The sequence below is a fragment of the Synechococcus sp. RedBA-s genome, assembly GCF_024345495.1.
GTDB lineage: Bacteria > Cyanobacteriota > Cyanobacteriia > PCC-6307 > Cyanobiaceae > Regnicoccus_A.
The window spans coordinates 1-56,272 of record NZ_JAGQBF010000003.1 but is presented as its reverse complement, the minus strand read 5'-3'; the positions used below and the strand labels follow the sequence as shown (position 1 = coordinate 56,272).

51 protein-coding genes and 1 tRNA gene (1 of these 52 cut by a window edge) are annotated in these 56,272 nt (G+C 67.7%); 18 read left to right on the top strand and 34 right to left on the bottom strand.

The genetic code is table 11. The features are described from left to right. Positions 1-904, top strand: partial view of an efflux RND transporter permease subunit gene (locus KBY67_RS01795; protein ID WP_255108042.1) — the 3' portion only. The gene continues 650 nt to the left of window position 1, outside the view; only the last 904 of its 1,554 coding nucleotides appear in the window; its start codon lies off the left edge, out of view; it ends in the stop codon at positions 902-904. 1,259 nt (positions 905-2,163) lie between these two features. Here KBY67_RS01795 and KBY67_RS01790 read toward each other — a convergent pair. Beyond that, positions 2,164-3,210: a J domain-containing protein gene (locus tag KBY67_RS01790; RefSeq protein ID WP_255108041.1), complete on the bottom strand. Its 1,047-nt coding sequence runs from the start codon at positions 3,208-3,210 to the stop codon at positions 2,164-2,166. A gap of 21 nt (positions 3,211-3,231) precedes the next feature. After that, on the bottom strand, positions 3,232-4,890 hold the full coding sequence (locus KBY67_RS01785; protein ID WP_255108035.1) for a DUF3370 family protein: 1,659 nt from the start codon (positions 4,888-4,890) through the stop codon (positions 3,232-3,234). Between the two features lie 287 nt (positions 4,891-5,177). Between KBY67_RS01785 and KBY67_RS01780 the strand changes: the two genes are divergently transcribed. Next, positions 5,178-5,372 (top strand): sigma factor SigF, encoded by a 195-nt coding sequence (locus tag KBY67_RS01780; RefSeq protein WP_255108034.1) that lies wholly within the window; start codon positions 5,178-5,180, stop codon positions 5,370-5,372. On the opposite strand, the gene KBY67_RS01775 is transcribed toward KBY67_RS01780, so the two are convergent. From KBY67_RS01775 to KBY67_RS01755, 5 genes are all read right to left on the bottom strand, one after another. Next, a complete protein-coding gene (locus tag KBY67_RS01775) occupies positions 5,320-6,129 on the bottom strand; it encodes a sigma-70 family RNA polymerase sigma factor (RefSeq protein WP_255108031.1) in 810 nt (269 codons plus the stop codon). The genes KBY67_RS01780 and KBY67_RS01775 overlap by 53 nt on opposite strands. A 167-nt stretch (positions 6,130-6,296) precedes the next feature. Next, positions 6,297-7,124 carry an ATP adenylyltransferase gene (locus tag KBY67_RS01770; RefSeq protein ID WP_255108028.1) on the bottom strand — a complete coding sequence of 276 codons (828 nt, stop codon included), beginning with the start codon at positions 7,122-7,124 and terminating at the stop codon, positions 6,297-6,299. After that, complete coding sequence (locus KBY67_RS01765) at positions 7,111-8,079, bottom strand: SpoIID/LytB domain-containing protein (protein ID WP_255108025.1); 969 nt, start codon at positions 8,077-8,079, stop codon at positions 7,111-7,113. The genes KBY67_RS01770 and KBY67_RS01765 overlap by 14 nt, the downstream gene beginning before the upstream one ends. A gap of 11 nt (positions 8,080-8,090) precedes the next feature. Further along, on the bottom strand, positions 8,091-9,020 hold the full coding sequence (locus KBY67_RS01760) for a PhzF family phenazine biosynthesis protein (protein ID WP_255108023.1): 930 nt from the start codon (positions 9,018-9,020) through the stop codon (positions 8,091-8,093). Then, a complete protein-coding gene (locus KBY67_RS01755) occupies positions 9,017-9,934 on the bottom strand; it encodes an NAD(P)H-dependent glycerol-3-phosphate dehydrogenase (RefSeq protein WP_255108021.1) in 918 nt (305 codons plus the stop codon). Before KBY67_RS01755 ends, KBY67_RS01760 begins: the two co-directional genes overlap by 4 nt. 37 nt (positions 9,935-9,971) lie before the next feature. On the opposite strand from KBY67_RS01755, the gene KBY67_RS01750 reads away from it, so the two are divergent. Further along, entirely contained in the window at positions 9,972-10,754 is a 783-nt protein-coding gene (locus KBY67_RS01750; protein WP_255108019.1) for an SDR family NAD(P)-dependent oxidoreductase, read from the top strand. A gap of 25 nt (positions 10,755-10,779) precedes the next feature. Here KBY67_RS01750 and KBY67_RS01745 read toward each other — a convergent pair whose 3' ends face one another. Further along, positions 10,780-11,184 carry a DUF2237 family protein gene (locus KBY67_RS01745; protein ID WP_255108017.1) on the bottom strand — a complete coding sequence of 135 codons (405 nt, stop codon included), beginning with the start codon at positions 11,182-11,184 and terminating at the stop codon, positions 10,780-10,782. Positions 11,185-11,353: 169 nt separating this feature from the next. Between KBY67_RS01745 and KBY67_RS01740 the strand changes: the two genes are divergently transcribed. Beyond that, positions 11,354-11,575 (top strand): hypothetical protein, encoded by a 222-nt coding sequence (locus tag KBY67_RS01740; RefSeq protein WP_255108200.1) that lies wholly within the window; start codon positions 11,354-11,356, stop codon positions 11,573-11,575. 8 nt (positions 11,576-11,583) lie between these two features. On the opposite strand, the gene KBY67_RS01735 is transcribed toward KBY67_RS01740, so the two are convergent. The 3 genes from KBY67_RS01735 to KBY67_RS01725 all read right to left on the bottom strand — a co-directional run bounded on the left by KBY67_RS01735 (position 11,584) and on the right by KBY67_RS01725 (position 16,583). Then, complete coding sequence (locus KBY67_RS01735; protein WP_255108015.1) at positions 11,584-11,856, bottom strand: DUF4090 family protein; 273 nt, start codon at positions 11,854-11,856, stop codon at positions 11,584-11,586. 61 nt (positions 11,857-11,917) lie between these two features. Beyond that, positions 11,918-15,634 (bottom strand): methionine synthase, encoded by a 3,717-nt coding sequence (gene metH, locus KBY67_RS01730; protein ID WP_255108013.1) that lies wholly within the window; start codon positions 15,632-15,634, stop codon positions 11,918-11,920. A gap of 31 nt (positions 15,635-15,665) precedes the next feature. Next, positions 15,666-16,583: a branched-chain amino acid transaminase gene (locus KBY67_RS01725; protein WP_255108010.1), complete on the bottom strand. Its 918-nt coding sequence runs from the start codon at positions 16,581-16,583 to the stop codon at positions 15,666-15,668. An 89-nt stretch (positions 16,584-16,672) separates the two neighbouring features. Here KBY67_RS01725 and cobN point away from each other — a divergent pair, with 89 nt between their 5' ends. Continuing rightward, positions 16,673-20,395: a cobaltochelatase subunit CobN gene (gene cobN / locus KBY67_RS01720; RefSeq protein WP_255108008.1), complete on the top strand. Its 3,723-nt coding sequence runs from the start codon at positions 16,673-16,675 to the stop codon at positions 20,393-20,395. Between the two features lie 41 nt (positions 20,396-20,436). On the opposite strand, the gene KBY67_RS01715 is transcribed toward cobN, so the two are convergent. From KBY67_RS01715 to KBY67_RS01695, 5 genes are all read right to left on the bottom strand, one after another. Beyond that, a complete protein-coding gene (locus KBY67_RS01715) occupies positions 20,437-20,985 on the bottom strand; it encodes a hypothetical protein (RefSeq protein ID WP_255108006.1) in 549 nt (182 codons plus the stop codon). Positions 20,986-21,014: 29 nt separating this feature from the next. Then, positions 21,015-21,668 carry a PHP domain-containing protein gene (locus KBY67_RS01710; protein WP_255108003.1) on the bottom strand — a complete coding sequence of 218 codons (654 nt, stop codon included), beginning with the start codon at positions 21,666-21,668 and terminating at the stop codon, positions 21,015-21,017. 7 nt (positions 21,669-21,675) lie between these two features. Beyond that, positions 21,676-22,266 (bottom strand): protoporphyrinogen oxidase HemJ, encoded by a 591-nt coding sequence (gene hemJ, locus KBY67_RS01705; RefSeq protein ID WP_255108001.1) that lies wholly within the window; start codon positions 22,264-22,266, stop codon positions 21,676-21,678. Between the two features lie 138 nt (positions 22,267-22,404). Continuing rightward, the gene (uvrC, locus tag KBY67_RS01700; RefSeq protein ID WP_255107998.1) at positions 22,405-24,423 is read right to left on the bottom strand and encodes an excinuclease ABC subunit UvrC; all 2,019 of its coding nucleotides are present in this window, start codon (positions 24,421-24,423) and stop codon (positions 22,405-22,407) included. Between the two features lie 26 nt (positions 24,424-24,449). Continuing rightward, positions 24,450-24,971 carry a flavin reductase family protein gene (locus KBY67_RS01695; RefSeq protein WP_255107994.1) on the bottom strand — a complete coding sequence of 174 codons (522 nt, stop codon included), beginning with the start codon at positions 24,969-24,971 and terminating at the stop codon, positions 24,450-24,452. Between the two features lie 106 nt (positions 24,972-25,077). On the opposite strand from KBY67_RS01695, the gene coaD reads away from it, so the two are divergent. Together coaD and KBY67_RS01685 are read left to right on the top strand one after the other, a co-directional pair. Then, the gene (coaD, locus tag KBY67_RS01690; protein ID WP_255107992.1) at positions 25,078-25,554 is read left to right on the top strand and encodes a pantetheine-phosphate adenylyltransferase; all 477 of its coding nucleotides are present in this window, start codon (positions 25,078-25,080) and stop codon (positions 25,552-25,554) included. 17 nt (positions 25,555-25,571) lie between these two features. Next, positions 25,572-26,522 carry a hypothetical protein gene (locus tag KBY67_RS01685; RefSeq protein ID WP_255107989.1) on the top strand — a complete coding sequence of 317 codons (951 nt, stop codon included), beginning with the start codon at positions 25,572-25,574 and terminating at the stop codon, positions 26,520-26,522. On the opposite strand, the gene dacB is transcribed toward KBY67_RS01685, so the two are convergent. The 5 genes from dacB to dapF form a co-directional block, all read right to left on the bottom strand. Next, positions 26,497-27,747 carry a D-alanyl-D-alanine carboxypeptidase/D-alanyl-D-alanine-endopeptidase gene (gene dacB / locus KBY67_RS01680; RefSeq protein WP_261350488.1) on the bottom strand — a complete coding sequence of 417 codons (1,251 nt, stop codon included), beginning with the start codon at positions 27,745-27,747 and terminating at the stop codon, positions 26,497-26,499. The genes KBY67_RS01685 and dacB overlap by 26 nt on opposite strands. 10 nt (positions 27,748-27,757) lie before the next feature. Beyond that, on the bottom strand, positions 27,758-28,297 hold the full coding sequence (locus KBY67_RS01675; RefSeq protein ID WP_255107987.1) for a DUF4330 domain-containing protein: 540 nt from the start codon (positions 28,295-28,297) through the stop codon (positions 27,758-27,760). Positions 28,298-28,402: 105 nt separating this feature from the next. Next, entirely contained in the window at positions 28,403-29,101 is a 699-nt protein-coding gene (locus KBY67_RS01670; protein ID WP_255107984.1) for a DUF1995 family protein, read from the bottom strand. 28 nt (positions 29,102-29,129) lie between these two features. Further along, a complete protein-coding gene (locus tag KBY67_RS01665) occupies positions 29,130-30,317 on the bottom strand; it encodes a cysteine desulfurase family protein (RefSeq protein ID WP_255107981.1) in 1,188 nt (395 codons plus the stop codon). 2 nt (positions 30,318-30,319) lie between these two features. After that, on the bottom strand, positions 30,320-31,423 hold the full coding sequence (gene dapF / locus KBY67_RS01660; RefSeq protein WP_255107979.1) for a diaminopimelate epimerase: 1,104 nt from the start codon (positions 31,421-31,423) through the stop codon (positions 30,320-30,322). 33 nt (positions 31,424-31,456) lie between these two features. Between dapF and KBY67_RS01655 the strand changes: the two genes are divergently transcribed. Further along, a complete protein-coding gene (locus KBY67_RS01655; RefSeq protein WP_255107976.1) occupies positions 31,457-31,678 on the top strand; it encodes an Hfq-related RNA-binding protein in 222 nt (73 codons plus the stop codon). 83 nt (positions 31,679-31,761) lie between these two features. Beyond that, complete coding sequence (leuS, locus tag KBY67_RS01650) at positions 31,762-34,452, top strand: leucine--tRNA ligase (protein ID WP_255107974.1); 2,691 nt, start codon at positions 31,762-31,764, stop codon at positions 34,450-34,452. Between the two features lie 10 nt (positions 34,453-34,462). Here the strand turns inward: leuS and fghA are convergent, their stop codons facing one another. The 3 genes from fghA to KBY67_RS01635 are packed head-to-tail and all read right to left on the bottom strand — an operon-like array spanning position 34,463 to position 38,109. Then, positions 34,463-35,338 carry an S-formylglutathione hydrolase gene (gene fghA / locus KBY67_RS01645; protein WP_255107971.1) on the bottom strand — a complete coding sequence of 292 codons (876 nt, stop codon included), beginning with the start codon at positions 35,336-35,338 and terminating at the stop codon, positions 34,463-34,465. Then, a complete protein-coding gene (locus KBY67_RS01640; protein ID WP_261350487.1) occupies positions 35,338-36,456 on the bottom strand; it encodes an S-(hydroxymethyl)glutathione dehydrogenase/class III alcohol dehydrogenase in 1,119 nt (372 codons plus the stop codon). Before KBY67_RS01640 ends, fghA begins: the two co-directional genes overlap by 1 nt. A gap of 51 nt (positions 36,457-36,507) precedes the next feature. Next, positions 36,508-38,109, bottom strand: a complete 1,602-nt coding sequence (locus KBY67_RS01635; protein ID WP_255107970.1) for a glucose-6-phosphate isomerase — start codon at positions 38,107-38,109, stop codon at positions 36,508-36,510. Positions 38,110-38,326: 217 nt separating this feature from the next. Between KBY67_RS01635 and KBY67_RS01630 the strand changes: the two genes are divergently transcribed. Continuing rightward, positions 38,327-39,166, top strand: a complete 840-nt coding sequence (locus tag KBY67_RS01630) for a helicase DnaB (RefSeq protein WP_255107969.1) — start codon at positions 38,327-38,329, stop codon at positions 39,164-39,166. Positions 39,167-39,176: 10 nt separating this feature from the next. On the opposite strand, the gene KBY67_RS01625 is transcribed toward KBY67_RS01630, so the two are convergent. The 3 genes from KBY67_RS01625 to KBY67_RS01615 are packed head-to-tail and all read right to left on the bottom strand — an operon-like array spanning position 39,177 to position 42,134. Next, on the bottom strand, positions 39,177-40,070 hold the full coding sequence (locus tag KBY67_RS01625) for an N-acetylmuramoyl-L-alanine amidase (RefSeq protein WP_255107968.1): 894 nt from the start codon (positions 40,068-40,070) through the stop codon (positions 39,177-39,179). Beyond that, entirely contained in the window at positions 40,064-41,779 is a 1,716-nt protein-coding gene (locus tag KBY67_RS01620) for a M61 family metallopeptidase (RefSeq protein ID WP_255107966.1), read from the bottom strand. The genes KBY67_RS01625 and KBY67_RS01620 overlap by 7 nt, the downstream gene beginning before the upstream one ends. A 10-nt stretch (positions 41,780-41,789) precedes the next feature. Next, positions 41,790-42,134: a DUF1257 domain-containing protein gene (locus tag KBY67_RS01615; RefSeq protein WP_255107965.1), complete on the bottom strand. Its 345-nt coding sequence runs from the start codon at positions 42,132-42,134 to the stop codon at positions 41,790-41,792. A 7-nt stretch (positions 42,135-42,141) separates the two neighbouring features. On the opposite strand from KBY67_RS01615, the gene purN reads away from it, so the two are divergent. After that, on the top strand, positions 42,142-42,849 hold the full coding sequence (gene purN, locus KBY67_RS01610; protein ID WP_399213696.1) for a phosphoribosylglycinamide formyltransferase: 708 nt from the start codon (positions 42,142-42,144) through the stop codon (positions 42,847-42,849). Here purN and argC read toward each other — a convergent pair. Beyond that, positions 42,788-43,864 (bottom strand): N-acetyl-gamma-glutamyl-phosphate reductase, encoded by a 1,077-nt coding sequence (gene argC / locus KBY67_RS01605; protein ID WP_255107964.1) that lies wholly within the window; start codon positions 43,862-43,864, stop codon positions 42,788-42,790. The two genes, purN and argC, sit on opposite strands and share 62 nt — an antisense overlap. Before the next feature lie 223 nt (positions 43,865-44,087). On the opposite strand from argC, the gene ribBA reads away from it, so the two are divergent. Next, positions 44,088-45,680, top strand: a complete 1,593-nt coding sequence (ribBA, locus tag KBY67_RS01600; protein ID WP_399213694.1) for a bifunctional 3,4-dihydroxy-2-butanone-4-phosphate synthase/GTP cyclohydrolase II — start codon at positions 44,088-44,090, stop codon at positions 45,678-45,680. A 5-nt stretch (positions 45,681-45,685) separates the two neighbouring features. On the opposite strand, the gene KBY67_RS01595 is transcribed toward ribBA, so the two are convergent. Beyond that, positions 45,686-46,126 (bottom strand): peptidylprolyl isomerase, encoded by a 441-nt coding sequence (locus KBY67_RS01595; protein WP_255107963.1) that lies wholly within the window; start codon positions 46,124-46,126, stop codon positions 45,686-45,688. 89 nt (positions 46,127-46,215) lie between these two features. On the opposite strand from KBY67_RS01595, the gene mtnP reads away from it, so the two are divergent. Continuing rightward, complete coding sequence (gene mtnP, locus KBY67_RS01590; RefSeq protein ID WP_255107961.1) at positions 46,216-47,163, top strand: S-methyl-5'-thioadenosine phosphorylase; 948 nt, start codon at positions 46,216-46,218, stop codon at positions 47,161-47,163. Positions 47,164-47,183: 20 nt separating this feature from the next. On the opposite strand, the gene murQ is transcribed toward mtnP, so the two are convergent. The 4 genes from murQ to dnaK form a co-directional block, all read right to left on the bottom strand. Next, positions 47,184-48,140: an N-acetylmuramic acid 6-phosphate etherase gene (murQ, locus tag KBY67_RS01585; protein WP_255107959.1), complete on the bottom strand. Its 957-nt coding sequence runs from the start codon at positions 48,138-48,140 to the stop codon at positions 47,184-47,186. Continuing rightward, positions 48,137-48,562, bottom strand: coding sequence for a DUF3110 domain-containing protein (locus KBY67_RS01580; RefSeq protein ID WP_255108189.1), 426 nt, complete (start codon positions 48,560-48,562; stop codon positions 48,137-48,139). Before KBY67_RS01580 ends, murQ begins: the two co-directional genes overlap by 4 nt. Before the next feature lie 61 nt (positions 48,563-48,623). After that, entirely contained in the window at positions 48,624-49,601 is a 978-nt protein-coding gene (locus KBY67_RS01575) for a DnaJ domain-containing protein (protein ID WP_255107957.1), read from the bottom strand. A 5-nt stretch (positions 49,602-49,606) separates the two neighbouring features. Next, a complete protein-coding gene (gene dnaK, locus KBY67_RS01570) occupies positions 49,607-51,757 on the bottom strand; it encodes a molecular chaperone DnaK (RefSeq protein ID WP_255107954.1) in 2,151 nt (716 codons plus the stop codon). Between the two features lie 185 nt (positions 51,758-51,942). Between dnaK and pstC the strand changes: the two genes are divergently transcribed. From pstC to pstB, 3 genes are read left to right on the top strand one after another with little or no spacing between them, the layout of a single operon-like run. After that, complete coding sequence (gene pstC / locus KBY67_RS01565; RefSeq protein WP_255107952.1) at positions 51,943-52,905, top strand: phosphate ABC transporter permease subunit PstC; 963 nt, start codon at positions 51,943-51,945, stop codon at positions 52,903-52,905. Between the two features lie 10 nt (positions 52,906-52,915). Further along, positions 52,916-53,809, top strand: a complete 894-nt coding sequence (gene pstA, locus KBY67_RS01560; RefSeq protein WP_255107950.1) for a phosphate ABC transporter permease PstA — start codon at positions 52,916-52,918, stop codon at positions 53,807-53,809. 52 nt (positions 53,810-53,861) lie between these two features. Next, positions 53,862-54,680 (top strand): phosphate ABC transporter ATP-binding protein PstB, encoded by an 819-nt coding sequence (pstB, locus tag KBY67_RS01555; RefSeq protein WP_255107948.1) that lies wholly within the window; start codon positions 53,862-53,864, stop codon positions 54,678-54,680. Between the two features lie 124 nt (positions 54,681-54,804). On the opposite strand, the gene KBY67_RS01550 is transcribed toward pstB, so the two are convergent. Next, positions 54,805-54,891, bottom strand: a tRNA-Ser gene (locus tag KBY67_RS01550). Positions 54,892-54,952: 61 nt separating this feature from the next. Here KBY67_RS01550 and KBY67_RS01545 point away from each other — a divergent pair. Together KBY67_RS01545 and KBY67_RS01540 are read left to right on the top strand one after the other, a co-directional pair. Next, positions 54,953-55,321 carry a 2Fe-2S iron-sulfur cluster-binding protein gene (locus KBY67_RS01545; protein ID WP_255107942.1) on the top strand — a complete coding sequence of 123 codons (369 nt, stop codon included), beginning with the start codon at positions 54,953-54,955 and terminating at the stop codon, positions 55,319-55,321. Next, positions 55,321-56,205, top strand: coding sequence for an inositol monophosphatase family protein (locus KBY67_RS01540; RefSeq protein ID WP_255107939.1), 885 nt, complete (start codon positions 55,321-55,323; stop codon positions 56,203-56,205). Before KBY67_RS01545 ends, KBY67_RS01540 begins: the two co-directional genes overlap by 1 nt. Positions 56,206-56,272: the final 67 nt, after the last annotated feature.

Here is a 56,272-nt window from a genome sequence, read left to right as displayed (position 1 = left end):
GTCACCGGTACAGCGCCGTGACCTTCCACCACTCCTAGGGCTCACCGTTCTGGGTGGGATGGTCGGTCCGATTTTCCTGGTGCAGGGGCTCACCCTGCTGACGGCGGGTTCGGCCTCGCTGCTGCTGAACCTGGAAGCGGTGTTCACGCTGCTGATCGCGGTGCTGATCGGCCGTGAACATCTCAGCCGCAAGGGGCTGATCGCTGCTGTTCTGACCATAGGAGGTGCCGTTCTGCTCACGGAAGGTTCCTTGAACGGAGCCACCCTGCAGGGCACGCTGCTGATCGGCGGGGCTTGTCTGGCCTGGGGGATCGACAACAACCTCAGCCAACGCCTCAGTTTGCGCAACCCAATTCAGATCGCGCTGCTGAAGGCGATCGGGGCCTCGGTTCCCATGCTGATCCTGTCTCTCGCTGCCGGCCAGACCCTTCCGGCCTGGCCCGTTCTTCTGGCGTTGCTCTCGATTGGCGCCGTTGGGTATGGCCTCTCGATCTGGCTGGATTTGCTCGCTCTTCGCCACCTGGGTGCGGCGCGCGAATCCGTGGTGTTTTCAACGGCTCCCTTCGTGGGCCTGCTCTTCTCCGTACTGGTGCTGCGGGAAGCCTTCACTGGCGGCATGGCCATGGCCTCCGCCCTGATGCTGCTCGGCGTTGCCGTTCTGCTCAAGGAAAACCATGCCCACTGGCATCGCCATAACGCGTTCCGCCATGCCCATCGTCACAGGCACGATCCGACCGGCGGCGACCCCCACCACAGCCACGACCACCCTGGGGATGAGCAGGCCATAGGCAACACTCAGCAGTCTTATTGGCATGCCCATGAGCATCAGCACACACCGATTGAGCACGAGCACGCCCACGTCAGTGATGTGTATCACCGGCATGGTCATCGCCAGGAACTGTGACGAACGAGAGCTCAATCAGCGGAAATGAGGAGATCCAAGCGATGGGCCAGGGCGACGACGAGCGGCCCGGACTTGAGCCATGGTCCGTGATGATTGGCTCCAGCAACTCCAGCAGATCTCCGAGTGGAGGTGATGGAACCCTGGAGGGGATAGTCCAGCACCAAGTCGGTGTCGATCGAGAAGTCCTGCGCTGACACCCAGGCGCAGTGAGGGACTGATCAGATGAAACTGGATTGAGCTGGGAAATAGACCTGGATGATTGGTCTCATTTTGGTCTATGCATGAGTCCAGTCTATGGACATGAATAAGACAGATGAATGCTTCAGCCAGCCCTTCGGCCCGAACGCCTCCAAGGGAGCAACCAGGCCAATCGGCTGCATCGACCGCAACCAACCATCAGCCCAAACTCAGCCAGCCAAGCTGAGGCAACTACCAGAGTTGCAACAAACGTGGATGAGCAGCCGCCAGTCCTTCGCCCCTTTGGAATGATCTTACTCATCTCACAAGGGACGAGATATAAGTCTCATTTCAAGATCTATTCGGGACAAATAGGATTTATCAGGTGAGTTCCGCGCCCTGGCCGGAGACCTGAGTCAATGGAGAGCGAGGATCCGGAGCCAGAGGTCAAGCCGTGAGTCCACGCAGCCCTAGAGAGTTGCTCAGCTGACTCACTTGGAATCCATTTCAAGACCCGCTATGCGTCTCAAACTAGAAACTTTCATCCAGGTTGAGTCCAAGTCTTGGCCCGAATATGCCTCTCATTTGAGATGGTTAAGAAGCAAGTGCGCCCGGCGCCCGGCCCCCGGCCCAGCCGTGAATCAACCCCAAAAGTCGCCCATTCGGCGTCATCCCAGGAGAACCACATGGGGCTCTGACAGCCAGAATCACTCGCGTACCTGTGTCTACAGCAGGTACGCAGAATCGCTGAGGCTTGCTACCACTGGGATCTGAGCGTTGCGACGGCCCCTGGACGCTGTGTCCAAGCCTGGCTGGACCAACGCAGCCGGTCCGGGCCCACATCCAGCGGTCCACAGCCGCCCGCGCAGCCCACGGGCGCCAGTCCCAGTCCTGCCGATGGACGGTTCCGCGCGCCACAGGGCAACCCCAGCGCTAGGGCTGGTAGCGCCAGGTCAACTGAAGCCCAAAGCAATGGCTAGCGCATCTCAGTCAAGACAGACTGCTGGACTCATAACTTGTCTGGAAGGAGACTAACGAAACAACGAATGTGTCGACACATGACGTCGCCCCTGGCCTCCGGCTCAGCCCGGGCGTCGGTAGAGCTCCTTGAGCAACTGGTAGGCCTCGTTGAGGCGGCGCATCGCCTCAGCACTGCCGCCTGAGTCGGGGTGGTGACTCATGGCCTGCTCGCGATAGGCCTCGCGGATCTGGTTGAGGCTGAGTTGGTGACCAGGCGCCGTGGGCAGCGCCAGCACCTTCAGGGCTCCCTGCAACGTCATCGTGTGCTCCAGGGTCTGGAACGACGTTCCCTGGCGGCGCCGCCGGAAGCGATGCACGAAGCGACGGATCAAGGTGGGGACCCTCAGGGTGAGGGTCCCGGTGCTGAAGGGGTCCTCCAGCAGCCCGGCAGCGACGATCACCCGGCTGAACCTGGGCGGTCCAGGCGGCCAGCCAGTCACGAAGCCACTGATCCACTGCTCCATCAAGGCCCAGGTGAAGGGCCGCCCCTCCGCCTGATCCGACTGGGCCCAGATGTCGCGGGCCAGCCAGAGCATGGCGGCCTCCAGCACCGCCTCATTCGCCGCTGTGCCATACAGGCTGAGCCAGTGCTCATCAGCGGCGAGCAAGGCCTGATCCAGCTCAGGAGCCTCCACCGCGGGCAGCGGTTGAGCGGCAACGGTTGGTCGGGGATGCAGGCTGCGCTTCAGGCGCGCCGACGTCTGACGCACGAAACCCGGCAGATCGATGCCACTGGAACCCGAGGCTTCGCGGGCCTCCTGGGGTTGCCCGCGCTGGGGAGCTCGGGTCACCAGCTCAAGCGCGGGCTGCTCCGCCGGCTCAGGTTCGTCATTGATGCCCTTGAGCGAGAGCAGGTCGCCCTCCAGCCCGGTGACAAGCACCAGGGCCCGGCAGGCATCCAACTCTTCCTCCAGCTCAGCCTCCTCCCCCTCAGCGTCGTCGCTCAGACCCTCAGCGCTGGGGAAGAGATCCTCCAGGAGCCGCTCCAACAGGGCACCGCGGCTGCGGTGGCCCAGCTGTCTGCAGAGCTCATCGATCTGCTCCACCTGGGCGACGGGCAGGATCAGCTGAATTCTCTGGCGATCCGCCTTCCTGTCGTCGGGTGGCACGGCAACTTGATCAAAACGGGCTTAACGACCCATCAACTGCCTGAGAAAGCGTTGCTGGGCATCGGCGGCCTCGAGGTAGCGATCCCGCAGCTGCTGAGTCTCCTGGGGGGAGGCTGGCTTGGATGTGCCCACAGGCACCTCCGCCACGCTGGCTGTACCCGCAGGCGCCTGATTCAACAACTTCAACGGAGGCAGGGGCGGCAACCAGGCCGGCACGAGCGCCGGCATCGGCGGTGGTGGGGGCGGAGCGGACCGGGCGTTGCTGGAGCTGGCACTGGCCGGCTTGGAGGTGGTGGGGTTGGCCGTAGTGGCTGGTTTTGCGGGTCTTGGGACGGGAGCTTGCGGTGGCACCGTGATGACCGGGGCTGGTGCCCTCTCACCGGCCGCCACCGCCGGTGGTGCTGCCGCAGGTGTGGTCTTGCGCTTGGCCGCCGCGGCGGCCTCGGCTGCGGCGGCACGGGCGATCTCAACCTGGCGCTCCCGCTCCCGCAGCTGGGCCAGCTGATAGGCGGGCACCACGCTGAGCAAATGACCCGGGGTGGCATCGGCGGGGTACACCATGCTCACCTTGACGCGATTGTTGACTCCGGCTCGAAGGTTCAACTGACCCAGCGAGAGGCTTTCGCCGGAGCGCATGCCCACGTGCACTTCGTAGAACCCAGCGTCAGATTCGATTCCGAGGGATCCACGGAAGGCGGTGAACTGGCGGCCATTGGCGGTGGGATGGCTGAAGACCAGTTCGTAGGGCCCTGAACCCTTCAGGTTCAGCTCCACATCGAAGCGCACCCCATAGGTTCCCACGTTGTCGAGGGAGGAATCGATCATGCGGCTGGCCAGGCCATTGACCTGGACCTCACCGGTGCCGAAATTGTGACGGGTGGTGCTGGTGAGGGGCACATGCAGTGGGGACTGGTTCAAGTCGTGGCTGATGCTGGCCTGGAAGGCATCACCCAGGGCCACCCCACCGACCCGGGAGAACACCTGCCGGTTCTGGATCTGGGGCAGCATGCTCAGGTACGTGCGGCCCGGGGCCAGCACCCCCTGATCCAGGACCGCGATCAGATCGGCATCGCCGCGGGGATCCTCTGCGGCCACCACCGCCATCTGGAAGGGACCGTCGCTGCGGCCGCTGAGCAGACCGTTGGCGATACCCCGGGCCGGCAGCCGGGTGTTGAACAGAACGACTCTGCTGTTGGCGGGAATGGTGATCCGCTCGGGCAACTTCGAATCACGCTGGTTGCGCAGCATGATCACGGCTGTGGCATCTCCAGGACCGGTGTTCCAGGGCCTGGGTCCCAGGGGCTTGACCCCCATCAGGTGATTGGCCAGATAGGGCGCCTCGAAGCTGTTGCGCACGGCCCCACGGTCGAATTCGAGCGTGACCGGCCGGGAGCCGGGGTTCATCACGATCGTGGCCAGGGTGAGCTGACCGCGCACCAGGCCATAGCCGAGACGGCGGGCGTCCTCGGGGTAATACTTGTGGTGCATGTGCAGACCGAATTCACCGTTGAAGGTGAAAGTGGCGTTGCGCAGGCTCTGGCCGGTTTCCCGGGCGACGGCCGATCCAGGAGCCGTGTTCACCAGAATGCCCGGGCCGAACACCTCCTCCGGCTGGTTGGAGTGGAGCACCGGCACCGCGTTGAAACGTCCCTGCAGGGGGCGTGCCGACTGACCTGACATCAGCTGCACATAGGAGGCCCGAGCAGCGGGTGCCTCCAGGATCGCGCCAGCCGCAGCGGAGAGGGCGGCTACTGCAGCGAGACCAATGGGACCAAAAGTTCTCAATCTGAATCTCAACTGGGACGTTGTTCCGGATTTGTGGTGGTCGCTCCCCCGAGCCAATGGGGCAGGGCCCTTGACTGGAGGGAGGTCTCGCTGGAGTGTGGGCGCTGGCCTCAGTGTCGAGTCAGCCCTCGCATTGAGGGTGGACCGCTCGCTAGAACCGTCCGTAGACGTGTCATTTTCTCATGTTTCCCCCTTTGGCCTGCTTTGGTGGCTTCGGCTGCGACCCCGCCTCCAGCCGTCGCCAGCATCAGGAGCGCAAGCTGCACATGCTCAGCTACTGGCGGGACGGGGTCGAGCGCCAACTGGCGGCGGTGAATGCCGCGATCAGCACGCTGGAGAAGCAGATGGCACGCGACGGCGGCCAGGACCAGGGCTGAGGCCCAGTCCCTCCCCCTCCAGGCGCTGCCTCAGGCTGTCGAGAGCCCGGGCCAGCAAGCGGTGAACAGTCATCGGGCTGACCGCCATCTTGCGGGCCGTTCCCCTGAGGCTCTGGCCTGAGAGCACCACCTCCTGAACGGCGGTGCGCTGGCGTTGCTCCAGCTGGGCCAGCAGCGCCATGACCCGCTCGCCGGCCTCACACCCCTCTGGGCCGACCTCGGCTTCGGGCTCAGCTGCCGCAAGACGCTCCTCCTCCCCATCCAGGCTCACCAGCCTGCCCAGCTGACGCAGTTGCTCGAAGCGCTGCCACTGGGCCTCGCTCAGGCCCAGTGACCTGCGCAGGCTGGAGTCGGTAGAGGGTGCCATGCCTCGGCTGCCTATGCCTAGGGAGGCTTCAGCAACCTGGCTCTGCTGCAACCGCCGCAGGCGGTCCTCCAGCTCCCGCTGACGCCGGGGCAGCCGGATCACAGGCGCCTGGTCACGGAGGTAGTGGAGGATCGCCCCGCGGATGTGATGGCGGGCAAAGGCTTCAAACGGAGTGCCCTGGTCGCGCTCGAACAATTCAGCGGCCCTGAGCAGGCCCAGCAGACCCACCTGGGTGAGGTCGTCGCGACCCTCGCGGCAGAGCAGGCTGTAGTGGTGGGCGATCGGTCGCACCAGCTCCAGGTGCCGTGCCACCCGGTCGTTTCGCTGGCGCTGGCGCCGGCTCAGGGATGGACGGCTGGAGCGGGGTTGAAGCAGGGAGGCGCTGTTCATTGGTCGCTAGAGGTGGATGTAAAAGGGAAAGGAGGGTTGGGCTTGGAGCCCCACCGGGGAGCCACGACCTCGGGTCGCTTCCCCTTTTCCAGATACGGACCAACCAGCCGCTTCCGGCAACCGTGAATCCACGGAATGGCCAGACTTCAGCTCATGGGACTCAGCCCTCAGCCGTTTGCCGCCACCGCCTGCAGCAGGGCCCAGGGGCCCTCGCGCTGCAGCCAGTCCAGCTCCGAGCGCTCGCTCATCAGGAGGTAGCCGGCAAACCCCAGTGCATTCACGCTGAAGCCCGCCACGTGCTCCCGCTGCCGCCGCACCGTCAGGAACCAGTGGTCGCTGAAGATCAGGTTGTAGGGATGGCGCGGCTTGCTATCTCCCGACGGCTCGCCCAGACCGAGAGCCCGGGCATGGGCCCGGTACGTGGCCACGAGGGCTTCAGCCCCGTCGCCGGGCTGGCGGGGGCTGAGCTGGTAGGCCCAGGGCCAGGGGCTCTCCCCTGCGGCCAGCTGCTTTTGCAGCAATCCGTCCAGCGGACAGGCTTCTTCTCCGCGACGGGGCAGCAGCTGCAGGTGCCGGTGGGGCTGACTGGCGCCGGCCTCAGCGCAGCTGTTGAAGAACCACAGCCCACCGGTGTCGGCATCCACCCGGGCCACCGCCGCCCAGTCGTGGGCTTCGAGCCAGCCCGACTGGGGTTCATAACCCTGGGTGATCAGCAGCACATGACCCGCCTGGACGGGGTACTTGTTGAGCAGCACCAGATGCCCGGGCCCCAGCAATCGAACCTGCAGACGCGGATCCCAGGGGTGGAAGGGGTTGGGCTTGGGCCCCTGGGCTCGCAGGTGCTTTGGTGGGGCTGAAAGCAGGCGGCGCAGTTGAAACGGCTGCCAGCCCTGGGCGGGGAGCAGCTCCGTTTCCAGGGGAACAAGGCTGCCGCTGCCCAGGGCCTCACGGCTGCGCTCCAGGGCTTCGGCCCAGATCCGCTCAGCCCGCTCCACCGATCTGCAACCGTGCCAGGGAGGCCCCCTGGTAGTAGTGACCGAGGATCTGGTTGTAGAGCTGACCCTGGCTGGCCAGTTGCTGGGCGCCTTCCTGGCTCATGCTCGCGCCCAGATGGCCATGGGCCTCCAGGGTGATCTGGGAGTTGGCGGCGTAGAGGCTCTCAACAATCCCCCCCTGGTAACTGAGGATGAGGCCATTCGTGCGTTCGGTGGCTTCCCGGGTCCGGGCCGAGACAGACTCCAGTCCCCGGTAGGCCTGCCAGCGGGTGGTATCGCCCAGATGCCAATAGCGGTTGGCGGGCCGGGCCAGGTGGGCCAGGGCGTAGGAGCGGGCGGCCACGGCCTGGGCCTTGAGGGCTTCCATCGACCAGGAGCTGGGCATTTCAGCCCCCACCACCGAGGCGATGTAGCGCTCCAGGGGCAGGTGGTTGATCGGAGTGATGCCGCCCCCTTCGCGCAGCAGGCGCAGGCGGCCTTCATAGGGCAATCCGTTCACCAGCAAGGCCTGGGCGCCGGCACTCTCCAGCCAGAGATCAGCGCTGCTCTGGCTGCTCCAGTCCACAGCTTCGCCGGCGCTACCGCGCAGCAGCACACGGCCATCGCCGTCCAGCAGCCGCCAGGGTCCGGTGGCCGACAGGGTGGGTCGACCGGCCTGGCGCAGCAGGGCCACCCGCGCTTCCAGGGGAACGGGACGGCCAGCGGCCGGCTCCGCCAGGGCCAGGTCGCCGCTGGGGCCGGCTCCCGCCGCAGGTGGGGGGATGGCGCCGTCGGCGCGGCGCGCCTGGATCTCGCGGAGCTGCCGCGCCTCGGCCTGGCGGTCGGGGTCATCGGCGGTGGTGGCCGGCAACAGCGCCTCCATCACCTTGGCATCAAGGCTGGAGCGGGGTTCGGTGAAGGCCTGCTGGGCCAGGAAGCCAAGGCCCAGGGCCACCACGCTCAGGGGCGCGGTCACCAGCACACGGTTCAGCCCAGGACGGGCCGACAGCAGCTCCAGTCCGCGGCTTCCCCAGCGTCGACACCAGCGCTCAAGCGGCCATCCCACAGCAGTTGACCCGAACCCGACAGCCGGATCATGCCTGAAGACAGCCGATCGCACACCATCCCGCCCCCCTGGGGGGACGGTTGCCAGCCCACCACCCGCTCGCGCCCCAGCTGGTCACACCACCACGGAGCCACCAGCGCATGAGCCGAACCTGTCACCGGATCTTCACTGATGCCCAGGCCCGGCGCCAGGAAGCGCAGTTGATAGTCGGCCGGCAGGCCCTGCACCGTGGGGGTCTGGTCGCTGGCCGCCAACGCCTGCATCAGCACCAGTCCCTGGCGCAGCTCCCCGCGCAAGTCCTGCGCCAGAGCGTCCCCATCGAGGCCGGCCAGGGGGAACTCCTGCGGCAGCAGGGCCACCCAGTAGCCCAGGGCCGACCGCCAGCTGCGCAGAGGGGTGCCCCCCAGCGATGGAGCCAGCTCAGTGGGCAGGGGGGAGGGCTCCAGACCCCCTGAAGGGAGCACCAGCTGGGCACGGCCCGCACCAGTCTGTCCCAGGCTCACCAGCAGCGGCCCTGAGCGGCTGTGCAGCCGGGTAGAGGCGCCTGATGTCAGCAGTCCCCAGTGGCCAAGGGCCAGGGCGGAGGCCAGGGTGGCGTGGCCGCAGAGGGGAACTTCGCAGCGGGGCGTGAACCAACGCAGGGCCCACTCGCCTGCGGCGTCATCTCCAGATCCGAGCCGGCTGAGCGGCAGCAGGAAAGCCGTCTCTGACTGCCGCAGCTGGGCTGCCACCGCCTGCATCCAGGGGGCGGAAGCCGGCTGCTCCAGGGCCACCACCGCGGCACCGTTGCCCTGGAGCGGACGCTCGGCGAACGCCGTGATCAGTGCCGCCGGCAGCTCGCCATTGCTCATCGTTCCTCCGTCTTGAGATCGCGCTCCATCAGGGCGCGCACCGCCTCTGGCGGGGTGATGCGCCCCTCGATCAGGGCCACCACCTGGGCACAGATCGGCAAGCGAACCCCACCCTGCTCGGCCAGGGCCAGGGCGGCAACGGCCGTAGAGGGGCCCTCCACCGTGGCACCGATGACCCGGATGGCCCCCTCGGCGCTCAGTCCCTCCGCCAGGTGCAGACCAAAGCGGTAGTTGCGGCTTAGGGGGCTGTTGGCCGTGGCCAGCAGATCGCCCAGCCCAGCCAGTCCGTAGAGGGTGCCGGGATCACCGCCCAGCTGCTGGCTGAGGCGGCCCATCTCCGCCAGCCCGCGGGTGAGCAGGGAGGCCTTGGCGTTGGCTCCGAGCCCTATCCCATCACAGACACCGGCCGCCACGGCCATCACGTTCTTGAGGGCGCCGGAGAGCTCGGTGCCGATCGGATCGTTGTTGGTGTACAGCCGCAGTTGATCACTGCTGAGTTCCTGTTGCAGCGACTGGGCCAGATCGGTGTGGAGCGAAGCCAGCACGCTGGCCGCCGGCAGTCCCCCCTCCAGCTCGCCGGCCAGGTTGGGGCCACTCAGCACCAGGCTGGAGACGCTGGGGATCGCGCCCTGCCAGAGCTGAGAAGCGCTGAGGAGTTGCTGCAGATTCAGGCCCTTGGTGCAGCTGATCAGCGGCAGCCCGGAAGGCCAGACGGGGGAAAGCCGTTGGGAGAGTTCCGGCACACCGGCCATGGCGATGGCGCAGACGATCACATCCTGGTGAGGCAGCAACTGGGCGGGCTCGCCGCCAGCGCGGCGCGACCAGGTGCTGATCCTGTGGCCTCCCTGCCCGAACACCTGGCCCAGGGCTCGGCCCCAAGCGCCCTGCCCGTAGATGCCGATGCGCAGTGCCATCCGGCCATCATGAGCCATTCCACTTGTGGCCCAGCCCATGGCGACGCCGGCCTCGGCAGCTGGAGCCCCTGAAGCCCCCCAGGGCCTCGGCCACTGGCAGGGGGATGCCTTGGTGGTGGGCGGCGGCGGCATCGGCCAGGCATTGCTCCAGGCCCTGGCGCTGCGGGCCCCCGGCCTGCGGCTGTGGGGCAGCAGCCGGAACCCGTGGCCCACGCAGAGCGTGGTGCCACCCGAGCGGGCGCTGGCCCTTGATCTCAGCGACGACGCCAGCCTCGACGCCTGCGCCAGGCGATTGCAGCAGGAGGCGGTGCGGCTGCGGCTGGTGATCAACAGCGCCGGCCTGCTCCACGACGGTGACCTGCAGCCGGAGAAGCGGCTGCAGCAGCTGAGGCGGGGCTCGCTGGAGCGCCTGTTCAGCGTCAATGCCTATGGCCCGGTGCTGCTGGCCCAGGCCCTGGAGCCGCTGCTGCCCCGCCAGGAGCCACTGCACTTCGCCAGCCTCTCGGCCCGGGTGGGCAGCATCGGTGACAACCAGCTGGGGGGCTGGTACGCCTACCGGGCGGCCAAGGCCGCCCAGAACCAGCTGCTGCGTTGCCTGGCCCTGGAGTGGCAGCGGCGCCTGCCCCTGGCCTGCGTGAGCCTGCTCCATCCCGGCACCACCGCCACGGCGCTCTCCGAACCCTTCAGCCGCTCGGTGCCGGCGGAGCGGCTGTTCAGCCCAAAGCGGGCCGCCGGCCAGCTGCTCGATGTGATCGCCGCCCAGGAACCAGCCGACTCAGGCCGCTTCCTGGCCTGGGACGGCACCACGATTCCCTGGTGAGCTTCCAGCTGCTCCCGCTGTGAGCTCAGCTCCGCGGAGTGGCCGTATGGGCGAAGGCCTCAAGCAACTCCAGGGGAATCAGCTCCAGGCATGAGGCCTCACTGGCCTCCAGCCGCACCGGTGGAGCCACGCCGTCGTCGTGGGCCTCCAGCCAGCGGGGGGCACAGACACACCAGTGATCGCCGGCCTTGAGGCCGGCAAAGCCGTAGTCGGGCCTGGGGGTGCTCAGGTCGTTGCCCTGGGAGAGGGAGTAGCGCAGAAACAGGTCCGTGATGACACAGCAGACCGTGTGACGGCCATGGTCGGCGGGATCGGTGCGGCAATGGCCATCGCGGAACCAGCCGGTGAGTGGCTCACAACCACAGACCACCAGAGGCTGCCCCAGCACATTCAGCGCCGATGGGCTGGGGGGTGTCGACGATTGATCCACGCAAAATCCCGTGCATGAGCCCCGAGTCTGACCAGGAGTCGGACCACTGGCGAAGACAAAATCCGTCGGGGAGGTTGACGGATTCGGGGGGGCAGGCGTTAAAGCTCATTGAGCAGCGGTGCTGGAAGGCTTCCTTCTGCCGCCCTTCCGCCTTGCCTTCAACACCTTCATGAGCTGGGATTTCGCCGAAGACGCTGCCTTCATGGCCCTGTACGACGCCTTCAAGGAAAGCGGTGAAACCTCCGCCATGGAATTTCTCGCCCATGGGGAGGGGGCCTTCCACTTCCAGGAACTCACCCAGAACGCCGCGGGGGAGGGCTTTGATCTGAGCGACTCGACGAATCTGGAGGCCTTCCAGCAGGAGGTGATCGACAGTCTCGAGTCGCTCTGAGCCTCGCCTCAGCCGTAGAAAAAGTCGATCTCCTTGGCCTTGAGCCCGTCCCAGCCGGCGGCCTTGAGGCGGGCATCGAGACTGGCCTGATCCAGGTGCTTCGAGCCCGTCTTCACCACCCGGTTGCGCATCGACTTGCGCACGCCGCTGCGGGCCCGCGCCGCCTCCAGGGCCATCACCTCGTTGTAGAGGCTGAGCATCTCAGCAGGGATGGGGCTTCCATCGAGATCAAGGCCGGCGGCGATCGCCGCATCAACACCATCAGGACCGGCAATCGCCATGGCAGTTCAAGCTCAGACCCCCTCAGCCTGCCACTGCCCCCTCTGAGCGGGAGACGGACTCTCAGGCACTGAAATAGCGGGCGCGGCTGTGCAATGCCACCAGAGCAGTGGTGCTCTGCTCTGGCTCCAGCTGATCGCTCTCATCCATGGTCAGACCGATGCGACCTGTGTCGAGCCAGGCCAGCTGCTGGCGGGAATCGGCCACGTTGGGGCAGGCCGGGTAGCCGAAGGAGTAGCGACTGCCGCGATAGCGCTGGGCCAGCACGTCGCGCAGGGCCGCCGGTTCCTCGGCCGCGAAGCCCAGCTCGCGGCGGATGCGGGCGTGGGTCCATTCCGCCAGGGCCTCGGCCATCTGCACCCCCAGGCCATGGAAATAGAGGTAGTCGCTGTAGCGATCGGCGGCGAACAGCTCGCGGGCATAGGCGCTGGCCCGTTCACCCATGGTCACCGCCTGCATCGGCAGCACATCCCTGGGCCTGCCATCGCGTAGATCGCGAAAGAAATCAGCGATGCAGTAGCGGTTTCCGCCCCGCTGCCGCGGCAGCTCGAAGCGGCCGATCTCCCGCTCACTGCCCTCGGGATCAAACACCACCAGGGCATTGCCATCGCGGCCGCACGGGAAGTAGCCATAGGCCACCCGGGGAGTGAGAAGCACCTCCTGGCGGCAGCGCTCGATCCAGCTCTGCAGCACGGGCTCGGCCTTCTCGGCCAGCATCGCCTCATAGGCCTGGCGGCTCTGCTCCTGGCTCTTGCGCAGCTGCCACTGGCCGGCAAAGAGGGCGTTGCGATCGAGATAGGCGAACACCTCATCGAGGGGAATCTCGCCCTCCTGGATCAGGGCACTTCCTAGAAAGGGAGGCTCCACGGGGGGTTCCTCCGGCACCACCTCGGAGCGATGGCTGGAGATGCCGGGGACGGTGGTTCCTGCGGCCTGATCGCCCGGGCCGGCCACTTCAGCTGCCGCTTCGGGCTCAGCCACTGACTCAGCCACTGACTCAGCCGCAGCTGCCGGCTCGGGCTCCAGCCCCAGCCCGGCGGGGGCACCGGCGAGGAATCCCAGCTGGTCGTCCCACTGGCCGGCCTTGCGGGCCTCCGAGAGCGCATCCATGAAGCGCAGGTCGGCGAAGGCATCGCGGCCATAGATTACCTGGCCGTTGTACACCGAGCGGCAATCCTTCTGAACGAAGCGGGGGGTGAGTGCCGCACCGCCGAGGATCACCGGAGCGGTGATGCCCGCCTCATTAAAGGCCTGCAGATTGTCCTTCATGAAGGCGGTGGATTTCACCAGCAGTCCGCTCATGGCAATGCAATCAGCCTGGTGCAGATGCTGGGCTTCGATGATCGCCTCCACCCCCTGCTTGATGCCGAGATTGATCACCTCATAGCCATTGTTGGTGAGGATGATATCCACTAGATTCTTGCCGATGTCGTGCACGTCACCCTTGACGGTGGCGATCAGAAACTTGGCCTTGGCACTGCTCACCCCATCGATCTTCTCCATGTGCGGCTCGAGAAAAGCCACGGCGGCCTTCATCGTTTCAGCGCTCTGGAGCACAAACGGCAGTTGCATCTGCCCGGAGCCGAACAGCTCCCCCACCACCTTCATGCCATCGAGCAGAAAGGTGTTGATGATCTGCAAGGGCGGGTGACAGGCCATAGCCTCCTGAAGAGCCGGCTCAAGGCCGATGCGCTCGCCATCGATGATGTGCTGGCGCAGGCGGGCCTCCACGGGCAGATCGGCCAGGCTTGGCCCTGAAGCCCTCGCCTCCTTGGCGCTCACCCCCTCGAACAGGCCGGTGAGCACCGTGAGCGGGTCGTAGGTGCAGATCGCCCTTGCCGCCGCCGTCCCCGTTGCCGCGGTCGGGGTCGCGCTCGCAGCCGATTGAAATTGGCGCTGGTCGTTGATCAGATCACGGCAGAGCTGCTGATGTTCCTCTGTGATCTTCGCCAGGGGAAGGATCTTGGCGGGGCTGACGATGGCGGCATCAAGTCCGGCTTCGCAGCATTCGTGCAAGAAGACGGAATTGAGCACGATCCGGGCCGCCGGCGAAAGCCCAAAGCTCACATTGCTCACCCCCAGCAGCACATGAACGCCCGGAAGGTGCTCACGAATCAGGCGGATGGCCTCGATCGTGGCGGCGGCGTTGCGACGATCCTCTTCGATGCCGGTGGAGATGGGCAGCGCCAGGGGGTCGTAGAAGATCTCATGGGCCGGGATTCCATACTCCACGGCATCGCGGTAGGCCCGCTGGGCGATGGCGAACTTGCGCTCCGCTGTACGGGCCATGCCCTCCTCATCGATGGTACCGACCACCACCCCGGCGCCGTAGCGGCGGGCCAGCTCCAGCACCTTGAAGAAGCGCTCATCGCCGTCTTCATAGTTGGTGGAGTTGAGGATGCATTTGCCGCCGGCCACCTTCAGGCCAGCCTCCATCTTCTGCCACTCCGTTGAATCCAGCATCAGCGGTAGATTCACATTGGTGACCAAGCGACTGACCAGGTCATGCATGTCTTTTTCGCCGTCGCGGCCGACATAGTCGACGTTGACATCGAGCACATGGGCGTTCTCCTTGATCTGGCCGCGGGCCAGGGCCACCAGTCCGTCCCAGTCTTCGTCATTGAGCAGATCACGCACCTTCCTCGAGCCGCTGGCATTGAGCCGCTCGCCGATGATCAGGAAGGAGTTGTCCTGGTGGTACGGGGTGACCCCATAGATCGAGGCCGCCGCCGGTTCCCACTGCAGGGCGGGCCGCTGCAGCCGCTGCTCCGGCAGGCGTACGGGGCGGGGGCGGGGCTGCAGGTCAGCCGCCAACTCGGCGAGGGCGGCGATGTGACTGGGGGTGGTGCCGCAGCAGCCACCGATCACCTGCACCCCCAGATCTTCAACGAAGTGGAGCAGCTGCAAGCGCAGCTCAAGGGGCGTGAGCCGGTAATGGGCCACACCGCCCACGTTCTCCGGCAGTCCGGCGTTGGGGATGCAGCTGATCACGAACGGACTGTGCTCGCTCAGGTAGCGCATGTGCACCTTCATCTGCTCCGGACCGGTGGCGCAGTTGAGACCGAGCACGTCGATCGGGAAGGGCTCCAGGATCGAGACCACCGCGGCGATGTCGGAGCCCACCAGCATCGTGCCGGTGGTTTCCATCGTGACCGAGACCATCAGCGGCCGCCGCTGGCCGGCCGCTGCAAAGGCCTCCTCCAGACCAAGGAGCGCCGCCTTGATCTGCAGCACGTCCTGGCAGGTCTCGACGATGAACAGATCGACATCACCGGCCAGCAGCCCCGCCGCCTGCTCGCGAAAGGAGGCCTTCATCGTGTCGAAGTCGATGTGGCCGAGGGTGGGCAGCTTGGTGGTGGGGCCCATGGAGCCGGCCACGAAGCGGGGCTTGGCGGCGGTGCTGTAGCGGTCGGCCATCTCCCGGGCCAGCTCAGCGGCCCGCTGGTTGAGGGCAAAAGCCTGGTCCTCCAGCCCGTATTCCGCCAGCACGATCGAGGCCGCGCCGAAGGTGTCGGTTTCGATCACATCACAGCCCGCCTCAAGAAACTGAGCGTGCACGGCCTGCACGGCATCGGGGCGGGTAAAGACCAGGTTTTCGTTACAGCCCTCGAGGGCGGCGCCGCCGAAATCCTCGGCGCTCAGGTCCATCTGTTGCAGGGAGGTACCGGTGGCGCCGTCAAACACCACCACGGGCCGGCCGGGGCCATGCAGGTGCTCCAGGAAGCCGATCCTGCCGGTCCCTGTCCTTGCCACCGCTTCCGAGCCCACCAGTGCCGTCATCGCGTGATCGTGCCAGCGATCACTCTAGAAATCAGTCGCGCAGGCGGATGCGGGTGACCCAGTGGTCGTAGCTGGGATCGTTGCCGATGGTGATCTGGGTGAGCCTCTCCCGCAGTTGCTCCATCACGGGGCGCTCCGTGGGCAGATCGGTGGTCTCCACCCGCCGCACAGGGGTCACCCGGGCCGCGGTGCCGCTGAGGAACACCTCGTCGGCCACGAACAATTCGGTCTTGTCGACCGCCCGCTCGATCACAGGGATGTCGAGATCCCGAGCCAACTCCAGAATGCTGGCGCGGGTGATGCCCTCGAGGATGTCCTGATCAACGCCGGGGGTGATCAGCACGCCATCGCGCACGATGAACAGGTTCATACCGCTGGCCTCGCTCACCTTGCCGCGGCTGTTGAGCAGCAGGGCTTCATCGAAGCCGCTCTTGACCGCCTCGGTCTTGGCCAGGGAGCTGGTGATGTAAGCGCCGCTGATCTTGCCGCGCAGCGGCAGGGAGCGGTCCTCCTGGCGGGTCCAGCTGCTGATTCGGCAACTCACCCCATCGGGGGAGAGGTAGTCGCCCAGTTCGATGCCGTAGATCAGGAAATCGGTCTCGATGTCGTGCAGCCGCGGGGCGATGCCGAGGTCACTGGTGTAGACGAACGGCCGCAGGTAGATCGGTGTGGTGGGCCGGTTGGCCTGCAGAAAGGCATCGATGGCGCCGAGGATGGTGCTCTCCTCCAGCTCAGCCAGCAGCAGCCGCGCGCTCTGGCTGAGCCGGCGGGCATGGCGGTCGGCGCGGAAGAGCAGGATTTCCCCTGGATCGGCTGGATTGGGCAGGGCCCGCATCCCCCCGAAGGCGCCGGTGCCGTAGTGCAGGGCGTGGGTGGCCACCGAGAGGGTGGCCTCGGCGAACGGAACGCAACCGCCTTGGAACCAGGCGTAGGGGAGAAACTTCTGCATGCGGTGACGCTTGGAAAAGGGCAGGCGCGGGCGGCACCGCACCGTGGTCGGGCTTCGATCTTCTCACCGTCAGGACCGAGGATGACGCGATGCATCGGCTTGCGGCAGTTCCCGGCGCCACCGGCGACACGGATGGTCCCCTCTATGTGGAGCAGCCCTCGGCTCCGCTGTTGCTGCTCAGCAGCGCCGACACCGACCTGAGCTGTCTGGCGGGCCTGCTGGGCGACGAGCCGGCACTGCTCATCCAGGAGGTGCGCGGCCTCAACTTGGCGTCCCTGGATCACCCGGCCGTGATCGACCACTACCTGGCTACCAGCCTCGGGGACACCCAGCTGGTGCTGGTGCGGCTGCTGGGGGGCCGGGGCCACTGGAGTTATGGCCTGGAGCAACTGCGCCGCTGGGCGGATGGCCCCGGCCGCCAGTTGGTGGTGGTGGCCGGCACCAGCGACGAGGAAGGGGACCTGGCCAGCCTGGGCACTGTGGCTCCGGCCCTGGCCCTGGCCATCGGTCGCTGCCTGCGGGAGGGGGGGCGCACCAATCTGCGCCGGGTGCTGCTCTGCCTCAATGCCCTGCTGATGGGGGAGCCGCCCGAACCGCCCCAGGTGGAACCCCTCAGCGATCCCGCTCCCCACGACTGGAGAAATGATCCCGGCCCCCGGGTGGGCCTGGTGCTCTACCGCGCCCTGTTGCAGGCGGGCGACACCGCCCTGGCGGAGGCCACCCTGGCGGCCCTGCGCCAGCGTGGGCTCTGCCCCAGGGCCCTATGGGTGAGCGGCCTGCGCGAGGCGGGGGTGCAACGCGGTGTGGCAGACCTGCTGGGGCGCGAAGCTGTCCAGGCGGTGCTCTGCACCACCTCCTTCGCCTCCGTGCAGTTCGAGGAAGCGGGCCTCGGCGCTCCCCTCTGGGAGGCCCTGAACGTGCCGGTGCTGCAGCTGCTCTGCAGCAGCTCCAGCCGCGAGCGCTGGCGCAGCAGCAGCATCGGCCTGAGCCCGCTCGACCTCAGCCTGCAGGTGGCGCTGCCGGAGCTCGATGGCCGCATCACCACCCGGGTGGGAGCGTTTAAAGAGGCAGCCGATCAGGCCGATGCCCGGCTGACCACTGCGCTGCACCGTTACCAGCCGGATCCCGAGCGCCTCGACTGGATCGCACAGCTGGTGGAGGCCTGGGTGAGCTTGCGCTGCACGCCTCCGGCGCAGCGGCGCCTGTCACTGGTGCTCGCCAACTACCCCACCCGCAACAGCCGCCTGGCCAATGGCGTCGGCCTCGACACCCCCGCCAGTGCGGCGGCGATGCTGCACTGGCTGGCCGCCGCCGGCTACGACCTCGGGGCGGCGCAGGGGCAGCCGCCGGATGGGACCCTTCCCCAGAACGGCCAGGAGCTGATCGAACGATTGCTGGCGGGCCGCAGCAACGACGCCGAGAGCAGCCACCGGCCGCCCCTCGACCACCTCCCCCTGGCCACCTATCAGCGCTGGTATGACGACCTGCCCCAGGAGGGTCGGCAGCTGATCGAGCGGCGCTGGGGCTCAGCGGATCAGGACAGCGGACTGGAGCGCGGCGCCGCTGGCGCCGGTTTCCCGATCCGGGGTCTGCGCTTTGGCCGCATCCATGTGCTGATCCAGCCGGAGCGGGGCTACGACCGCGACCCCAGCCTCAATTACCACAGCCCCGATCTGCCCCCCACCCACGCCTACCTGGCCCAGTACCTCTGGCTGCGACAGGTGGAGGGATCCCAGCTCGTGGTGCACGTGGGCAAGCACGGCAATCTGGAATGGCTGCCGGGCAAGGGGCTGGGGCTCTCCAACCAGTGCTTCCCTGAATGGGCCCTGGGGCCGATGCCCCACCTCTACCCCTTCATCGTCAACGATCCCGGCGAAGGGTCCCAGGCCAAGCGCCGTGCCCAGGCCGTGATCCTCGACCACCTCACCCCACCGCTGGGGCGGGCGGGTCTGCATGGACCCCTGCAGACCCTGGAGGCCCTGCTGGATGAGTACTGGGAGGCCTGCCAGCTGGGCAGCGCCCGGGTGGCCCCCCTGCGCCAGCGGCTGGCCGAAACCCTCGAGGCCCTGGAGCTGCCGCTGGAGGCCAGCGACCTGGAGAGCCGCATCGACCGAGCCGACGGCTACCTCTGTGAGCTCAAGGAGTCCCAGATCCGCACGGGCCTGCACACCTTCGGCCACCTGCCCGCCCCGGAGCCACTGCTGGAGCTGCTGCTCTGCCTGGCGCGGCCGCCCTTGGCCGAGGGGCCCGGGCTCACCCAGGCCCTGGCCAAGGATCTGGGCCTGGCGCTCGACCCCTGGGCGGATCCGGAGGAAGAACCGCTGGACGCGTCTGACCGGCAGCGGCTGCTGGCGGCAGCACCGGCGGCGGCCCCGGCGGCGGCCCAAGCCTGCCGCCGGGTCGGGGATGGCGTGGCCCTGCTGGAGGGATGGGCCCTGGAGCTGCTGCGCTCCCTGATGGAGCCACGGGCCGAGATCCCTCCCTGCGGCCCCAACACCCGCTCGGTGCTGGAGCGGGTGCGCGGCGATCTGATCCCACGGCTGCTGCGCTGCGGTGAGGCAGAGCGGGAGTCCTTTCTGGCGGGGGTGGCGGGGGAGCGGATTGCCGCCGGTCCGTCTGGGGCCCCCACCCGCGGCCGGCCCGACCTGCTGCCCACCGGCCGCAACTTCTATAGCGTCGATCTGCGCGGTCTGCCCAGCGAAGCGGCCTGGGACCTGGGGCGGCGCAGCGCCGAGCTGCTGCTGGACCTGCACCTGCAGGAGGAGGGTGACGACCTGAGCCACCTGGCCCTCTCGGTGTGGGGGACGGCAACGATGCGCAACGGCGGGGAAGACATCGCCCAGGCCCTGGCCCTGATGGGGGTGCGGCCGGTCTGGGATGGACCCACTCGGCGGATGGTGGACCTGGAGGTGATCCCGCTGGGGTTGCTGGGGCGGCCGCGGGTGGATGTGACCCTGCGCATCTCCGGCCTGTTCCGCGATGCCTTCCCCCAGCTGGTGGGCTGGATGAACCGGGCCACGGCCCTGGTGGCGGGCCTGCAGGAGGCGGAATCCGACAATCCCCTGGCGGCGGCACTGATCCGCGAGGGTCATTGCGCCCGGGTGTATGGCTCGGCGCCGGGGGCCTACGGCGCCGGACTGCAGGGCCTGATCGACAGCGGCCAGTGGGAGGAGCGCAGCGATCTGGGCGAGGCCTACCTCAACTGGAGCAGCTGGCGGTATGAGGGCAGCGGTGAGGCGATCGCCGATCGCGACGGCCTGGAACAACGGCTGCGCCAGGTTCAGGTGGTGCTGCACAACCAGGACAACCGCGAGCATGATCTGCTCGATTCCGACGATTACTACCAGTTCCAGGGGGGGCTGAGCGCCGCCACCGAGCGGGTGCGCGGCACGGCTCCGGCCCTCTGGTTCGGCGATCACTCCCGCCACCAGCGGCCCCGCCTGCATCGCCTGGAGCGGGAGCTCGACAAGGTGCTGCGCTCACGGGTGCTCAATCCCCGCTGGATCAACGGCATGCGGGCCCATGGCTACAAGGGGGGCTTCGAGCTGGCCGCCAGCCTCGACTACCTCTTCGCCTACGACGCCAGCACGGGCCGGGTGCCGGACTGGAGCTACGGGGCGATCTGCGACACCTGGCTGGGCGATGAAACCCTGCTGGACTTCCTGCGCCAGGCCAATCCCTGGGCCCTGCGCGACATGTCCGAACGGTTGTTGGAAGCCCACCACCGCCGGCTGTGGGAAGGGGCCAGCCCGGAGCAACTGGAGCATCTCAAGCAGCTGGTGCTCAGCAGCGAAAGCCTGGTGGAGGGCTGAACATCAGGCCCTTCAACCTCAGACGGACCAGGGCCTGCTGATCAGGAGTTCAGCTCCTTGGCCATGTCCTTGAAGGCCTCGATGGTGCCGGGCTTGGCCTGCTGCAAGCTGATGCTGGGCTGGTCATCGCTGCTGCTGCTGCCAGCGGACTTACGGCCTGCGGGAGCCGATCCGCCAGCGGAGTTGACACCGCCCACGGCAGCACCCCTGAGCCGTTGGCTCAGCTCCCCGGAACTCATCTTCTCGGCAAACGTCTTCTTGACCGGCTTGGGGACTCCGCTGCTGAGGCTGATGGTGGTGGCCTTCACCTCGGTGCCGGGCATGCCTGTGCTGGCTTTCTCGAGCCGGGCCGCCATCGAATCCACCTCCTGGATCATTTCCTTGTTGCCGGGATTGTCGGCGCTGCCGGGGAAGGTGTGGCGGATCGTGTTCGAGCGCCGCATGAAGTTCACATCGCCCAGGCTGCTGGAGGCGTCGGCATCGAGGTAAAAGGTTTCGTCCTGCTCGGCTTTCACCGGTTTGGCCTTGGGGGCCTTGGAGGAGAAAGCTCCTTCGGAGCGGTTGCCGAGCAGACGATCAAACAGACCCATGGTCAGGGAACCGAAACCTAGAAATGAGCCTAGCGGCCCCCAAGTCCCAGCCCATGGGTATCAGTACCGCAACTCGTCAGCAATCCCAGCCGGTTCAGCTGGGCGGCGATCGCCTCGCACACCAGCGGGGAGGGGCGCCAGCGCGGACTCTGTTCGTAGTCGTAGTAGGCCTCGGCGCCATCGAATCCCAGCTCCGCCGCCGCCGTGATCAGCAGGTGGTGGGGAAGGCGGTACCGGGCCGGATGGGCCAGCAGGGCCAGTCCTCCAGCGGCATGGATGGCCCGGCGCACGGCTCCGGCCCGGAGCGCCGGACCGACCACAGCGTTGCCCTCCAGATAGGGGGCCAGGGCGGCATGGCCAGGATCAAAGCCCAGCCCGAGCACATGCACCAGGCAGCCCTCCAGCAGGCAACTGATCTCCACACCGCTCCAGAGGGTGGGGACCCGCCAACCCCTTTGACGGTGCTGCTCCAGCCGCCCTTGCAGGGGCCCGAGGGCCGCCGTGCTGTGGTGATCGGTGACCGCGAAGTGCTCCAGGCCCCGGTCCACCGCTTGATCAGCCAGCCACTCGGGCTGGAGGCTGCCGTCGCTGCAGGTGGTGTGGCAGTGGAAATTGAGCCGCCCGGGGCAGCAGGAGGGTTCCACACCCCGCAACACCGCCACCAGCGGATGTTCAGGGGCCATCAGCGGTTCAGGTACCACCGGCCAGGGCCTCCTGTTCCGCGCGAAGACGCCTCCAGCGGGCGTAGAACTGAATCGAGCCGGCCATCGCCACCACCAGGGCCACCAGGAACCAGGTGGCCGCACCGGTGGGGAACTGCCCCTTGAACACCACCAGCATCACCACCAGCACCAGCATCAGGGTGGGGAGCTCATTGAGGGCCCGCAGCTGTCGTCCGCTCCAGCGGCAGCGACCCTCGCGCAACTGGCCCATCAGTCGATAACAGAACCAGTGGTAGGCCAGCAGGGCCAGCACCACGGCCAGCTTGGCGTGCATCCAGCCCTGCTTCAGCCAGAGGGGCTGGGCCACCAACAAACCCATCGCCATGGCCACCGCCACCACCATGCCCGGGGTGGTGATGATGTTGGCCAGGCGTCGCTCCATCAGGGTGTATTGCTGCTGAAAGGCGCCGCGCACGGGCTCCTCCAGCTCATCCGCCTCCACGTGATAGATGAAGAGGCGCACGAGATAGAACAACCCGGCGAACCACACCACAACCCCGACGATGTGCAGGGTCTTGAACCAGAGATAGGCCTCCGCTGGCAGGACCGGGAGCGTCATCGGAGCAGGGGAGCAGGCTGACTCAAGCTAGGGCGAGCTGCTCCTCCACCTCGGGCCCTCGGATGGGCCAGCATCAGGGGCAGGCGCGGGGTCCGCTGCGCAGGGCCGGGTCATAGCGACAGCCCTTGCAGTACGTGCTCATGCGCTGGATGTAGCGACCGCTGGCGGCATAGGGCTTGCTGGCCAAGCGCCCTCCAGCGGTTCAGCCGGCGGCTCGCCATCGGGCGACTCCTCAGGGTCGCCGGGATGGAAGTAGCTCCACACCTGCTGGGCCAGGGCCGGACCCACCCCGGTGGCGCCGGCGATCTGCTCAGGGCTGGCCAGCTGGATGGCGTCGATCGAGCGGAAGTGGGCCAGCAGCTCCTTGACACGCTTCGGGCCGAGGCCGGGGATGTCGGAGAGGCGAGAGCGCTTCATTCGCTCACCCCGCTGCTGGCGGTGGAAACTGACCGCGAAGCGGTGGGCCTCATCGCGCAGCCGCCGCAGCAACAGCAGCCCCAGCTGATCAGGTTCGCTCTCCAGCGGCTGGCTGGCGCCGGGCAGGAACACCTCCTCCCGCTGCTTGGCCAGGGAACAGACCACCAGCTCCTCATGCAGGTTGAGTTCGCGCAGGGCCTCCATCACCGCGGAGAGCTGGCCCTTGCCGCCATCGATCATCACCACGTCGGGCCAGTCGCCCAGCCCACCGGTGTGCAGGGCCGTGCTGGCCGCCCGACGCAGCTCGGAGAGGTCGGCCCCCTCTGCTTTGGCCTGCGACCAACGGCGGAAGCGCCGCCGCATGATCTCGGCCATCGCCATGAAGTCGTCGGAGTGGCCGGCGCTGATGCTGCTGCTCTGGATCCGGTATTTGCGGTAGTGCTGCTTGGCGGGCAGCCCATCGACGAACACCACCTGGGAGGCCACCGCATCACTGCCCTGAATGTGGCTGATGTCGTAGCCCTCGATGCGCCGGGGCGGCTGGGGCAGATCGAGCAGCTGGGCGAGGTCTTCGGTGGCCAGCTGGTGCTGCTCGGCGCTGCGCTGGGCGCGGCTGAGCTCGAAGGTGGCGTTGCGCTCCACCAGCTCGATCAGATCGGCCTTCTGCTGCCGCTGTGGCTGTGACAGCCGCACCTTGCGGCCCCGCCGCTCACTCAGCCACTCCTGCACCAGCTCCTGGCGGGGCAGGGGGTGCTGCACAAGCACCTCGGGCGGAATCTCCACGGGCTCCACCTGGCTGTAGTGCTCCTCCAGCACCCGCTGCAGGATTGCGCCAGGGCTGGCGATGCTGGCGTCGGCGGTGTAACCCAGCCGCCCCACCAGCTTGCCGGCGCGCATCTGGAACAGCTGCACGGCCGCCAGCCGCTGGTCACAGGCCAGGGCCAGCACATCCCGCGACACGGAGGCATCGGGCAGGGTCATCTTCTGCTCGGCGGTGAGCTGCTCAAGGCCCTGCAGCTGGTCCCGCACCCGCGCGGCCGCCTCGTAGTCCTCACGCTCGGCGTAGCGCCCCATCTGGGCACGCAGCAGCTCCAACAGTTCGTCGCTGCGGCCCTGGAACACCATCGCCACCTTGCGCAGGATCTGCTGGTAGGCCTCGGGGCTGACCTTCTCCTGGCACACCCCGGGGCAGCGGCCGATGTCGAAGTTGAGGCAGGTGCGGTCGCGGTAGAGGGGCTGGGGGCGTTGGCGCAGGGGAAACACCCGCTTCACCAGGAAGAATGTGCGCCGCAGCAGGCCCACATCGACGTAGGGGCCGTAGAAGCGATCCAGGGGGCTGCGCAGCCGCCGCCGCCGGGTGATGAAGATGCGCGGGTAGGGCTCGCTCCAGGTGATGCAGAGGTAGGGATATTTCTTGTCGTCCTTGAGCAGCACATTGAAGTGCGGCTGGTGGGCCTTGATCAGGTTGGATTCGAGCGCCAGCGCCTCCGCTTCGCTGTCGGTCACGATGAATTCAATCTCACAGACCTGGCGCACCATCAGGCTGATGCGCGGGCTCAGGTCGTGGGACTCACGGAAATAGCTGCGCACGCGGCTGCGCAGGCTCTTCGACTTGCCGATGTAGAGGATGCGGTCCTCGGCGTCGCGCATCAGGTAGCAGCCCGGCTCAGCGGGCAGCTCCTTGAGGCGCTGGCTGAGGCGATCGGCATCGCTCAGGAGGGGCTGGGCGAGGCGGCCCATGGCGTCGGTGGTGTCTTGGGCCCGGCTCAGCCGCCGTACTGCCAGCCGGTGGGGCCCAGCTCAAGGGCCGCTCCATCGCGGTGCAGCACGGCGGTCTTCACTTCGGCCACGAAGACGGTGTGATCCCCATGAACCACCTCACCCACCAGCTCGCACTCCACAGCGCCGAGGGCCGCCTCCAGGATCGGCAGGCCGAGGGCACCCAGGCTGTAGGGGGCGGCGTCGAAGCGGCCGCCGATGCCGTTCTGGGGCTTGAAGAACACCGCCGCCAGGTCCTTCTGGTCGGCCGCGAGCACGTTGAGGGAGAAGCGCCGGGTGCGTTGGATGATGCCGTTGCTGGTGGAATCGGCCCGCACCGCCATCACCACCAGGGGTGGCTCGAAGGAACCCTGGGTGACCCAACTGGCAGTGAAGCCGTTGATGGTGTCGCCTTCGGCGACACCGCAAATGAACAGCCCGTGGGGGATCTTGCGCAGCAGCGTCTTTTTGGCGGCGGCATCGAGGCCGCCACTGGCTGCGCTGGTGGGTGCTTCGCTGGCCATCAACATGTCGCGATCGATACGACGACTTTAGGCAGCGAGATCCACGGCGGCGTCCCCATCCATAGGATCCGCGCCATCGCTTCCCCGCGGGGGGCCCCACCACCAAGCCCCGATGAAGGCTGTCTATCCCGGCAGTTTCGATCCGCTCACCCTGGGCCACCTCGACCTGATCGAACGGGCCGAGCGGCTGTTCGGTGGTCTGGTGGTGGCGGTGCTGCAGAACCCGAGCAAGCAGGCCAGTTTCCCCCTGGAGCAGCGGCTCAGCCAGATCCGCCAGGCCACCTCCCACCTGGAGCGGGTGGAGGTGAGCAGCTTCGACGGCCTCACCGTGGACTTCGCCCGCCGCTGCAGCTCCGCCGTGATCCTGCGGGGCCTGCGGGCGATGAGCGATTTCGAATTCGAGCTTCAGATCGCCCACACCAACCGCAGCCTGGCGGCGGAGGTGGAAACCCTGTTCCTGGTGACCGCAGCCCACCACAGCTTTCTGAGCAGCAGCGTGGTCAAGGAGGTGGCCCGCTTCGGTGGGGATGTGCGCCACATGGTGCCGCCAGGAGTGGCGGAAGACCTCTCCAGGCTCTTTAATCGGTAATCCCCTGCCCCGTTGAGATGGCCGACACACGGATCAGCGTGCTGGATCAGATCGACCAGCTCGAAGAAATCGTGCTGGAGGGCAGCCGCATTCCATTCAGTGGTGGCCGCCTCGTCAATGAGCAGGACGCCATTGAGCTGATGGACGCGGTGCGCGAGGCGATGCCCGCCCAGCTCGACCAGGCCGAGGAGCTTCTGCGCCAGCGTGAGAGCTTCATCGCCCAGGCCCGCCAGCAGGCTGAGGAGATCATCGGCCGCGCCCGTCAGGAACGGGAACAGCTGATCAATTCGGCCGCCGTGCGCCAGGAGGCCGAACGCCAGGTCGCGGAGTTGCGTGAGCAGGCGCGCCAACAGTGCGAGCAGCTGCTGCTCTCGGCCCGGCAGCAGGTGGCCCAGACCGAGCAGGAGCACCAGACCCGTCTGGCCCAGACTGAGCAGCAGTTCAGCAGCCGCCGCCAGCAGCTGGAGCAGGAGTCGATGCAGCGGCGCCAGCAGCTCGACCAGGACTTCGTGGAGATGAAGCGCCAGCTGGCGGAGCAACACGAGCGCTCCCGCCAGCAGAGCCTTGGGGAACTGGAGAAGATCCGCCAGGAGGGGCTGCGCATCCAGCGCGAGAGCCAGAGCGAAGCGGAGCGGCTCCACAACGATGCCCTGCAGTTCCGCCAGCAGACCCAGCAGCAGTGCGAAGCGCTGATCAGCCGCACCCGCCAGGAGGCCACCACTGTTCAGGACGGCGCCAACCGCTATGCCGAGCAGGTGCTCACTGAGCTCGAAGGTCGGCTGGGGGAACTGAGCAAGGTGGTGCTCGCCGGACGGCGCGAACTGGTGCGCATCCAGAGCACTGAGGTGTCCGCCTCCGCCGAGCGAGCACCGGTGGCCCAACCGCCTGCCGGCGAGCAGGCGGCGGTGCCCATCAGCCGCGCCCGGCGCGCGGCCTCTCGGCTCAGGCAGGTGGCTGGCAGAGGCTGACGTTCTGCACCTCACGGAGCACCAGACCAATTCTGGTGTTCGGTGCTCCGGAGCCATTGGAGATCATGCTCACGTAACGGGGGCCATCACTGGTTTTGAGCACGCCGCTGATGGAGCGCACTCCGGTGAGGGTGCCGGTCTTGCCACGGAAGCGCCCCTCCAGGCTGGTGCCCTTGTAGAGGTTGCGCAGAGTGCCCCGCTGGCCGGCCACCGCCATGGAGGCCAGGTAGTTGTTGGCATAGGGGTGCTGGCCCATGGTGAGCAGCAGGGCGGTGAGAAAGCGGCTGGTGAGGCGATTGGCCCGATCCAGACCACTGCCATCGGCCACCTGGACCCCCTGCATGGGTAGGCCCTGCTGGTACAGCCACTGCATCTCGGCCCGACGGCTGACGGCCAGGTCCCAGCTGCCACTGGCCTGACGCAGCAACACTTCTGCGGTGAAATTGTGGCTTTCGGTGTTGGCCAGGCTGAGCAGGTTGTGCATCGGAGCCGAGGGCTCCTGGTGCAGCAGCACCGCATCCTGGGAGAGGGGGGTCTGGGGAGAGACCACGGTCAGCTCAACGGCCTTGCCCCCCTGGCGCACCAACTCCCGGTTGAGCAGGGTGCGCAGGCGCGAGGTGGGATTGGTCACCGCCATGTCGATGGCGTTACTGGTGAGGGCCAGACGGGTGATCGGAGCGCCATAGGCCTCGGCTCGATCTCCCGGATGCCAGCCCTGGGGCCACCAGGCCTGGGGCGGCTCCTCCGCCAGTTGAAGCCGCACCAGGCTGGGGGGCGCTCCATCGGCGCCGCCGGAACCCAGAGCCAGCTTGGCGAAGCGCTGCAGCTGGGGCATGGCCAGGTCGGGGTCCCCTTCGCCGGTCAGGCGCAGGGTGCCATCCGGCAGCCGCCAGAGCTTGGTGGTGAGGCGGTAGTCGGGACCGAGGCGATCGAGGGCGAAGGCTGTGCTGACCAGCTTCTGGTTGGAAGCGGGCACCCGCGGCTGCAGCCCGTTCACATCGGCCAGCAGGCGGCCGCTGCTATCGGCCACCGAGACGCTCCAGACGCTGGCTTCCGACCCCAGGCTGGCCTGGACCCGCTGCTGCAGGGCCGCACAGCTCACCTGGTTCTGGAGCTGGGGCAGCGCTGCCAGCGCCGGAGCGGAGGGCAGCAGGGTGAAGCCCAGGGCGAGGGCTGCCACCAGGGGCCGCTGCTGGCGGTGGGCTTGGGGTTGGGTTGGGGACATGATCACAATCTCAGGATTTGCCAAGGAGAAGACCACTCACGGAGCCGTTGAGGCGGTAACTGCGACCCTCCAGTTCCACCGGGGCGCCGATCTTGAGGTTCTGATTGCCGAAAACCACGCCACCCTCGGTTTTGCGGCCCTGACCTTCCAGAACGAAGCGGGCATCAAGGGACCCCACCAGGGCCTGATTCGGATCCTCTGCCGTGACAACGCTGCCGTCGGGTTGCAGGGCCACCAACTTGCGCTGCAGCCGTTGCAGGTCTTTGAGCTTGACGGTGCCGTGCGGTTGGTTGCGGATCACGATGCTCACCTTGCCCTCCTCCCGGGCGGCGGCGATCAGCCCTTCAGGATCAGCGGAGGGAATGCCGCGCACATCGACGATCACCGTGACCGGCTGCAGGGCCCCGGTGGCAGTAGCCACTGCGCCACTGAGTTTCGGACTCCAGAGGACACCACCGATGGCCAACAGCACGGCTGCTCCCGCACCGATGTCGACCAGGCTCCAGCGGGAGGAATCGCTCGGCGCAGCGGGGGTGGACTCAGGGGGCATGGGCAGTGGGCAGACGCGCAACTTTAAGGAGGCTGATCCACTGTGGCCAGGGGGGCACCGCCAATGGCTCTGCGGACGGCTCTGCGGCAGCCTCGCCTGGGGTTTTCAGTTGTTCAGGCTGCCGATGAAGCGGTCGAGGGCCCGCAAACCTTCCGCCACATCAGGACCCTGCTCAGAGCGCAGGGCCTCCGCCTGCTGCTCCGCGTCGGGTTTGAGATCGAAGCTGGCCGCAAGGCGGTAGCCATCGGCATCGAGGCGGTAAAGCTCCCAGGGGCCCGGACAGGCCAGGCGAAGGGCACCGTTCTCCAGGGGCAACAGGGCATAGGCCGCCCGCCAGGTGGCCAGGAAGCCCCGCCGCCGCTCCCGGGCCACGCTGCCGATGCCCACGGCGGCATCCTCAAGCCGCCCGTTCAGCAACACCACCGCACCACGGTGGGCCTGACAGAGGCGCTCCACCTCCTCGTACTCGGCCTGGGCGGGCTCCACCAGCACCAGCAGGTCACCGGCGGAGGGATCCTGCTCCTGCTCCTGACGGCGCAGCTGCTCGCCCAGGGAGCCCACCTGAGGGGCCAGATCCGGGGCATCCCGGCGGGCCAGGGCGGCGGCACCGGCATCGGGGAAGAGCAGGCGCGCCGGCCGCTCAGCGGGATTGAGGGCCGCCAGCAGCCTCAGGGCCAGGGGCAACAGTTTGAGCCCCTCAAAACGCAGCTCCATGGTCCAGCGACCATTGGAGGTCTGGGCCAGGGCCTCGTTCAGGGCCAGCACCGCCTCACCTTCGGCGCTGCGCAGATCGGCAGGAAGCACGCGAAACCTCTAGTGAAGCCTCGCGACCCTACCCAGGCTCTGCCGCTGCCACGGCCAGGCGGGCCCGCTCGAAGCGGGAGGGGACGGAGTGGAGCTGCTCCTCGCTCAACCAGGGCCCCAGGCTGAGGCGCAACCCGCTGGCCGCCAGCTCGGGCGGGTAGCCCATGGCCCGCAGCACAGGGCTGCCACCGGCCCGCCCCCCCTGACAAGCACTGCCGCTGCTCACAGCCAGGCCCTCACGCCAGAGGGCCTGCACCAGCCGGCGGCCGGGCAGGGGGCGACCGGCCCGATCGCGCACCAGCACACTGAGGTGGTGGGGCAAGCGCTCGCTGGGGCAGCCGGTGAGCTCCACACCGCCCAGGGCCCGCAGAGACTGCCAGAGATGGTCTCGCCAGGGCTCCAGGGGATCGCGGCCGACGTGCTGCTCCAGCCGCCGCTGGGCCAGCTGCAGGGCCCGGGCGAATCCCGCCGCCAGCACCACCGGCTCGGTGCCGGAGCGCAGCCCTCCCTCCTGACCGCCGCCCTCGATCAACGGCCGCAGCTCCAGGCCGGGACGGGCCAACAGGGCACCGATACCCCGGGGTCCCTGCAGCTTGTGGGCCGTGAAACTGAGGAGATCCACCTCCAGCGACGCGAAGTCGATGGAGCGATGGCCCACCACCTGCACCGCATCGCTGTGCAGGATCACGCCGGCCCGCCGGCAGCGCTCAGCGATGGCCTGCAACGGCTGCAGGGTACCCACCTCGCTCTGGCCCCAGATCAACGACACCAGCCGCGTGGGTGGCTCCAGCAGGGCTTCGAGCCGGTCCAGCCGCAGTCGGCCCAGCTGATCCACCGGCAGGCGCTCCAGGCTCCAGCCCGAGCCGATCAAGCGCGCGGCAGCAGCCTGCACCGCCGGATGCTCCACCGCCGAGATCAGCAGCCGGCCGGGGGGCAGGGCCGCGGCCGCCCCCAGCAGCGCCAGGTGAGCCGCCTCGGTGCCCCCGGAGCAGAAGGTGAGCTGCTGGGCCTCAGCACCGAGCAGGGCGGCGATTGTCTGACGGCTGCGCTCGAGCGAGTCGGCCGCCGCCAGCCCATAGCCATGCAGGCTTGAGGGGTTGGCCCAGGCGCTGGCCGTGGCGGCGGTCATGGCCTCCAGCACCGCCTCGGCCGGGGGCGCACCAGCCGAGGCATCGAGGTAGAGCGGCTGAGCAGCAGGGGCGGTTACGCCAGCCAACGTCACAGAACCTGGCGGTCGGGGCCGGCGGTGTCGCGGCTGAGGCGGGCCTGGCTGCGGGCCTCCAGAGTCTGGGCCGCCAGGGACACCAGATCATCGAGGGAGTGGCTCTGCAGCAGCACCTCCACCCGTCGGCGGGCCTCGGCGCTGGGGCAGTCATCGGGCCGCTGGCAGCCGTCCGTGCAGGCCGTGGCGCAACTGAACTCATCGGCCGCCGCCACTGGAGCAGGTTCCGGCGCAGCGGCCGGCTCACTGGGTGGCGCCAGCACTCCGTCGAACACCGGTTCCGCGGGGCCCGTCATGAACAGATGGTTCGTGCCCGGGTCCCAGTCGATCCAGAGGGAGCCGCCGGGCAGATCCAGCCGGGCCGAGCGGGCACTCAGGCCGAGGCGATGGCAGACCACCAGGGTGGCGCAGGCGCCGGTGCCACAGGCCAGAGTGGGGCCGGCGCCCCGCTCCCAGACGCGCATCACCAGGTGTTCGGAGCTGAGCGCCTGGACGAAATGGACGTTGGTGCGAGCCGGGAAAACAGGGTGCTGCTCCAGCAGGGGGCCGAAGCGCTCCAGGTCCACCGCTTCGAGCTCCGCCACTGGGATCACCACGTGGGGATTGCCCATGCCGGCGGCCGCCACCGCAAAGCGGACCCCCTCCACCTCCAGCTCCCCCTGGGGCAGTCCGGCCGGGCCGGTCTCCAGGGTGGTGGGCACCTGCTCGGGCTGCAGGAACGGCTCCCCCATGTCGACGCGCACCGCGCCATCGGCCAGCAGTTCGGGCACCATCCGGCCGGCCATGGTCTCCACCTGCCAGGTCCTACCGGCTGAATCGCCGTCGCTGTCGGCCAGGAAACGGGCCAGGCAGCGGATGCCGTTTCCGCACATCTCCGCTTCGCTGCCGTCGGCATTGAAGATGCGCATGCGCAGCTCCCCTTCCCCCTCGGGGGGCAAAGCGAGGATCAGCCCATCACCGCCCACGCCGAAACGCCGGTCGCAGATCCAGCGCACCCGCTCCTGATCGAGGCCGAACAGCTCCTGGGGATCGGCAGCCTCGCGCCCGTCCAGCAGCAGAAAGTCGTTGCCCAGCCCCTGGTACTTGCTGAATGCCAGCACGGCCCTCATCCCGATGCACATAATCTGAATCCTATGGAGACCCAAACCCTGGATTCGAGCCTGCCCGGAGTGCGTCTCCTCCAGAACTGGGTCCGCCAGCGCACGCCCCTGAGGGTTCGCTTCCCCGGCGGCGAGCAGCTCGAAGGCTGCCTCGACTGGCAGGACCCCGAGTTTCTGGCCCTGCGGCCCGCCGACGCTCAGCAGCCCGTGCTGATCCGCCGCAGCGCCCTCGAAACGATCCAACCTCTGGAGTGACCCTGCGAGAAGCAGACCTGGGGGCTGTGGCACGATCACAGCCACGCACCCAACGGCTGATGCGAACCGGCCGACCCCGGAACATGGCCGAGCCCGACACCCGATCCAGCGCCGGCTCCAGCACGGAGGCCAGCCGCTACCACCCCGAGGCGATCGAGGCCTCCTGGCAGCAGCGCTGGCAGGAGCAGGGTCTGCACCGAACACCGGAAGCCGGCGGCGACGGCGAGGCCAGCGGCAGCGGCGACGACACCTTCTACGCCCTCTCGATGTTCCCCTATCCATCGGGGAACCTGCACATGGGCCATGTGCGCAACTACGTGATCACCGATGTGATCGCCCGGGTACAGCGGCTGCGTGGCCGCAGGGTGCTGCATCCGATGGGCTGGGATGCCTTCGGTCTGCCGGCGGAGAACGCGGCGATCGAGCGGGGCGTGGATCCCGGCGACTGGACCGACGCCAACATCGCCCAGATGCGCGCCCAGCTTCAGCGCCTCGGCCTCTCGATCGACTGGGACCGCGAGGTGGCCACCTGTCACGCCGACTATTACCGCTGGACCCAGTGGCTGTTCCTCCAGTTCCACGAGGCGGGGCTGGCCTACCGCAAGGAAGCGACGGTCAACTGGGATCCGATCGATCAGACGGTGCTGGCCAATGAGCAGGTGGACGGCGAGGGCCGCTCCTGGCGCTCCGGGGCGAAGGTGGAGAAGCGACAGCTGCGCCAGTGGTTCCTGCGCATCACCGACTACGCCGAAGCCCTGCTCGATGACCTCGACCAGCTCGACGGCTGGCCGGAGCGGGTGCGCACGATGCAGGCGAACTGGATCGGCCGCTCGGTGGGGGCCCAGCTGCACTTTCCGATCCTCCCGGCAGCAGGAGCCGCCAGCACAACCGCCGGCGGAGATGGGGACTCAGACCACTCGATCACGGTCTTCACCACCCGCCCCGACACGGTGTACGGGGTGAGCTATCTGGTGCTGGCCCCCGAGCACCCGCTGGTGGCCCGCCTCACCGCCCCCGAACAGCGCCTGGCGGTGGAGGCCTTCTGTGATCTGGTCAGCGACCAGAGCGAACTGGAGCGCACCGCCGAGGACCAGCCCAAGCGCGGTGTACCCCTGGGCACCAGCGTGCGCAATCCCTTCAACGGCGAAGCGATTCCCCTCTGGATTGCCGATTACGTCCTGGCCGACTACGGCAGCGGCGCCGTGATGGGGGTTCCCGCCCACGACCAGCGTGATTTCGTCTTCGCCCGCCAGTACGAGCTGCCGGTGAAGCGGGTGATCGTGCCCGAAGGAGCCCAGGAGCAGGCCTATGACGGCGGCGCCTGGACGGCGGGCGGACGCCTGGTGCACTCCGGACCCTTCGATGGCCTCGAGGTCGCCGAAGCCCGCGCCGGGATCGTGGCCCTGGCCGAAGAGCAGGGCTGGGGTGAGGGCAAGGTGAGCTATCGCCTGCGCGACTGGCTGATCTCCCGCCAGCGCTACTGGGGCTGCCCGATCCCGATGATCCACTGCGGCAGCTGCGGTGTGGTGCCGGTGCCGGCGGAGCAGCTGCCGGTGGAGCTGCCCAGGGATCTGGCCTTCAGCGGCAAAGGCGGCTCACCCCTGACACAACTGGAGAGCTGGGTGAACGTGGCCTGCCCCTGCTGCGGCCAGCCCGCCCGGCGGGAGACCGACACGATGGACACCTTCATCTGCTCGTCGTGGTACTACCTGCGCTACAGCGATCCCCACAACAGCCACCTTCCCTTTGAGCGCGCCGCGGCCGACCGCTGGATGCCCGTGGACCAGTACGTGGGCGGCATCGAGCACGCGATCCTGCACCTGCTCTATTCCCGCTTCTTCACCAAGGTGCTGCGCGACCGGGGCCTACTCAGCTTCGATGAACCCTTCCAGCGCCTGCTCACCCAGGGGATGGTGCAGGCCATCACCTACAAGAACCCGCAGACCGGCAAATACGTGGCACCGGCCGATGTCGCCGATCCCAGCGATCCCCGCGATCCGATCGATGGCGAGCGGCTCGACACCTTCTTCGAGAAGATGTCCAAGTCGAAGGGCAACGGCGTCGATCCGGCCGTGGTGATCGACCGCTACGGGGCCGACACCGCCCGCATGTTCATCCTCTTCAAGGCGCCGCCGGAGAAGGATCTGGAGTGGGACGACGCCGATGTGGAGGGGCAGTTCCGCTTCCTGCAGCGGCTGTGGCGGCTGGTGGATGGGGCCGTGGCCCGCGAATTGCGCCTGCCCGGTACAGGCAGCCCAAGCCCAATCCCGATGGCCAGCAGCCCGGCTGAACAGGCCCTGCGCCGGGCGGTCCACGGCGCCATCGCCGCCATCGACGACGACCTCGCCCCAGGCCACTACCAGTTCAACACCGCCGTCTCGGAGCTGATGAAGCTCAGCAACGCCATGGCGACGCAGCTGGAGGCGGTGGGCGAAGCCGTGGCGATCGAAGCCCTGGGCGCCCTGGTGATCCTGCTGGCCCCCTTCGCGCCCCACCTGGCCGAGGAGCTCTGGGTTCGCTTGGGTGGAGACGGCAGCGTGCACAGCCAGCGGTGGCCGGTGGCCGACCTCAGCGCCCTGATCCAGGACACCGTGCCCCTGGTGATCCAGGTGAAGGGCAAGGTGCGAGGCCAGCTGGAGGTGCCCGCCGATGCCGATGCCGCCACCCTGGAGCGGCTGGCCCTCGAGAGCGACATCGCCCTCAAGTGGCTGGATGGCCAGGCGCCGCGCCGCGTGATCGTGGTGCCCGGCAAGCTCGTCAACCTGGTGCCCTAAGCCCGGTGCCCTAGGCCTCACCCAGCAGTGCCGAGCCGTGGTGGCGCAGGTGGTCGTCGATGAAGCTGGCGATGAAGAAGTAGCTGTGGTCGTAGCCCGGCTGGCGCCTCAGCAGCAGCGGGTGGCCCACGGCCCGGGCCGCCGCCTCCAGATCCTCAGGCCGCAGCTGGCTCTCCAGGAAGGGGTCGTCGAGACCCTGATCGATCAGCAGCGGCAGCCGCTCCTGCGCTGAGGCGATCAGCTCGCAGGCATCCCAGGCCCTCCAGCGGGAGCGATCGGCACCGAGATAGCGGCTGAAGGCCTTCTCACCCCAGGGGCAGCGGCTGGGGTGGCTGATCGGCGCAAAGGCCGATACCGACTCGTACAGCCCGGGATGACGCAGGGCACAGACCAGGGCGCCATGGCCCCCCATCGAATGGCCACTGATGCCGCGGCGGCCGTTGAGGGGCAGCTGCCGCTCCAGCAGCGCCGGCAGCTCCTCCACCACGTAGTCGTGCATGCGGTAGTGGCGCGCCCAGGGCTCCTCGCTGGCATTGAGATAGAAGCCGGCCCCGTGTCCGAAATCCCAGGCCCCATCAGGATCGCCCGGCACCTCGGGGCCCCGGGGGCTGGTGTCGGGAGCGATCAGAGCCAGGCCGAGGCTGGCGGCCAGCCGCTGGGCCCCGGCCTTCTGCATGACGTTCTCATCTGTGCAGGTGAGCCCCGAGAGCCAGTACAAGGCCGGCACGGCGGCTCCTGAGAGGGCCTGGGGCGGCAGATACACCGCCAGGGTCATCTCGCAAGCCAGCACCTCGGAATGGTGCCGGTAGCGCCGATGAAGGCCGCCGAAGCAGCGATTCTCGCCGAGCTGTCTGAGCTGGCTCGGCGGGGGGGGGGAGGCGTCCATCAGCGGTTGAAGTGGATCACCGAGCGGATGCTCTGGCCGGCATGCATCAGCTCGAACGCCCTGTTGATTTCCTCGAGGGGCATGGTGTGGGTGATGAAGGTATCGAGCGGAATCTCCCCCCTCTCGAAGCGCTCCACATAGCCCGGCAGTTCCGTGCGGCCGCGCACGCCTCCGAAGGCCGAGCCCCGCCAGACCCGGCCCGTCACCAGCTGGAAGGGGCGGGTGGAGATCTCCTGGCCAGCGCCGGCGACGCCGATGATCGTGGATTCACCCCAGCCCTTGTGGCAGCACTCCAGGGCTGCCCGCATCACCTGGACATTGCCGATGCACTCGAAGGAGTAGTCGACACCGCCATCGCTGAGATCAATCACCACCTCCTGGATCGGGGCATCGAAGGCGCTGGGATCAAGGCAATCGCTGGCGCCCAGCTGGCGGGCGATGGCGAACTTCTCCGGGTTGGTGTCGATGGCGATGATGCGGCTGGCGCCGGCCATCACCGCGCCGATGATCACCGCCAGGCCGATGCCCCCCAGCCCGAAGACGGCCACCGTGCTGCCGGGTTGCACCTTGGCGGTGTTGAGCACCGCGCCGATGCCGGTGGTGACTCCGCAGCCCAGCAGGCACACCTTCTCCAGGGGCGCCTCCTTGCTGATCTGGGCTACGGCGATCTCGGGCACCACGGTGTATTCCGAAAACGTGGAGGTGCCCATGTAGTGATGAATCAGCTGGCCGCCCCTGGAGAAGCGGCTGGTGCCGTCGGGCATCAGGCCCCGACCCTGGGTGCCGCGGATCGCCTGGCAGAGGTTGGTCTTGCCCGAGAGGCAGTAGCTACAGGCCCGGCATTCCGGCGTGTAGAGGGGGATCACGTGATCCCCCACCGCCACGGAGTTCACGCCGGCTCCCACCTCCTCCACGATCGCCCCGCCCTCATGGCCGAGCACGGCCGGGAAGATCCCCTCCGGGTCTTGACCCGAGAGGGTGAAGGCATCGGTGTGGCACACCCCGCTGGCCACCACCCGCAGCAGCACCTCGCCCGCCGCGGGAGGGGCCACCTCGATCTCGGTGATCTCCAGGGGCTGGCCTGCCGCCCAGGCCACCGCAGCGCGGGAACGGATCATGGCCGCAAAGGAGCGGAACCTAGCAACAGTGCATGGGGCAACCCATGGGGCTCATACCTTCCGGAACACCAGGCCCGCCGGATCGCCCCAGTCGCCTTCGGCGCTGAAGCCGCGGTCATTGCCGCAGAGGTGGCGCAGGATCCAGAAGGCCGCCTCGGGGCTGGGGAGCTGCAGCTCCCCCTGGATCGCCGCCACTGAGCGGGGTTTCCCATCGGCCAGCAACACCTCCACCCGGACCTGGAGCTCCAGGATCGTGGCGGCGGCCTTCTTGCCCGCCTCCACCCCGGGCTGGTCGTAGGCATTCACGTTCACCAGCTCGGCGTAGAGGCCCACGGCTCGCTCGAACAGGGCCACCAGCGCCCCCAGGCTGCGGGCATCGAAGCGCCGCAGGCTAATCGAAAGGCTCTGGCGCCCACCCTCTGTGAGAGCGGAGCGAGTGCCCTGCAGAAATCCATCGAGGAAGTCGCCGGGATAGTCCCCGTCAACAGGGGCCACATCAGCCGGATCATCGAGGGCTTCGATGAAGGTGACGAAGAAGTTATCGACCCCATCACGGAGCTGCTGCACATAGGCGTGCTGATCAGTGGAGCCCTTGTTGCCATAGACAGCAATCCCCTGATGCACCTCGCGGCCATCGCGATCGAGCCGCTTGCCCAGCGACTCCATCACCAGCTGCTGCAGGTAGCGGCTGAAGACCTCCAGCCGGTCGCGATAGGGAAGCACCACCATGTCGCGCCCACCGACACCGCCACCAGCCACATGCCAGGCCGCCGCCATCAGGGCCGCCGGGTTGCGGCGCAGGTTGACCACGCGGGTGGCCGCATCCATCCGGGCCGCCCCTTCCAGGAAGCCGTGGAGATCGGCGCCGATCAGGGCCGCCGGCAGCAGACCCACGGCGCTGGTGATGCTGGTGCGTCCCCCCACCCAATCGAACATGTCGAAGCGGGCCAGCCAGCCCTCGGCCTCGGCCCGCTGATCCAGCTGGGAGCCCACCAGGGTGACGGCTACCGCCTGCGGGGCCCAGCTTCCGCCGAGGGACTCCAGCCGAGCCCGGGCCTGCTCCATGCCCAGGCGGGGCTCGGGCGTGCCTCCAGACTTACTTACCACCACCACCAGGGTGGTGCGCAGCCGATCGCCGAGGCACGCGAGGGTGTGGCTCATCCCCTGGGGATCAACGTTGTCGAAGAAGTGGAACGGCAGCCCCACCCCCTCCTGCTTGAGAGCGCGCAGGATGAGCAAAGGGCCCAGACCTGAGCCACCGATGCCGATCCAGAGCACATCGGTGAAGGGCTTTCCCGAGGGCGCCGAGCAGGCGCCGCCAATCACCCGCTGACCGAAGGCATCGATCCGCTCCACCTCGGCCTGGATGTGGGCCGCCGCCTGGGGATCGGGCGCCAGTTCAGGAGTCCGCAGCCAGTAGTGGCCCACCTGACGCCCTTCATCGGGATTGGCGATCGCTCCCGACTCCAGAGCCTGCATCGCCGCAAAAGCTCGAGCGAAGGCCGGCTCCAAGGCGTCGAGATGGGTTTGGTTGAGCGCCATCCGGCTGACATCAACCCAGACACCCAGGTCGTCGTCGTGCCAGAGCAGGGCGCAGAACCGCTGCCACTGAATCTGGGGTTCATGAATGCTGTAATCCGGAAGCGTCGTCATGCGGGCGGGTTTCACGAATCGGCTGCCGAGGCTGAAGCTATCCCTGGAAGGGCCCGCAAGGAAGCGCAGGGGTGCCATGCCACACCGAAGACGACAGATCCGGGCGCTTGGTATGGACGGAAACACAAACGACCCCAGCAGTGGAGATGTTCAGGTTGAGCCGTTAATCTTCAAGAAATATTTGGTTTGGCGGATTTCCTTGACCCCACGGCCCTCGATGGCTTCGTTCTTCCGCAGGGGTGAAGCGAAACACTGGGTTGTTTCCCTGGCCTCCGCCCTTTCGCTGCTCATCCTCGCTTCAGCCTCCCCACACTCCTCCCGCTCAAGTATCCCGCTGCTCACCGAGCCCGGCCTCACCGCCAGCCTCAGCAGCGACAGCACTGACCCAAACGCCTTCACCAGCGAGGGTCAGCGTCCCGATCCCATCGATTTCAGCCCTGAAGAACTCAGGGAACTGCAGCGCCGCTTCGGTGTGCACGGACCCCAGGCGCCGCTGGCCCAGCTGTTCACCCGGGGGCTCGATCAGCTCACGCCCCTGCGGGCCCGCACCGTGGAGCGACTAGAGGAACTGAGACCCACGATCCTGAAGGAAAGCCGTCGACAGGGCATCAACCCGATGCTGGTGGCGGCCGTGCTCTTTGATGAGATCCAGCACGCCAAACCCGGCGAAGACCTGCCCCTGGCCGCCCAGTCGGGTCTGTTCAGCACCCATGGACCCGCCCAGCTCGGCATTGGTGAACTGATTCATCAGGGCCTGCTCCCCGCCGATCCCAGTCCCGATCAGATCTACGCCGCACGGCAGGAGTTGCTCGATCCAGACCGCAATGTGTCGCTCCTGGTGGGCAAGTTCGCCCGGCTGAGTCGCGAACTGGGCCTGCCCGGCCACCCCCTGCAGGCCAGCGGCAGCCCCCGCGATGCCAAGGCACTGGCCACCCTCGCCTACCTGCACAACGGCAAGCTGGATTACCCCGCTCGCATCCTCAGCTACATGCAGGACCCTGAGCTTCACGCTCTCATTTACTCGGAGCGCAAGCCGCAACTTTCGCCCCTGATCTGAAGCCAGCGCTTCAGCAGAGTTGACCCAGGGCCCCCAAGCGGCTCTGGAGGGCCGCCCAGTTGAAGCTGCGCGGGTCAGCCCTCTCACCGCCCAGATCCACATGACGATGGGTGGTGATGTGGTCGGCGGGGATCGGGAAGCGGCGCATCCAGTCGGTGAGCACCAGGGCCAGGGCGTCGTACTGCTTGCTGCTGTAGCCGCTGTGGCCTCTGTCGTTGTCTTCGCCGTCGACGGGAGTTTCCAGGCTGATGTGCAGGGCGAAGTTGTTGATCGAGCCACCCACCCGGGGATTGGTGACCACCCAACGGCCGTTGAAGGAGGAATTGCCCGCCCCGAAGGCCCGCTGGCTGGGATCGAGCACATCGATCACCTGGCCATCAAGGCCGATCAGGGTGTGGTAACTCACCTGATCCTCATCCCTGGGGTGAGGGGTCTGGAACGTTCGCAGGGCTGAGCCAAGGCCGTAGACCGTTTCGTGCAGCACCACCACCTGGGGGGTGGGATCCACCGCATGGCCGAAGGCATCGCGCTCGAAACGCACCCCATAATTGCTGGGATCAATGGCCAGGCGCCGGCGGCGCTCAGGCAACGCCGAGAGTTCACCCTCCAGTCGCAGGCGCAGGCGCGGGTCGAGATCAACGCATTGCCGGGCCAACGGGCTGACCCAGGCCGGCCATGGCGGCGGCAGGGGCGAGGGCCGGCGCGGGGGCGGCTCACGGGAGGGAGCGGGCTGGGTGACCTGCTCCAGCAGTTGCAGCAGCGAAGGGCGGCTGGCGGCCTCGGAGCTGGCGCTGAGGTCATGGGCCAGCCAACCCAGGCCCCCCAGCCCCAGAACCACCCCACCGCCCAGCAGACCCAGGGCCAGGGGGTTGGCGCGCACGCGTTGGATCAGGTCGTTCAACATGGCACCACCCCCAACCACTGCCGGCGGCGCTGCAGCGCTTCGGGCCCGGCAGCGGGATCCAGCAGCAGCCGCCAACGCTCGATCGCCGGCACCGCCGCGGTGATGGCCAGGTGGCGCAGCCGCCCCCGCCGGCTGATGGTGATCTCCTGACACTGCCCGGCCCGGAGCAGTGGCGCCAGGTCTTCAGGTTTGCGCAGGCGCAGTCCGTCAAGGGCGATCAGTTCATCGCCCAGCACCAGACCGGCCACCTGGGCGGGGCCGCCGCGCAGCACACGCACCACCTCCAGGGCTCCGCCCTGCGGCGAGGCCCTGAGGCCAGGATCGGGGGCGAGGGATTGCTGGGGCTCCAGCCTCAGCCCCACGTCCTGGAGGTAGGTGGGCAGATCCGGGTCCTCAAAGCCATCCAGCCAGGCCGGCAGCACTGCGGCCAGGGCGGGCGAGCGGTGGCTGAAGGCCTCCAGCAGGTCATGCTCCCGGTAGCCCCGGCCCCAGCGCCCCAGACGCACCCAGAGATCCCGCAACACCTGGGCCAGACACGATCCAGAGCGGCGCAATTCCAGATCAAGCACCAGCGAAAGGATTGCTCCTTTGAGGTAATAGCTGATCTGGTTGTCATCGCTGTTGGCCTCCCGCCTGTAGAGCTTCACCCAGGCCTCCTCCGAGCTCTGACGCAGACTCTGGCCATGGAATCGCCCCGGGGTGAGCAGGTAACGGCTGATATCGGCGCCAAAATCATGCACCACGTCATCTTCGCTCGATAACCCAGCCAGGTGGGGCAGCAACTGGTCGAAATAGCTGGTGACCCCTTCGGCGAACCACAGACCGGACACAATCACCGGCTTGTGGTAATCAATCGGGCAGAGCGCCGCCGGCCGCAGCCGGCACACATTCCACTGGTGGAGATATTCGTGGGCCACCAGCTGCAGCAGCTGGCGGTAACCCTCGGGCTTGAGCAGGGTCTGGCGCGAGAACTGCAGCACCGTGGAGGTGTCGTGCTCCAGACCGCCATAGCCCTGATCGAGCAGATGCAGCACGAACAGATAATCGGGGGCGGCGGGAGCGCTCTCGCCCATCAACCGGCAGCAGGCCTCACACACCGCCGCCACGTCCTGAAGCAGCGTGGGGTGGGCCTTGAGCAGGCTATCCGCAGCCGCCGTGGCATCCCAGCAGACCCAGCGGTGGGGCACGCCGGCCACGCTGAAATGGTGCTCATGGTGGGGGCCCGCCTCAACGGGGGTGTCCACCAACTGATCGAAGTCTTTGGCCAGCCAGCTGCCATCGGCCTGGCGCGGCAGGGGCACGAAGGGGCGCCAGCCCGCCGGCAAGTGCAGGCTCAGACGATGGGGAGCCCAACGCTCCCCCTCCACCTCCAGGGCCAGGGCCGCGAGGGCCAGAAAGCCGTGGTCGCCATCGAGGTGGCAGGTGCGCACGGTCAGGTCAGCGGCCAGCAGCTGATAGCGGATCTCCAGCGGCTCCAGAGAGGGCAGCTCCAGCCGCCAGCCGGCGGGATCCGTGCGGCACGGCAGCAGCCGCTGGCCGCCCTGACGAACCTCCAGACCCTCCAGGTGGCGGACATAGTCGCGGATCAGATAGGACCCCGGGGTCCAGGCGGGCAGCCGCAGCCGCAGCACCGGCGTGGTCGGCGTGCAGCGAAGGCTGACCTGGACCAGGTGGCTATGGGGCTCGCTCAGATCCAGAGAAATGTCCACCACCCAGGCTTCAGGACACCAGGTCGATCGTGGCCATCGGCAGCTCAAGGGCCGCGTCCTGGAGGGCGAGCCGTGCCGCATAGCGCCGGGTGAGGCGGCCCAGGAAGGTCTGCAGCGGACGGGAGCGGCTCAGGCGCTGCAGATCGCCGACCAGGGCCAGGGTGCCGTCGGCCTGACGGCACCAACCGATCCACTGCTCAGCGGAGAAGCGCACCTTGAGATCCACAGCCGTGGCCTCCCCGGCAAAACCCTCCAGCACTCCAGCCGGGCTGGGATCACAACCGAGGTCCACCAGGGAGGCCGCCAGCAGATCCAGGTCGCGGATCACCGTTGGCAGGATGGAGAGATGCGACAAGACGCCAATGCCCGCTTCGCCAGACCCTAGCGATCCGCCCGGTTGTGTCCAGTGGCCGTTGCCACAGCCCTGGCCCCCCCAGACCAGCGAGCTGAGGCTGGGGGTGATGGCCTCCGGCGAGGGATCCAACTTCGAGGCCCTGGTGGCGGCCTGCCGCGAAGGCCCTCTGCGGGGCCGTGTGCTTCAGCTGGTGGTGAACAATCCCGGCTGCGGCGCCCAGGGGCGGGCCGAGCGGCTGGGGATCCCCTGCGAGCTGGTGGATCACCGCCAGCACCGCAGCCGAGAACAGCTCGATGGCGCCCTGATCGAGGCCTTCGCCCCCTGCGGCGTGGATCTGGTGGTGATGGCCGGCTGGATGCGAATCGTCAGCCCGCGCCTGATCAGCGCCTTTCCCTCGCGCCTGATCAACATCCACCCCTCGTTGCTGCCCAGCTTCCCCGGTCTTGATGCGGTGGGCCAGGCCCTCGCCGCCGGCGTCACCCTCAGCGGCTGCACGGCCCACCTGGTCAACACAGACCTCGACGGGGGACCCATCCTCGCCCAGGCCACCGTTCCCGTGCTCCCCGGTGACGACCGAAACAGCCTGGCGGCCCGGATTCACCGGCAGGAGCACCGCCTGCTGCCTCTGGCGGTGGCCCTCGCCGCCGCTCGACTCAGGGATAGAACGGCAGCAGCGGCAGACCCATCGCCGCCGGCAGGCCCGCCATCAGGTTGAGGCACTGCACCCCCTGGCCCGCCTGCCCCTTGACCAGATTGTCGACGGCGCTCATCAGGATCAGCTGACCGGTGCGGCTGTCCACCTGAACCGAGAGCAGGGCCCGGTTGGTCTGGCGGGTCCACTTGGTGGAGGGATAGGTGCCCACCGGCAGCACCTCCACGCAGGGGCTGTGGCGGTAGACGGCCCGCAGCACGGTGGTGCAGTCTTCGGCGGTCAGCCCCGGGTCGCGCAGCCGGCCGTAGACCGTGGCCAGCAGACCCCGCACCATCGGCATCAGGTGCGGGGTGAACTGCAGCTGGATCGGCTGGCCCGCCACCTGGCTGGCGGTCTGCTCAATCTCGCTGGTGTGGCGGTGTCCCACCACGCCGTAGGGAGCCACGGCCTCGGAGGCTTCCGCCAGCAGCAGGTTCTCCTTGGCGGCGCGGCCACCGCCGGAGGTGCCTGTTTTGGCGTCGATGATGATGCCGCTGCGATCAATCAGGCCCTGTTTGAGGAAAGGCAGCAGCGGCAGCAGGCTGGCGGTGGGGAAGCAGCCGGGGGCCGCCACCAGCCGCGCGGCCGCCACACGCTCCTCCTCCCACTCCACCAGCCCGTAGACCGCCTCGCTGCAGAGGGCCCCATCGTGGCGCTCGTAGCGTTCGGCCTCGCTGGAGTACACCTCCTGCCACTGGGCCAGGGAGCGGTAGCGGTAATCGGCGGAGAGGTCCACCACCTTCACGCCCCGTTCCAGCAGGGGGGGCACCAGCTGCGAGGCCAGGCCACTGGGAAGGCTGAGCACGGCGAAGTCGGCCGCGGCGGCGATCGCATCGGGGTCGGGGGGGCGCACCACCGGGTTGCCCTCCAGGGGCAGGAAAGGCACCAGTTCGCTCCAGGCGTGGCCGGCACTGCGCTCACCCCCCAGATAAGTGACCACGAATTCGGGGTGGTGCTGAAGCAGGCGCAGGGTCTGAAGGCCGCCGTAGCCGCTGGCGCCGATCACCGCGACGCGCCGAGCTGCTGAGGGGCTGACCATGCCGGGGTGTCTGGGGCGCTGATCGTACCGGGACCCCGCTCACGTTGAGCCCGCAACTGATAGAGAATGCCTGACACCTGATCCCGCTGTTCTGACTGCTCGCTCCGAGCGTTCCGCTCCCCTCTTCGGCGCCGTTGACGCCCTCCCCCTAGCGGATCCGGGCCACGACCCGATCCGTTTCGATTCGATCGCCGATGCCCTCGCCGGCATCCGCAACGGCGAAATGATCGTGGTGGTCGATGATGAAAATCGCGAAAATGAAGGTGATCTGATCTGCGCGGCCCAGTTCGCCACGCCCGAGCAGATCAACTTCATGGCCACGGAAGCCCGTGGGCTGATCTGCCTGGCGATGGAAGGGGAGCGCCTCGACGCGCTGGAGCTGCCCCTGATGGTGGATCGCAACACCGACAGCAACCAGACCGCCTTCACCGTCAGCGTCGATGCCGGGCCGGAGAACGGCGTCAGCACGGGCATCAGCGCCGACGATCGCGCCCGCACGATCCAGGTGGCGATCCATCCCGCCAGCCGCCCGGCCGACCTGCGCCGGCCCGGCCACATCTTCCCCCTGCGGGCCCGCCAGGGCGGCGTGCTCAAGCGGGCCGGTCACACGGAGGCGGCCGTCGATCTGGCCCGCCTCTCCGGGCTCTACCCCGCCGGGGTGATCTGTGAGATCCAGAACGCCGATGGCTCAATGGCCCGTCTGCCGCAACTGGCGAGCTACGCCCGGCGCCACGGCCTGCGCCTGATCAACATCGCCGATCTGATCAGCTATCGACTGGAAACAGAACGCTTCGTGCGCCGCCAGGCCGAAGCCGAGATGCCAAGCGCCTTCGGTCAGTTCCGGGCGATCGGCTACCGCAATGAGCTCGATGACAGCGAGCACGTGGCCATCGTCAAGGGTCGGCCCGAGCTGGCCAGCTCTCCGGTGCTGGTGCGGGTGCACTCGGAATGCCTCACCGGCGACGCCTTCGGCTCCCTGCGCTGTGATTGCCGCCCCCAACTGGAGGCGGCCCTGCGCATGATCGAAGCCGCCGGCGAGGGGGTGGTGGTGTATCTGCGCCAGGAGGGCCGGGGCATCGGCCTGATCAACAAGCTCAGGGCCTACAGCCTTCAGGATGGCGGTCTTGACACCGTCGAGGCCAATGAGCGCCTCGGCTTTCCCGCCGACCTGCGCAACTACGGCGTCGGCGCCCAGATCCTCAGTGATCTGGGGGTGCATCACCTGCACCTGATCACCAACAACCCGCGCAAGATCGCCGGCCTCGGCGGTTACGGGCTGAAGGTGGAAGACCGGGTGCCGCTGGTGATGGATCCGGGCCAGCACAACGCCGCCTACCTGCTCACCAAGCAGACCAAACTCGGCCACCTGATGCACCCCGGCCCAGCCCGGGAGCAGACCGGAGCGGGTGGACCGACGGCGGTGATCGCCTGGAGCGCCGCCTCAGGAGCACCGGAGCAGGCGGAAGCCGAGCACTGGCCCCAGTTGCGTGGATGGGCCAGCGAGCGGGGGCTGGAGCTGCGGCGGGAGGAGCATCCCCGTCTGCTGGCCCTGCTGGGACAACCTCAGCTAGCGCTGTTGCTGACCCGGGGCGCCGGAGGGGATGAACGCCTGGCCGAGGCTGATCTGCTCTCAGCCCTGACCCTGATGGCCTGCTGGAGCGGCACGCGGGCGGTGAGCCTGCTGCTGAGCCCCGATGCTCAGCGCAGCGCCCACCCCAGCGCCACCCTGGAGCCGGAGCGCCGGCCGCTGCTGGAACTCAGCCAGGTAAGCCCCCAGCTGGCGGCCACGGCCGGGGCCTTCATGCGCTGGGGCTGAGAGCCTCAGGGCAGGATCGTCAGCTTGGTGATGCGGGTGCCCTTGCGGATCGCCATCACCACATCCATGGTGCTGGCCTGCCCGAACACCGTGTGCACCCCATCGAGGTGGGGCTGGGCGTCGTGGCAGAGGAAGAACTGACTGCCGCCGGTGTTCTTGCCGGCATGGGCCATCGAGAGGGTGCCCGCCTGGTGCTTGCGGCTGTTGATCTCGCAGGGAATCTTGTAGCCCGGGCCGCCGGTTCCGGGCGCACCACTGGCGCCGGCGCGGGTGTTGGGGCAACCGCCCTGGGCCATGAAGCCATCAATGACGCGGTGAAAAGCCAGGCCGTCGTAGAAGCCGGATTCGGCCAGCTTGACGAAGTTGGCGACGCTGCCTGGGGCGTCGGCGTCGAACAGTTCGATCTCCAGCGTTCCCGCCTCGGTCTCCATCAATGCTTTGGTCATGGGGCTGGGAGCAAAGGCGGACTGTATCGACTCTCGGGTAGAACGGTCCCCAGTCCTGCACGGGGCTTTCCCCTCAATCGGTCCAGCCCATGAGCCCCAACCCCGCTGCTCCGAGCCAGGGCCTCGACCTGAGCCGCGCACGCCTGGGGGTGCTTGGTGGCAGCGGGCTCTATGCCATCGATGGCCTCGAAGACAGCCGTGAACTCACGGTGGACACGCCTTTCGGGCCACCATCGGACAGCCTGCGCCTGGGCAGGATCGGGGGGCTTGAGGTGGTGTTCCTCGCCCGCCACGGCCGCCACCACAACCACCTGCCCTCGGAGGTGCCCTACCGGGCCAACCTCTGGGCCCTGCGCTCCCTGGGGGTGCGCTGGATCCTCTCCTGCTCCGCGGTGGGATCACTGCAGGATCCCCTGCGGCCCCTCGACATGGTGGTGCCGGATCAGTTCATCGACCGCACCCACGCCCGGCCCGTGAGCTTCTTCGGCGGCGGCGCCGTGGCCCATGTGGGCAACGCCGATCCCTTCTGCCCCAGCCTCAGCCGGGTGCTGGCCGATGTGGCCGAAAGCCTGATGCCGACGGGCCGCCAGCTGCACCGCCGCGGCACCTACCTCTGCATGGAGGGTCCGGCCTTCTCCACCCGGGCCGAGTCGAACCTCTACCGCAGCTGGGGCTGCTCGGTGATCGGCATGACCAACCACAGCGAGGCCCGACTGGCCCGGGAAGCCGAGATGGCCTACGCCACCCTGGCCATGGTCACCGACTACGACTGCTGGCACGGCGATCACGCCTCGGTGACGGTGGATCTGGTGATCAAGAACCTGCACGCCAACGCGGCCCTGGCCCAGCAGATCGTGGCGGTGGCGGCGGAGCGGATCAATGCCCAGCGTCCGCTCAGCAGCTCCCACAGCGCCCTGCGCGATGCCCTGATGACCCCGAAGGAGCAGGTGCCGGCGGACACCCGCCGCAAACTCGACCTATTCACCTCCCCCTACTGGGGACCGTTCGAGCCAGCCGAAGCCACCCAGGTCAGCTAGCTGAACAGAGCAGCGGAAGCTCAGGCCAGCTGGGCGCCGAGCTGCTCCAGGGCCGGGCGCACCTGGCCGCCGTGGGCGTCGAGGACCTGATCGGCCTGCTCAGCGCTCAGGTCGGCGGCGGCCATCACCAGGGCCCGCTTGACCGACCCACCGGCGGCGGCCAGCAGCTCGTAGCCCCGCTTGCGCTCCACCCCGGCCAGGTCCCTGAGGATGCGCAGGGCGCGGTCTTCCAGTTTGCTGTTGGTGACGGCCACATCCACCATGCGGTTGCCGTACACCTTGCCCAGCCGCACCATCACGCCGGTGGAGATGATGTTCAGGGCCATCTTGGTGGCGGTGCCGGCCTTGAGGCGGGTGGAGCCAGTGAGCAGCTCCGCCCCGGTGACCAGGCGGATGTCGATGGCACAGGGCATCGGCGCCTGCTCCTGGGGCACGCAGGCCATGGCGATCGCCAGGGCGCCGAGGGAAAGGGCATGCTCAAGGCCGCCGAGCACGTAGGGGGTGGTGCCGCCGGCGGCGATGCCCACCAGGGCATCGGCGGAGCTGAAGCCCCGCTCGATCAGGTCATGGCGGCCGGCTTCACGCAGGTCTTCGAGACCTTCGGAACTGCGCAGCAGGGCTGGTGCTCCGCCGGCCAGCACGCCCTGCACCAGCTCCGGGGGAGTACAGAAGGTGGGGGGGCACTCGGCCGCGTCGAGCACGCCGAGGCGTCCGGAGGTGCCGGCACCGAGGTAAAACAAGCGGCCACCGGCCCGCAGGCGGGCACTGATGGCCTCCACCGCCTCGGCCAAGGCCGGTGCCGCCGCCTCCATGGCCAGCAGCGCTTTCTCATCCTCCCGGCAGAACAGATCCACCAGTTCACCGGAGCTGAGCTGATCGAGGCTGGCGCTGGCGGGGTTGGCCTGCTCAGTAAGCAGATGCCCCCGGTCGGGGGCGGCCGATCCAGCCGGGGCGGGGTTGGCGTCGGGAGCGATCACAGCAGGCCCTCCAGGCGGCGGCGGAAGGCTTCGAGTTCAGCGCTCTCGGGGCTGCTGCCCGGGCTGCTGCCCTCGCCGCTGTCCGGGGCGGCGGCGCGGGAGGTCTCGTCCTTCCAGTGGGTGAGATCCATGTTCCGCTCCGGTGGGGCGATCAGCAGACGCTCCTCCGCGGAGCTGGGCAGGAAGCCGGTGGGCACGAAGCGGGCCTCATAGCCGGCCTGGCCGCAGAACAACTCCATCTCCTCCCGCTCGATCGCCTCCACGCTGGGAACAGGAAAATCCTGGGCCTCCAGCAGGCCTGCATAGCGCTCGGCATCGTCCCGTTCCTCGAACAGCAGCACCACGGTGCGGCCATTCAGCTCCAGGGAGTGAATGCCTTCGTTGTCGGTGCCGGCCTCGAACAGCAGCACATGAACCGGCATGAAGCGAACCAATCCCAGCGGCTCAGTGTCCCATTGATCGGGACCCGGGCCCACGGGCCGCTCAACCATCTCCGGACAATTCCTCCAGACGCCTGTAGAGCGCCACTTCGGAGTCGCTGAGCTGCTCGGGCAGAACGATGCGCAGCTCCACCAGCTGATCGCCCCGCCGCTCCCCCTGGCTGAGACCCAGACCCCGCAGACGCAGCAGACGACCACTGGAGGAGCAGGGCGGCACCGTGAGCTGCACCCGTCCCTCCAGGGTGGGCACCACCACCTTGCAGCCCAGGGCCGCTTCAGCCGGCGACAGCTCCAGGTCGTAGAGCACCCGCAGTCCATCGATGCGCAGGCCATCGGGGCGGCGCACCCGCAGCTGCAGGAAATGGTCGGCCCCGCCAGGGGCCACACCGGCCAGGCGCAGGCGCCAGCCATCTCCGGCCAGGGGAGGGGTCCAGAGCTCCACCGCCAAGCCGCCAGGGAGTTCCAGCTCCAGCCGGGTGCCCTCCAGCGCCTGCTCGGGGCTGAGCTCCACCAGCGTCTCCAGGTCACTAGCGGCCTGCACCGGCGGCGGCGGGGGCGAGGCATAGGTCACCTCGACCCCCGGGTTCTGCCGGGGCTGAGCCACTGGCGGGCGCTGGGCGGACTCGGGCCGCTGGGTGGAGCCCGGCCGGTCGGTCTCAGGACCAGGCTCAGACGGCCGGCGGTCATCAGGGCGCGCCTGACGGCCGAAGAGGGCGTCGAGGTAGTCGTCGAACTCGGGGAAACCCGTGGCGAAGGGATCAGCGCGCTCGCCCCGCAGCGAGACTGGATCGAGCCCCGATTCCCAGGCCTGGCGACGGCGGGGGTCCGAGAGCACGGCGTAGGCCTCGTTGACCCGCTTGAAGCGCTCCTCGGCCACCGGATCGTTGTCATTGAGGTCAGGGTGCCAACGGCGCGCCTGGGCGCGGAAGCCGCGCTTGAGCTCGGCGGCATCGGCCCCCGGGCTCAGCCCGAGGACCGCCCAGTGGTCGTCACCGACCGTGGCGGTGGGACTGCGGCTCACCGCCCTCAGTCCTCAGCCCAGGGATCGTCGGCCCTGGGGCTGGGGCGCCGGCGCCCTTCGGCGGCCGGTTCGTAGCGATCAGAGCGATCGGCCCGTGGGGGCTCCCGGCGGGAAGGCTCGGGCCTGGAGCGCTCCAACCGTGGACGTTCGTAGGAGGAGTAGCCCTCCTCCCGGTAGCCGCCGTTGCGGGACGGGGGAGCCCAGGGGTCGCCGCCCCAGCGCTCGGAGGGTCCGGGGCGGGAGCGGTCCCACTCATCCCAGTCGTCCTCATCGGAGAAAAGGTCGTCCTTGATCGAGCCCAGGGTGTTCTTGAGGCCCTGCAGGGGGCCAGCCTCGGATTTGCGTTCGCTGATCAGACGGCGGTTGAGGCCATAGAGGGCTTCCTGCAGCTGGCTGACAGCCAGGTCGAGTTCCGCCGGGTCGGCATCGTTGAGCTGCACCTGCACCTCGCGCAGGGCCATCTCCACCGACCGCTGCTGCCTCTCGGCGCCATAGGGACCCAGCTCGAGAGCGGCATCGCGCAGACGGCGCTCTGCCTGGGCCACCAGGGTCTGGGCTCGGTTGAGCCGATCCACCACCACCCGCTTGCGCCGATCTTCGGCGGACTTGAGCTGGGCCTCCTCCAGCAGCGCCTGAATCTCCGCTTCACTGAGGTTGGAACCCCCCTGAATGCTGACGCTCTGCTGGCGGCCGGTGGTGCGGTCGGTGGCCGACACCTGCAGCAGGCCGTTGGCGTCGATGTCGAGCGACACCTGCACCTGGGGCACACCCCTGGGGGCGGGCGGAATGCCCGAGAGCCGGAAGCGGCCTAGGGACTTGTTGTCGGCCGCCATCTGGCGCTCCCCCTGGAGCACATGGATCTCCACCGCCGACTGATTGGCCTCGGAGGTGCTGAACACATCCGAGCGGCGCACGGGAATGGGGGTGTTGCGGGGAATCAGCACCTTCATCACCCCGCCGATCGTCTCCAGCCCGAGGGAGAGGGGGGTGACGTCGTTGAGCATCAGATCGCGCAGATCACCGGTGAGGATGCCGGCCTGCACCGCCGCACCGATGGCCACCACCTCATCGGGGTTGACCGATTGGCAGGGCTCGCGCGGAATCAGGGTGCGCACCATCTCCTGCACCATCGGCATGCGGGTGCTGCCGCCCACCAGCACCACGTCGTCAATGTCGTCGGCCGTGAAACCGGAATCACGCAGGGCCCGCTGCACCGGACGCATCAGGCGATCGAGCAGATCGGGGCAGAGGGATTCGAAGGTGCGCCGCTCCAGGCTGGACTCGATGTGCAGGGGTCCATCAGAGCCGGTGGCAATGAACGGCAGCGAGATCGGGGTGGTGGTGACGCCGGAGAGCTCCTGCTTGGCCTTTTCGGCCGCCTCGCTGAGGCGCTGCAGCGCCTGGCGATCCCGGCGCAGATCGATCTGGTGCCGGCTTTCGAAGGCCTCAGCCAGCCAGTCAACGATGCGCAGATCCCAGTCATTGCCGCCCAGCTGGGTGTCACCGCTGGTGGCCTTCACATCAAAAACGCCATTGGCGATGCGCAGCACTGACACATCGAAGGTGCCGCCACCCAGGTCGAACACCAGCACCCGCTTGACGGCACTGCGGTCGAAGCCGTAGGCCAGAGCAGCGGCCGTGGGCTCATTCAGGATCCGCTCCACCGTGAGCCCCGCCAGGCGCCCGGCGTCTCGGGTGGCCTGGCGCTGGGCATCATTGAAATAGGCCGGCACCGTGATCACGGCGGCCGCCACCTCCTCGCCCAGGTACGTGCAGGCGTCGTCGACGAGCTTGCGCAGGATGCTGGCCAGCAGCTCCTCAGGCGCATACTCCCGCTCGGTGACGGGGCAGAGAATGCGCACATTGCCCTGGTCGTTGGCCCGCACCGTGTAGGGCACCGCCAGGCTGCCGTCGTCGAGCTCGTCCCAGCTGCGGCCGACGAAGCGCTTGAGGTTGGCGAAGGTGTTGCGGGGGTTGAGCACCAGCTGGCGGCGGGCAAGCTGGCCCACCAGCAGCTCCTGATCGCGGCTGAAGCCCACCACCGAGGGTGTGGTGCGGCCCCCTTCGGCATTGGCGATCACCTGGGGCCGGCCGCCCTCCAGCACCGCCACCACCGAGTTGGTGGTGCCCAGGTCAATGCCAACGATCCGGCCCATGCATCCCCAAAGCGAAGCCCCAAACTACCGGCTTCCTGGCCGCACGCCTGCAAGCTGACGGCCTTGGGGGCCAGCGGATTGGCAGAACTGTTAAGGCGTTCTTAGTGGTCGCCAGCACAAGGTGAGATCTAGGTTTCGAGTTGTGAGAGTCCCTGCTGGCCTCACGTCTGTTCTTTCGTAACTGCATGGTGATCCGATCTGAATCGGACCAGGATCAGTTCACTCTCCGCCGCCGCCCCTGGGCCGAGCGCAGCGTTGATCGTGGTTTCAAGCTGCTCACAATCGTGCTCGCTTCCCTGGTGGCGGTGCTGCTGCTGGGCATCTTTCTGACGGTGTTCAGCGGGGCCCGCGAGGCGATGGCCTCCTTCGGACTCTCCTTTCTGGTCACCTCCGGCTGGGATCCGGTCAACAGCCAGTACGGCGCCTTCACCGCCATCTACGGCACGTTGGTGTCGTCGCTGCTGGCGCTGGTCATCGCCGTGCCTCTGGGGGTGGGGACCGCCATCTTTATCACCGAGAACCTGATTCCACGCAACATTCGCGAGGTGATCGGCGTGATGGTGGAGTTGCTGGCGGCGATTCCCTCGGTGGTGCTGGGGCTGTGGGCCATCTTCGTGATGGAGCCGCTGCTCAGACCCTTCCTCAATTTCTTGCACCAGAGCCTCGGCTGGTTTCCCCTGTTCTCAACGGCCCCCAAGGGGCCCGGCATGGCACCGGCGATCCTGATTCTTGTGGTGATGATTCTGCCGATCATCACCGCCATCTCCCGGGATGCCCTCAATCAGGTCCCCCAGGAGCTGCGCCAGGGGGCCTACGGGGTGGGCAGCACCCGCTGGATCGCCATCTTCAATGTAATCCTGCCGGCGGCCCTCTCCTCGATCATCGGCGGCGTGATGTTGGCCCTTGGTCGGGCCATGGGTGAAACCATGGCCGTGACCATGATCATCGGCAACTCGATGAATTTCAGTTTGTCGTTGCTGGCCCCGGGGAACACCATCTCGGCAATGCTTGCCAACCAGTTCGGTGAGGCCGATGGCATTCAGGTGTCGGCGCTTCTCTATGCAGCCCTGATCCTGATGCTGCTCACTTTCGCCGTGAACATCCTCGCCCAATGGATCGTTCGCAAGTTCAGCCTGAGCTACAACTGAGCTGCCCGTCATGACCCTTGCCAAACCAGCCTTTCCAGCCCGCTCACTCCGGTTCAATCCGGGGTTGAGCCGCAACCGCACCGACAAGCTGTTCACCTCGATCGCCGGGCTGTTCAGTCTGATCGCGGTGCTTCCTCTCTTCCTGGTTCTGATCTATGTGCTGATCCAGGGGGGCAAACTGATCAGCGTCAGCCTCTTCACCCAGCTTCCTCCGGCACCGGGCCTTGAAGGAGGCGGCATCGCCAACGCCATCATCGGCACCTTCGTGGTCACCCTGGTGGCCTCGTTGATCGCCATTCCAGTGGGTGTGGGTGGTGGCGTCTACCTGGCGGAATACGCCAGCAGCGGTTGGTTCGCCCAGTTCATCCGCGTCGGCAACGACATCCTGGCGGGGGTGCCGTCGATCATCTGCGGCGTGTTCGTGTACGGCGCGATCGTGGCCACCCGCCTGTTCTTCGGCCAATCCTATTCCGCCGTGGCCGGTGGTATTGCCCTGGCGGTGCTGATGCTTCCCACGGTGATCAAGACCACCGATGAAGCGCTGAAGCTCGTGCCGCAGGAGCTGAGCTGGGGAGCGATCGGGGTCGGTGCCTCCAAGTTCGTGACGATCACGCGCATCACCCTGCCCAGCGCCTTCACGCCGATTGCCACCGGTGTGGTGCTGGCCATCGCCCGGGCAGCCGGTGAAACGGCTCCGCTGATCTTCACAGCCCTATTCTCGCCGTTCTGGCCCGAAGGGTTGTTCAACCCGATCGCCTCGATGTCGGTGTTGATCTTCAATTTCGCGATCATGCCCTACGAAGCCCAGAACTCCCTTGCCTGGGCGACTTCCTTTGTGCTCGTGATGCTGATTCTTGGCGCCAATCTTCTTGCCCGCTGGATTCGTCGGTTCGCCTCCAGCTAGCCCAAGGGCCCTCGGATTTCATCCCTCATCCCCCATTTCCCATCCCCCAGCCATGACCAGCACCATGAGCCAACCCAGCACCAGCGCCACCCTGCCCAGCTGCCTCAGCCTGGAGAACATCACCATCAGCTACGGCAGTTTTGAAGCTGTGCGGGATGTCTACATGGAAATTCCCCGCAACCGGGTCACCGCCTTCATCGGCCCCTCCGGTTGCGGCAAATCGACCGTGCTGCGGGCCCTCAACCGCATGAATGATCTGATCGAGGGTTGCAGCCTGCGCGGTCGGGTGGTGTTCGACGGTCAGGACATGTATGCGCGCGACGTGGATCCGGTGGAGGTGCGCCGCCGCATCGGCATGGTCTTCCAGAAGCCCAACCCTTTCCCCAAGAGCATCTACGAAAACATCGCCTTCGGTGCCCGCATCAACGGCTACAAGGGCGACATGGATGAACTGGTGGAGCGCTCCCTGCGCAAGGCGGCGATCTGGGATGAAACCAAGGACAAGCTCAAGGAGAGCGGCAATGCCCTCTCCGGCGGCCAGCAGCAGAGGCTCTGCATCGCCCGCGCCATCGCCGTGGAGCCGGAGGTGATCCTGATGGACGAACCCTGCTCGGCACTGGATCCGATCTCCACCTTGAAGATCGAGGAGATGATTCATGAGCTCAAAAAGAGCTTCACCATCGTGATCGTCACCCACAACATGCAGCAGGCGGTGCGGGTCTCCGACTACACGGCCTTCTTCAATGCCGAAGCGGTGGAAGGCGGCAGCGGCAAGGTGGGCTACCTGGTGGAGTTCAACGACACCGAGCGTATCTTCAATGCCCCGGTTCAGCAAGCCACCCAGGATTACGTCACAGGCCGCTTCGGTTGAAGCCCCCACTGGCCTATCAAGCGGCCAGTTCAACAGCTTGACAGGCTGAAAGGAATGGCCTGCCCATGGGGGCCGATGAAGGCATAAAAAAGCCGGCTGCAAGAGCCGGCTTTTGTGTTGAAAGCGGAGAGGGAGGGATTCGAACCCTCGATAGAGTTGCCCCTATACAGCATTTCCAGTGCTGCGCCTTCGACCACTCGGCCACCTCTCCAGCGGCTGTTATGGGGCAAATGGCAATGTAGCAGTCAGCCCAGAGGGTCCAATTCCATCCGATGACACGACGCTTCCCGATCACGGTGCACTGGCGGCAGGAACAACGGCTGATCCGCCTGGAGGTTCCCGAAGGGGAGTACATCCTGCGCAGTTTCGAGGCCCAGGGGCAGCCGCTGCCCTTCAGTTGCCGCAACGGCTGCTGCACCACCTGTGCCGTGCGTGTGATCTCTGGTGAGATCGATCAGCAGGAGGCCCTGGGGCTCTCCCAGGACCTGCGGCGGCGGGGCTACGGACTTCTGTGCGTGGCCAGGGCCAAGGGCCCCCTGGAGGTGGAGACCCAGGACGAGGACGAAGTCTACGAGCTTCAGTTCGGCCGCTATTTCGGCCGGGGCCAGGTGACCCCTGGCCTGCCCCTGGAGGAGGAATGATGACGTCCGTGCCAAGCCTCTCCGCTCAGGCCCTGCTGGGGTCAGGCCTGGATCACACAGAACTTGAACGGCTGGCGGAGGTGGCCCGGGAGGCCGCCGCCGCCGCCGCCCGGGTGCTGGCCCACCACTTCGGCAGGCTGGAGTCGATCCGCGAGAAGGGCCGGGCCGGCGATCTGGTCACCGAGGCTGATCTGGCGGCGGAGCAGGCGGTGCTGGCCATCCTCGAAGCCCGCACGCCGGAGCTGGGGGTGCTGGCGGAGGAAAGCGGCCGCAGCCGCACCGGCTCGGATCTGGAGTGGTGCGTCGATCCCCTCGATGGCACCACCAACTACGCCCACGGCTATCCCTTCTTCGCCACCTCGATCGGTCTCACCTGGAAAGGTGCTCCGCTGCTGGGGGCCATCAGCGTGCCGGCCCTGGAGGAGCTCTACTGGGCGGCCCCCGGCCTGGGGGCCTGGTGCAATGAGCGGGCGCTGCGGGTGAGTGGCTGCCACGACCTCGCCGCCTCGCTGCTGGTCACGGGTTTCGCCTACGACCGCCAGAGCCAACCGGACACCAACTACGCCGAGTTCTGCTGGTTCACCCACCGCACCCATGGCGTGCGTCGCGGCGGGGCGGCGGCGGTGGATCTGGCCTTCGTCGCCGCCGGTCGGCTCGATGGCTACTGGGAGCGGGGCCTCTCCCCCTGGGACCTGGCCGCGGGCGTGGTGCTGGTGGAGCAGGCGGGCGGAGTGGTCAGCCGCTACGACGGCGGTGCCGCCTGCCTCGCCGAAGGCCGGCTGATCGCCTGCACACCCGGCCTGCAGGCGGCCCTGATCGAGGGTCTGGGCCACTGCCACCCCCTGCCGGGCCAGCTGTTCGGGGCTCCGGAGCTGGGCCCCTGAGCGATCGCTCCATAGGATCCATCCTCTCCCATCCCCCAGCCCCTCCGCCCCCATGGCCCTGCAACCC

Coding starts and splice junctions, on each gene's coding strand:
- KBY67_RS01785 (WP_255108035.1), bottom strand. CDS start 4,890: ATGTCAGGTCAGTCGGCACGCCCCCTGCAGGGACGTTTCAACGCGGTG.
- KBY67_RS01780 (WP_255108034.1), top strand. CDS start 5,178: ATGTTTCCCCCTTTGGCCTGCTTTGGTGGCTTCGGCTGCGACCCCGCC.
- KBY67_RS01775 (WP_255108031.1), bottom strand. CDS start 6,129: ATGAACAGCGCCTCCCTGCTTCAACCCCGCTCCAGCCGTCCATCCCTG.
- KBY67_RS01760 (WP_255108023.1), bottom strand. CDS start 9,020: ATGAGCAATGGCGAGCTGCCGGCGGCACTGATCACGGCGTTCGCCGAG.
- KBY67_RS01755 (WP_255108021.1), bottom strand. CDS start 9,934: ATGGCACTGCGCATCGGCATCTACGGGCAGGGCGCTTGGGGCCGAGCC.
- KBY67_RS01750 (WP_255108019.1), top strand. CDS start 9,972: ATGGCGACGCCGGCCTCGGCAGCTGGAGCCCCTGAAGCCCCCCAGGGC.
- KBY67_RS01740 (WP_255108200.1), top strand. CDS start 11,354: ATGAGCTGGGATTTCGCCGAAGACGCTGCCTTCATGGCCCTGTACGAC.
- KBY67_RS01735 (WP_255108015.1), bottom strand. CDS start 11,856: ATGGCGATTGCCGGTCCTGATGGTGTTGATGCGGCGATCGCCGCCGGC.
- metH (WP_255108013.1), bottom strand. CDS start 15,634: ATGACGGCACTGGTGGGCTCGGAAGCGGTGGCAAGGACAGGGACCGGC.
- KBY67_RS01725 (WP_255108010.1), bottom strand. CDS start 16,583: ATGCAGAAGTTTCTCCCCTACGCCTGGTTCCAAGGCGGTTGCGTTCCG.
- cobN (WP_255108008.1), top strand. CDS start 16,673: ATGCATCGGCTTGCGGCAGTTCCCGGCGCCACCGGCGACACGGATGGT.
- KBY67_RS01715 (WP_255108006.1), bottom strand. CDS start 20,985: ATGGGTCTGTTTGATCGTCTGCTCGGCAACCGCTCCGAAGGAGCTTTC.
- KBY67_RS01710 (WP_255108003.1), bottom strand. CDS start 21,668: ATGGCCCCTGAACATCCGCTGGTGGCGGTGTTGCGGGGTGTGGAACCC.
- hemJ (WP_255108001.1), bottom strand. CDS start 22,266: ATGACGCTCCCGGTCCTGCCAGCGGAGGCCTATCTCTGGTTCAAGACC.
- uvrC (WP_255107998.1), bottom strand. CDS start 24,423: ATGGGCCGCCTCGCCCAGCCCCTCCTGAGCGATGCCGATCGCCTCAGC.
- KBY67_RS01695 (WP_255107994.1), bottom strand. CDS start 24,971: ATGTTGATGGCCAGCGAAGCACCCACCAGCGCAGCCAGTGGCGGCCTC.
- coaD (WP_255107992.1), top strand. CDS start 25,078: ATGAAGGCTGTCTATCCCGGCAGTTTCGATCCGCTCACCCTGGGCCAC.
- KBY67_RS01685 (WP_255107989.1), top strand. CDS start 25,572: ATGGCCGACACACGGATCAGCGTGCTGGATCAGATCGACCAGCTCGAA.
- dacB (WP_261350488.1), bottom strand. CDS start 27,747: ATGTCCCCAACCCAACCCCAAGCCCACCGCCAGCAGCGGCCCCTGGTG.
- KBY67_RS01675 (WP_255107987.1), bottom strand. CDS start 28,297: ATGCCCCCTGAGTCCACCCCCGCTGCGCCGAGCGATTCCTCCCGCTGG.
- KBY67_RS01655 (WP_255107976.1), top strand. CDS start 31,457: ATGGAGACCCAAACCCTGGATTCGAGCCTGCCCGGAGTGCGTCTCCTC.
- leuS (WP_255107974.1), top strand. CDS start 31,762: ATGGCCGAGCCCGACACCCGATCCAGCGCCGGCTCCAGCACGGAGGCC.
- fghA (WP_255107971.1), bottom strand. CDS start 35,338: ATGGACGCCTCCCCCCCCCCGCCGAGCCAGCTCAGACAGCTCGGCGAG.
- KBY67_RS01640 (WP_261350487.1), bottom strand. CDS start 36,456: ATGATCCGTTCCCGCGCTGCGGTGGCCTGGGCGGCAGGCCAGCCCCTG.
- KBY67_RS01635 (WP_255107970.1), bottom strand. CDS start 38,109: ATGACGACGCTTCCGGATTACAGCATTCATGAACCCCAGATTCAGTGG.
- KBY67_RS01630 (WP_255107969.1), top strand. CDS start 38,327: ATGGCTTCGTTCTTCCGCAGGGGTGAAGCGAAACACTGGGTTGTTTCC.
- KBY67_RS01625 (WP_255107968.1), bottom strand. CDS start 40,070: ATGTTGAACGACCTGATCCAACGCGTGCGCGCCAACCCCCTGGCCCTG.
- purN (WP_399213696.1), top strand. CDS start 42,142: ATGCCCGCTTCGCCAGACCCTAGCGATCCGCCCGGTTGTGTCCAGTGG.
- argC (WP_255107964.1), bottom strand. CDS start 43,864: ATGGTCAGCCCCTCAGCAGCTCGGCGCGTCGCGGTGATCGGCGCCAGC.
- ribBA (WP_399213694.1), top strand. CDS start 44,088: ATGATCGTGGTGGTCGATGATGAAAATCGCGAAAATGAAGGTGATCTG.
- KBY67_RS01595 (WP_255107963.1), bottom strand. CDS start 46,126: ATGACCAAAGCATTGATGGAGACCGAGGCGGGAACGCTGGAGATCGAA.
- mtnP (WP_255107961.1), top strand. CDS start 46,216: ATGAGCCCCAACCCCGCTGCTCCGAGCCAGGGCCTCGACCTGAGCCGC.
- KBY67_RS01580 (WP_255108189.1), bottom strand. CDS start 48,562: ATGCCGGTTCATGTGCTGCTGTTCGAGGCCGGCACCGACAACGAAGGC.
- dnaK (WP_255107954.1), bottom strand. CDS start 51,757: ATGGGCCGGATCGTTGGCATTGACCTGGGCACCACCAACTCGGTGGTG.
- pstC (WP_255107952.1), top strand. CDS start 51,943: ATGGTGATCCGATCTGAATCGGACCAGGATCAGTTCACTCTCCGCCGC.
- pstA (WP_255107950.1), top strand. CDS start 52,916: ATGACCCTTGCCAAACCAGCCTTTCCAGCCCGCTCACTCCGGTTCAAT.
- pstB (WP_255107948.1), top strand. CDS start 53,862: ATGACCAGCACCATGAGCCAACCCAGCACCAGCGCCACCCTGCCCAGC.
- KBY67_RS01545 (WP_255107942.1), top strand. CDS start 54,953: ATGACACGACGCTTCCCGATCACGGTGCACTGGCGGCAGGAACAACGG.
- KBY67_RS01540 (WP_255107939.1), top strand. CDS start 55,321: ATGACGTCCGTGCCAAGCCTCTCCGCTCAGGCCCTGCTGGGGTCAGGC.